The organism is Sapientia aquatica (genome assembly GCF_004358105.1).
GTDB lineage: Bacteria > Pseudomonadota > Gammaproteobacteria > Burkholderiales > Burkholderiaceae_D > Solimicrobium > Solimicrobium aquaticum.
On record NZ_SMYL01000007.1, the window covers coordinates 1 to 57,671 of the forward strand.

At 47.2% G+C, this 57,671-nt stretch carries 44 protein-coding genes; 22 read left to right on the plus strand and 22 right to left on the minus strand.

Annotated features, from left to right (window positions below):
* The 3 genes from E2I14_RS19495 to E2I14_RS13215 form a co-directional block, all read left to right on the plus strand.
* Positions 1-290, plus strand: a 290-nt coding sequence (locus tag E2I14_RS19495; RefSeq protein ID WP_206105643.1) for a hypothetical protein, incomplete at its 5' end; no start/stop codon positions are given.
* Entirely contained in the window at positions 176-3,046 is a 2,871-nt protein-coding gene (locus tag E2I14_RS13210) for a two-component regulator propeller domain-containing protein (RefSeq protein ID WP_406675713.1), read from the plus strand. The genes E2I14_RS19495 and E2I14_RS13210, both read left to right, overlap by 115 nt.
* Positions 3,043-3,726: a response regulator gene (locus E2I14_RS13215; RefSeq protein ID WP_133329297.1), complete on the plus strand. Its 684-nt coding sequence runs from the start codon at positions 3,043-3,045 to the stop codon at positions 3,724-3,726. The genes E2I14_RS13210 and E2I14_RS13215 overlap by 4 nt, the downstream gene beginning before the upstream one ends.
* Positions 3,727-3,900: 174 nt before the next feature.
* On the opposite strand, the gene E2I14_RS13220 is transcribed toward E2I14_RS13215, so the two are convergent.
* The 3 genes from E2I14_RS13220 to E2I14_RS13230 form a co-directional block, all read right to left on the minus strand.
* On the minus strand, positions 3,901-4,545 hold the full coding sequence (locus E2I14_RS13220) for a DsbA family protein (protein ID WP_165967831.1): 645 nt from the start codon (positions 4,543-4,545) through the stop codon (positions 3,901-3,903).
* 907 nt (positions 4,546-5,452) lie between these two features.
* Positions 5,453-5,908, minus strand: a complete 456-nt coding sequence (locus E2I14_RS13225; RefSeq protein ID WP_133329301.1) for a response regulator — start codon at positions 5,906-5,908, stop codon at positions 5,453-5,455.
* A gap of 690 nt (positions 5,909-6,598) precedes the next feature.
* Positions 6,599-7,384 (minus strand): substrate-binding periplasmic protein, encoded by a 786-nt coding sequence (locus E2I14_RS13230; RefSeq protein WP_165967832.1) that lies wholly within the window; start codon positions 7,382-7,384, stop codon positions 6,599-6,601.
* 349 nt (positions 7,385-7,733) lie between these two features.
* On the opposite strand from E2I14_RS13230, the gene E2I14_RS13235 reads away from it, so the two are divergent.
* Entirely contained in the window at positions 7,734-8,000 is a 267-nt protein-coding gene (locus tag E2I14_RS13235; protein WP_133329305.1) for a hypothetical protein, read from the plus strand.
* A 3-nt stretch (positions 8,001-8,003) separates the two neighbouring features.
* Positions 8,004-8,549 (plus strand): substrate-binding periplasmic protein, encoded by a 546-nt coding sequence (locus E2I14_RS13240; protein ID WP_133329307.1) that lies wholly within the window; start codon positions 8,004-8,006, stop codon positions 8,547-8,549.
* A 50-nt stretch (positions 8,550-8,599) separates the two neighbouring features.
* On the opposite strand, the gene E2I14_RS13245 is transcribed toward E2I14_RS13240, so the two are convergent.
* Both E2I14_RS13245 and E2I14_RS13250 read right to left on the minus strand, forming a co-directional pair.
* Complete coding sequence (locus E2I14_RS13245; RefSeq protein WP_133329309.1) at positions 8,600-9,424, minus strand: substrate-binding periplasmic protein; 825 nt, start codon at positions 9,422-9,424, stop codon at positions 8,600-8,602.
* Between the two features lie 138 nt (positions 9,425-9,562).
* Complete coding sequence (locus E2I14_RS13250) at positions 9,563-10,345, minus strand: substrate-binding periplasmic protein (protein ID WP_133329311.1); 783 nt, start codon at positions 10,343-10,345, stop codon at positions 9,563-9,565.
* Between the two features lie 1,505 nt (positions 10,346-11,850).
* Here E2I14_RS13250 and E2I14_RS13255 point away from each other — a divergent pair.
* The 5 genes from E2I14_RS13255 to E2I14_RS13275 all read left to right on the plus strand — a co-directional run bounded on the left by E2I14_RS13255 (position 11,851) and on the right by E2I14_RS13275 (position 14,831).
* Positions 11,851-12,567, plus strand: coding sequence for a response regulator transcription factor (locus tag E2I14_RS13255; protein ID WP_133329313.1), 717 nt, complete (start codon positions 11,851-11,853; stop codon positions 12,565-12,567).
* 188 nt (positions 12,568-12,755) lie between these two features.
* Positions 12,756-13,331, plus strand: coding sequence for a hypothetical protein (locus tag E2I14_RS13260; protein WP_133329315.1), 576 nt, complete (start codon positions 12,756-12,758; stop codon positions 13,329-13,331).
* A gap of 113 nt (positions 13,332-13,444) precedes the next feature.
* Positions 13,445-13,876 carry a GTP-binding protein gene (locus tag E2I14_RS13265; protein ID WP_227544735.1) on the plus strand — a complete coding sequence of 144 codons (432 nt, stop codon included), beginning with the start codon at positions 13,445-13,447 and terminating at the stop codon, positions 13,874-13,876.
* Entirely contained in the window at positions 13,866-14,252 is a 387-nt protein-coding gene (locus E2I14_RS13270) for a roadblock/LC7 domain-containing protein (protein WP_133329319.1), read from the plus strand. Before E2I14_RS13265 ends, E2I14_RS13270 begins: the two co-directional genes overlap by 11 nt.
* 216 nt (positions 14,253-14,468) lie before the next feature.
* Entirely contained in the window at positions 14,469-14,831 is a 363-nt protein-coding gene (locus tag E2I14_RS13275) for a hypothetical protein (protein WP_133329321.1), read from the plus strand.
* 350 nt (positions 14,832-15,181) lie between these two features.
* On the opposite strand, the gene E2I14_RS13280 is transcribed toward E2I14_RS13275, so the two are convergent.
* The 5 genes from E2I14_RS13280 to E2I14_RS13300 all read right to left on the minus strand — a co-directional run bounded on the left by E2I14_RS13280 (position 15,182) and on the right by E2I14_RS13300 (position 23,524).
* Positions 15,182-17,659: a TonB-dependent receptor gene (locus tag E2I14_RS13280; RefSeq protein WP_133329323.1), complete on the minus strand. Its 2,478-nt coding sequence runs from the start codon at positions 17,657-17,659 to the stop codon at positions 15,182-15,184.
* Between the two features lie 284 nt (positions 17,660-17,943).
* A complete protein-coding gene (locus E2I14_RS13285; RefSeq protein ID WP_133329325.1) occupies positions 17,944-19,188 on the minus strand; it encodes an MFS transporter in 1,245 nt (414 codons plus the stop codon).
* Positions 19,189-19,322: 134 nt separating this feature from the next.
* Entirely contained in the window at positions 19,323-19,976 is a 654-nt protein-coding gene (pgmB, locus tag E2I14_RS13290) for a beta-phosphoglucomutase (RefSeq protein ID WP_133329327.1), read from the minus strand.
* Positions 19,973-22,345, minus strand: coding sequence for a glycoside hydrolase family 65 protein (locus E2I14_RS13295; RefSeq protein ID WP_133329329.1), 2,373 nt, complete (start codon positions 22,343-22,345; stop codon positions 19,973-19,975). The genes pgmB and E2I14_RS13295 overlap by 4 nt, the downstream gene beginning before the upstream one ends.
* Before the next feature lie 174 nt (positions 22,346-22,519).
* Entirely contained in the window at positions 22,520-23,524 is a 1,005-nt protein-coding gene (locus E2I14_RS13300) for a LacI family DNA-binding transcriptional regulator (protein ID WP_133329331.1), read from the minus strand.
* Positions 23,525-24,186: 662 nt separating this feature from the next.
* Between E2I14_RS13300 and E2I14_RS13305 the strand changes: the two genes are divergently transcribed.
* Together E2I14_RS13305 and E2I14_RS13310 are read left to right on the plus strand one after the other, a co-directional pair.
* Positions 24,187-25,533: a DASH family cryptochrome gene (locus tag E2I14_RS13305; protein WP_133329333.1), complete on the plus strand. Its 1,347-nt coding sequence runs from the start codon at positions 24,187-24,189 to the stop codon at positions 25,531-25,533.
* Positions 25,534-25,635: 102 nt separating this feature from the next.
* A complete protein-coding gene (locus E2I14_RS13310; RefSeq protein ID WP_133329335.1) occupies positions 25,636-26,016 on the plus strand; it encodes a thiol-disulfide oxidoreductase DCC family protein in 381 nt (126 codons plus the stop codon).
* Positions 26,017-26,027: 11 nt separating this feature from the next.
* Here the strand turns inward: E2I14_RS13310 and E2I14_RS13315 are convergent, their stop codons facing one another.
* From E2I14_RS13315 to cyoA, 7 genes are all read right to left on the minus strand, one after another.
* Complete coding sequence (locus tag E2I14_RS13315; RefSeq protein ID WP_133329337.1) at positions 26,028-26,561, minus strand: response regulator transcription factor; 534 nt, start codon at positions 26,559-26,561, stop codon at positions 26,028-26,030.
* Positions 26,554-27,885 (minus strand): ATP-binding protein, encoded by a 1,332-nt coding sequence (locus tag E2I14_RS13320; RefSeq protein WP_227544744.1) that lies wholly within the window; start codon positions 27,883-27,885, stop codon positions 26,554-26,556. The genes E2I14_RS13315 and E2I14_RS13320 overlap by 8 nt, the downstream gene beginning before the upstream one ends.
* 66 nt (positions 27,886-27,951) lie before the next feature.
* The gene (locus E2I14_RS13325) at positions 27,952-28,809 is read right to left on the minus strand and encodes an SURF1 family protein (RefSeq protein ID WP_133329341.1); all 858 of its coding nucleotides are present in this window, start codon (positions 28,807-28,809) and stop codon (positions 27,952-27,954) included.
* Between the two features lie 29 nt (positions 28,810-28,838).
* A complete protein-coding gene (gene cyoD, locus E2I14_RS13330; protein ID WP_133329343.1) occupies positions 28,839-29,306 on the minus strand; it encodes a cytochrome o ubiquinol oxidase subunit IV in 468 nt (155 codons plus the stop codon).
* On the minus strand, positions 29,303-29,935 hold the full coding sequence (gene cyoC / locus E2I14_RS13335) for a cytochrome o ubiquinol oxidase subunit III (protein ID WP_133329345.1): 633 nt from the start codon (positions 29,933-29,935) through the stop codon (positions 29,303-29,305). Before cyoC ends, cyoD begins: the two co-directional genes overlap by 4 nt.
* Complete coding sequence (cyoB, locus tag E2I14_RS13340; RefSeq protein ID WP_206105645.1) at positions 29,928-31,937, minus strand: cytochrome o ubiquinol oxidase subunit I; 2,010 nt, start codon at positions 31,935-31,937, stop codon at positions 29,928-29,930. The genes cyoC and cyoB overlap by 8 nt, the downstream gene beginning before the upstream one ends.
* Entirely contained in the window at positions 31,921-32,964 is a 1,044-nt protein-coding gene (gene cyoA / locus E2I14_RS13345; protein WP_133329349.1) for a ubiquinol oxidase subunit II, read from the minus strand. Before cyoA ends, cyoB begins: the two co-directional genes overlap by 17 nt.
* Positions 32,965-33,174: 210 nt before the next feature.
* Here cyoA and E2I14_RS13350 point away from each other — a divergent pair, with 210 nt between their 5' ends.
* On the plus strand, positions 33,175-34,530 hold the full coding sequence (locus E2I14_RS13350; RefSeq protein ID WP_133329351.1) for an MFS transporter: 1,356 nt from the start codon (positions 33,175-33,177) through the stop codon (positions 34,528-34,530).
* 91 nt (positions 34,531-34,621) lie between these two features.
* On the opposite strand, the gene katG is transcribed toward E2I14_RS13350, so the two are convergent.
* Positions 34,622-36,808 (minus strand): catalase/peroxidase HPI, encoded by a 2,187-nt coding sequence (katG, locus tag E2I14_RS13355; protein WP_133329353.1) that lies wholly within the window; start codon positions 36,806-36,808, stop codon positions 34,622-34,624.
* A gap of 330 nt (positions 36,809-37,138) precedes the next feature.
* Between katG and E2I14_RS19910 the strand changes: the two genes are divergently transcribed.
* The 4 genes from E2I14_RS19910 (at position 37,139) to E2I14_RS13375 (ending at position 43,366) form a co-directional block, all read left to right on the plus strand.
* Positions 37,139-38,881, plus strand: coding sequence for a methyl-accepting chemotaxis protein (locus E2I14_RS19910; protein ID WP_133329355.1), 1,743 nt, complete (start codon positions 37,139-37,141; stop codon positions 38,879-38,881).
* Positions 38,882-38,943: 62 nt separating this feature from the next.
* Entirely contained in the window at positions 38,944-41,034 is a 2,091-nt protein-coding gene (locus E2I14_RS13365) for a methyl-accepting chemotaxis protein (RefSeq protein WP_133329357.1), read from the plus strand.
* 3 nt (positions 41,035-41,037) lie between these two features.
* Entirely contained in the window at positions 41,038-42,570 is a 1,533-nt protein-coding gene (locus E2I14_RS13370; protein ID WP_133329359.1) for a chemotaxis protein CheW, read from the plus strand.
* Between the two features lie 145 nt (positions 42,571-42,715).
* The gene (locus E2I14_RS13375; protein ID WP_133329361.1) at positions 42,716-43,366 is read left to right on the plus strand and encodes a hypothetical protein; all 651 of its coding nucleotides are present in this window, start codon (positions 42,716-42,718) and stop codon (positions 43,364-43,366) included.
* Here the strand turns inward: E2I14_RS13375 and E2I14_RS13380 are convergent.
* Positions 43,360-44,019 (minus strand): cupin domain-containing protein, encoded by a 660-nt coding sequence (locus E2I14_RS13380; protein WP_454877244.1) that lies wholly within the window; start codon positions 44,017-44,019, stop codon positions 43,360-43,362. The two genes, E2I14_RS13375 and E2I14_RS13380, sit on opposite strands and share 7 nt — an antisense overlap.
* Positions 44,020-44,131: 112 nt before the next feature.
* The gene (locus tag E2I14_RS13385; protein WP_133329365.1) at positions 44,132-45,157 is read right to left on the minus strand and encodes an AraC family transcriptional regulator; all 1,026 of its coding nucleotides are present in this window, start codon (positions 45,155-45,157) and stop codon (positions 44,132-44,134) included.
* 132 nt (positions 45,158-45,289) lie between these two features.
* Between E2I14_RS13385 and E2I14_RS13390 the strand changes: the two genes are divergently transcribed.
* Complete coding sequence (locus E2I14_RS13390) at positions 45,290-47,551, plus strand: fatty acid desaturase (RefSeq protein ID WP_133329367.1); 2,262 nt, start codon at positions 45,290-45,292, stop codon at positions 47,549-47,551.
* Between the two features lie 9 nt (positions 47,552-47,560).
* Here E2I14_RS13390 and E2I14_RS13395 read toward each other — a convergent pair whose 3' ends face one another.
* Positions 47,561-47,842 (minus strand): c-type cytochrome, encoded by a 282-nt coding sequence (locus E2I14_RS13395; RefSeq protein WP_165967833.1) that lies wholly within the window; start codon positions 47,840-47,842, stop codon positions 47,561-47,563.
* A 637-nt stretch (positions 47,843-48,479) separates the two neighbouring features.
* Here E2I14_RS13395 and E2I14_RS13400 point away from each other — a divergent pair.
* Both E2I14_RS13400 and E2I14_RS13405 read left to right on the plus strand, forming a co-directional pair.
* Complete coding sequence (locus E2I14_RS13400) at positions 48,480-49,238, plus strand: sulfite exporter TauE/SafE family protein (protein ID WP_406675714.1); 759 nt, start codon at positions 48,480-48,482, stop codon at positions 49,236-49,238.
* 284 nt (positions 49,239-49,522) lie between these two features.
* Positions 49,523-51,034, plus strand: coding sequence for a DEAD/DEAH box helicase (locus E2I14_RS13405; protein ID WP_133329371.1), 1,512 nt, complete (start codon positions 49,523-49,525; stop codon positions 51,032-51,034).
* 70 nt (positions 51,035-51,104) lie between these two features.
* Here E2I14_RS13405 and E2I14_RS13410 read toward each other — a convergent pair whose 3' ends face one another.
* Positions 51,105-52,016 (minus strand): sulfurtransferase, encoded by a 912-nt coding sequence (locus tag E2I14_RS13410; RefSeq protein ID WP_133329373.1) that lies wholly within the window; start codon positions 52,014-52,016, stop codon positions 51,105-51,107.
* 271 nt (positions 52,017-52,287) lie between these two features.
* Between E2I14_RS13410 and dnaE the strand changes: the two genes are divergently transcribed.
* Together dnaE and msbA are read left to right on the plus strand one after the other, a co-directional pair.
* Positions 52,288-55,743 (plus strand): DNA polymerase III subunit alpha, encoded by a 3,456-nt coding sequence (gene dnaE / locus E2I14_RS13415; RefSeq protein ID WP_133329375.1) that lies wholly within the window; start codon positions 52,288-52,290, stop codon positions 55,741-55,743.
* A 54-nt stretch (positions 55,744-55,797) separates the two neighbouring features.
* Positions 55,798-57,543 carry a lipid A export permease/ATP-binding protein MsbA gene (msbA, locus tag E2I14_RS13420; protein ID WP_133329377.1) on the plus strand — a complete coding sequence of 582 codons (1,746 nt, stop codon included), beginning with the start codon at positions 55,798-55,800 and terminating at the stop codon, positions 57,541-57,543.
* Positions 57,544-57,671: the final 128 nt, after the last annotated feature.

Here is a 57,671-nt window from a genome sequence, read left to right on the forward strand (position 1 = left end):
AGCAACTGTACAAAAACGCGCCTGTGGATTCCGAAATCGGGACAATTTCAAGATCGCCGTATATTTCCATTGTGGCGGGCTTGACCTTTATCCGACTTCAGCGACCCACAGGAAAGTCTGATGAATCAAAACATTTGGGGAAAGCCAGGAATTTAAACCCGATACCGTGGAATCACTGCTCCAAGATATGGAGGGCAATATTTGGATTGGAACGCAGAGAAACGGCTTACTATTTTGGGATAGTGCCAGAGGTAAATTCCAATATTTACGGGATGACACCCGAAGTCTGAAGAACATGTCTGACGACACGGTGCAATCCTTATTTCAAGATCGCACCGGAACATTATGGGTCGGTACTTGGGACAAAGGTGCGGGCTATATTGATCTTGCCGGCGGCGGCTTTTCTAGCGTGATGTCTTCTCAAAATTTTGGTGCCTCGTTGACCAATGAGCGAATTCAGACAATTTCAGGAGATGCGGCAGGAAACATCTATGCTGGAACGATGGGTGGTCTGAGCGTTATCGACATACAAAACAATGTCACCAAATCTATTCTGGTGAGCGGTAAGTCGCCGACTTTGGACGACCGCGAATCGGTGTATTTTATCGTGCGCAAAGATCCGACTTCTCTTTGGGTTGCCAGCAATCAGGGGATCTTGGTATTTGACACCAAGCAGGGCAAGTACGTCACTAAAAATAAATTTGCCAGCTTCAGTAAATACACCAATGTCTTTTCATTGATGGTCGATCATCGGCAATTATTGTGGATTGGCACCCACAACGGGTTGTACCGCTTAGACCCGAAGTCAGACACAACAGAAGCGTTTTTGCATGATTCTAGTAATCCTGCCAGCATTCCCGACGATGCCGTTGAACCACTTCTTGAAGATAGCCAACATCGAATTTGGATCGGTGCCGACTCTGGTTTGGAGATGTTTAATCCGGCTACCAATAAGTTTGTCATCTTTAAAAATTCGCCCAACGACAAGGACAGCATAGGCTCGGGCGCAATTACATCGTTGTACGAAGATTCACAGAAAAGACTTTGGATTGGGAGTGAATCTGGACTGAGCGTTGCCTTTGTCAATCAAGACAATGACATTAAATTCCGTTTTTTTCCGACAGAGTCCCTAGTGGATTGCGTCTTGGAGGGAAGCGATGGAAATCTGTGGCTGAGCACAGATAATGAAATACTTAAATTCGATCCAAATCAGTTCGAGTTTAAAAAATTCATGATCCAAAATAGCCAGCCCAAAGCAGAGTTCTACTTCAACTCCTGTTACAAGGACATCAACGGAACAATGTATTTTGGTGGCGCCCAGGGAATGGTTTATTTCAAGCCCGGCAGCGTTTTTGGAAACTCCTATTCGCCTAATGTCGTCATCACAGATTTCCAAATACTAAATCGCTCAATACGCAGGAAAGGCAATTATCAAGGCGTGGAGTTAGATCATGCCATCCAAGAGGTACGGCACATACAGATTCCGAACGACTTTAATTCATTTTCAATTGAGTTCGCCGCGCTACATTTTGCCGACCCCGTAGCCAATAAATACATGTACCGCTTGGATGGCTTTGACCAAGGCTGGATTTCAACCAATGCTGATCGCCGCTTCGTGACGTACACCAATCTTAATCCGGGTGTTTATACATTCAGAGTCAAAGCTGCAAATAAAAACGAAGTGTGGAGCGCAAACGAAACGACCTTGGTAATCGAAATTTTTCCGCCGTTTTGGAAAATATGGTGGGTACAGTGGTTGATGGTTATTGCTGCTGCGCTGTCACTGTTTTCGTTTTACCGCTACCAAATCGGAAAAGTAATTTGTCAACGCGATGAGTTAGAGCGGATGGTGGCGAACAGGACTCAAGAAATTCGCCAGCAAAATTTTAATAAATCAAAGTTCATTGCCGATGCGGTGCACGATTTAAAGCAGCCGTTGCAGGCAATCACTAATTTTTTAGCCGCTACAAGAAGCGCCATTTCGAACAAAAATTATCCTAAGAGCCGAGAGCTAATTGATTTGGCGCAGGACGCCACTCAGGTAATGCGAACAACCTTTGGATCGATATTGGAGTTGTCCAGGTTAGAGTCCGGCTTGATCGAAGCAGAGTGCTCGGTGTTTAATCTAAAAGACATCATTGAAGAGCTCGTTCTCTCGGCAAGCGCCACAGCGGAAGCAAAAGGTGTGCGATTAGTTGTTCGACAAAACCCAGCGAATTCCTATTTCGTTGATAGTGATCCAGTTTTATTGCGAAGAGTAATTGCCAATCTATTGTCCAACGCAATTAAGTACAGCGATGTGCAAAAAGCGCATTGTCCCAAAGTGATTATCGGTTTGGTAGCGCGTAAAGATGTTTGCAGAATATATGTGGTTGATAACGGTATCGGTATTCCTCATTCGGAACAGGAAAATATATTCAAACCTTTTTTTCAAATCCATCATGAGAAGCCCGGATTTGGCGATGAAATGGGAATGGGGTTGGGGTTATCAATTGTCAACGCCATCATTAATTTATTACCGAATCATAAGCTGTTCTTTAAGTCAGTCGTTGGTGCCGGAACTAGGTTTTATGTTGATGTTCCGCGCGCCGATGAGCAAGACGCGCCATTTGGTAATTTGGTTAATCAAAGTCATATCACAGAAATAAAAACCGAAGTCGCCGGACTTTTTGTTTTGTATGTCGAGAATGATATGTTGGTGAGAAATTCTACCGAGGCACTATTTCAAGCCTTCGGGATTTTGTGCCAAGCAGTAGGTTCCATCGAAGAATTGCACGCGGAATTGCCCAATATTCTTAGGAGACCAGATATTCTATTGGTCAATTATTACTTACCCAATGGATTTACGGCGTACAAAGCAATCGACATTATTCGTAGCGAGTTTGAGCATACGATACCGACGATTGTCGTTACTGGCAATCCGAAGGAAGTTAGTCTGTCCGCTGCTCTTGGACAGACCATCTTGCTTCAAAAGCCTGTTTCAGCAGAAGTCTTAATAAATGAAATTCATCGATTAACTAGCGTAGATGATTTGGGGGAATTATGAATTCAGACCAAGGGCCGCATATTCTTTTGCTTGAAGATCAAGCCTTAGTTCGAGCAGGCATGCGCGAGCTAATTCTGATGGCAGAGCCAAAAGCGAAGATATTAGAGGCGTCCAATTTTAGTCAAGCCACCGATTTTCTGAGCAAGGAGTCGATCCAATATGCTTTTCTAGACGTCGATTTGAAGGCCGATAAAACAGGCATCGATGTACTCGCTTTCATCTCAAGCAATGAGATCAATGTGCGTGCGATTATGTTGTCTGGCAATTCAGAGAAGGAAGTTGTTCTCGATTCCATTAATTCTGGTGCTTGTGGCTTCATCCCGAAGAGCATGGACGGCAACGATGTGTTTCGCCAAGCGATCGATACGGTGCTGAGTGATCGCATTTTTTTGCCGTTAGATTTTCTGCAAAGTCCCAGCAAAGTAGCCAAGGAAAATTATAGCGAACCCATTTCTAACGATGATTCTCCCTTGGTTTCGGGACGAAGTCTGCAAGTTCTTTATTATATTTGTCAGGGTCTTCCTAATAAATCGATTGCGCGTAAATTAAAAGTAGAAGAAGGCACGATACGCAAACATTATGTGCCGAAACTATTTGCCGCTTTCAAAGTGGCCAGACGTTCGGAGCTAATTATTGAGGTGTCCAAGCGTAGGATAAAAATTCCACGATTTGACGATTAACAATCGGATCGCTTAGTTGAAATCCTTTGCGGTGCGCCAGTGCGCTGAACATTGGCAGCCAACAGCATGAAGCTTAGCTGGCCTTATTTGCGTAAATAGAACAATCACCGAATTCCGACGGATGACACCGTTAGCGTTGCTGAGCTAACTCAATTTTCTTTAAATGGTTGCTGCCTAATCGTATTTCAGATAATCGAATAATTCACGGGTATTTAAATAAAGGTAGGAACCATTAATAACCCGTTGATGATGTCCTCGCGTGACGACAAGATGTGGAGCGCCTTGGATTAACAGATTACGCATACGATTCTGGGTCACGATGGTGGTTGATGCATTGAGGATTAACAGCTCATTGTCCTCGTCAACAAAGCGCCGTATCGCGTCGGTGAATCGATACTCCCTCATTATCTCTACTAAAACCTTTTTCTTGGTCACATCAAGCCCATGAATGAATCGCGCTTCTTGGATGTTTATCAGTGCTTCAAGGGCTCTTTTTGGCTCGCAAATGTTGACTGCTGTTAGGGCCAAAATTGCTTGACTCGAATCAAATGGGCTTTCTGAATTTTCAAGAATATGCCGGTATTTCTCACTAAATACGCGCCCAGTCAATTGTTCAATGCGCTTGCAGTTGTGCCACGAATAGGTCGCAAAATGACGATCGACAGGATGCTTCCCGGTTTCGGCATACAGTCCAGATGGACAGAGTTCAAGAGTAATATTTTCTAGGTTCTGTATTCGCTTCAGTGTCGCTGATGCGCCGTAACACCATTCGCAGAATGGATCGAAAAGGTAACTGACATGAGTGGGCTGTTGCATCATCTTCCTTTTTAATTATCTACAATTCTTATGCAATCGAAATGGACTTATGACTGGCATCCATTGCGATGATTAAACTTGGTCGCGACTAAAAAAATGCTGAATTTGCCGACCTAAATCTTTTATTGTCTATCGATCAAAAAGTGTCGCTGGACGTGTAAATTTCTTCGCCCTAGCTGGGTTGTGTTAAGCGCTCATCTGTCGCAATTCGAATTGCCTCAGTTCCGTAAAGGTCAGATCAGAATTGGGTAAATGGAATTTCAGGCTCTCGCAGCTTGGGTCGTCGAAGTCAATCATTGAATACTCCCGTGATTTAATCTCCGTGCAAATATTATTGATTTCAACATGGGGAGGCGACCAGCAATTGGTCTGCGATAGACGCGGAATTGTCGCCAGAGATTGCGACGTAATAGAGATAACAGAGCGAACATATTTATTTTTTAAAAACGGTATAAATCATTGGTCGCATTTTTGATCGGATACCATTCACCCTACCGGATCCAAATTTTCAAACTACATTAAATTCTGTGCCAAAACGATGATCGTTATGTGAAAGCGTATTTCCTAAAGAGGCAGTTTCGGACCTGAGGATGTTTCTCTCGTTTTTGATCGATCCGCAATTGGTTACATTGTGTAACGATATTGATCTTCTACTCAGGGACTCGCAACTGGACAAAAGTCATGTTTTGGTTTTTTCAAACCTATGACCTTGGGCAATTTGATGTTGGCTTACTACAAAAAAGAGAGCGGGGCGAATCGGCTGGCGCAAGGCCGAATCTAGTGAGATGGTTTTCGTTGAAGTGTATTCGTCTGGATGGAGCAGCAATAGGACGGGGCATGCATCGGAATGACTCTTTTTTACCGAGGTCGCTTTTTGAATTTTGTGAGGCTATTTGGGTAGATGATTAAGCTAAGGCGAATATGACGCCATATGTTGGGTTTCGGAGTTGGGTTGCTTTTCGCTGAGTAGTGGCTCCCGTTTCACTAAAATTGCGTCGATTTTTGTATCTAACGTCACCGCCGCAAATGGCTTCACAATAAATCCATCGGCGCCCGCATTCATGGCGGCGATGATATTTTCTTTCTTGGCCTCGGCAGCAATGATGAGTACGGGGAGATGATTAAATTTCTTGTCGGACCGGATGGTTTTTATCAGCGATAGCCCATTGGTATTTGGCATGTCCCAATCGGTAATTACAAAATCAATTGGAGCTTGTAAGCCCGTTGATCGCAAAAGCTGCAAAGCCTTTTTCCCATCTTCTGCTTCCGAGAATTTCGTGTAATCAAGCTCTCTTAACGTTCTGACGATGATGCCGCGCATGCTAGGCAAATCATCGACGATGAGGAAGTGGAGTTTCGGAATCATTGTATTCGGGAGAAAATTTGGCGAAGCTTTTTGAAAACCTTGATCACTTTTAAATTAATGCGCTGTCCGTGCTTAGTTGGATTTCCCTAATTCCCTATTTCTGCCATGTGCTCAAAGCATGCTCATTACTTAGTTTGCTTGCGTGCTGATACTAAAAATTACTAGTTGTGTTCGCGTGGTTTGGCTTTGAAATAACCGTTTGTCAGTGGGAAGCGTTTTTCTCTAAAAATGATTTGAGCTACTAATGCATAAAGCGTGTGCGAAAGATTTTTTTTTAAAATTGGCACATTGAATTACACGAATTAACGATTAAGATTTGCTCAAATAGCAGCAACGAGCTACATCGCTTTAACGTCGAGCGCAGTATTTCACGACTGTTTTTTTAGAACAATGCGACATTTGTCGGGTTGCTTAAAAAGGACTTTTTTGGGGAAGGGGAGATGGTGAAGAGCGTGGAACAAAGTATGGAAAATTGCGCGCACGCAGAGGCGTATGGTGCTTTTTGGGCGTAGGTGTTTGCAGCGATGGATGTGTTTGTTCTTAAAGCCGATTGCTAAGTTAATTGATTTGGTGGGAGGTTTTTAGGTCGCATTCAGGGGCTTTAAACGGCTTACTAGTCCTACTATCGCTAAACCTGCTGAGCGTATTGAATCGATTTTTTCCGTAGGCGGTCGTTCTTAATCAGTCCCGCTATTTTGTCGCCGGGTTGACAAATAAATGATTTAGCTCGCCTGATGCTCTTGCTTTTACTAGCGCAGAATTGAGACGATTTAAGTAAGCGTCGTTGTATCCAGGAGCGACTGCGAAGTGATTAGAGATCACCGCTGCCGGCTTGGGAACGATGCAGAACGGGTTTGTTTTCATCGAGCCGGTTTCTAGATTTGCCAAGCGCCCGTATTGACGAATTCGCGAGTCTAGCGCCGCATCAGCGGTTTTCATTTGGCTATAAATTAAATGTCCGTCTTCACGTTTTTTCAGCAATTCTTGCAGGCTTGATTCGAAGTCATGAAACTCATAGGCTAGTATCACGCGGTCATTTAATATCTTATCCAGCTCTTCGCCATACGAAGCGTCTCGCATTACTCCTATCGTTTTCCCTGTTAGATCTTCCAGTTTATCGAAGACGAATTTGGTATCGCATCGTTTGACTATCCATACATAGTCATAATAAATTGGTTCGCTAAATTTAAAACTGAGGGCTCGTTTTTTTGTGATCGAAGCACCGTATAAAAAGCCGTGACCATTTTTTGCTAAAAAGAGTGCCTGCTTCCAGGGATAGCGCTTGAATTCGAAATGCACATTTGTTTCTTTTTCAAGATACTGAAAAAATTCTGTCGTCTCTTTATTGAACGGAATCACTTTATCCGTTGAATCAAGATTCCTGTTGGTGAGAATAGTGATCGTCTGAGTTTCTTGGCCCAGCGCTGGACTAGTCAGAATAACTAAGGCGAGTAGTGTGATGACAGAAGTGAACATAATAGTTGACTGCGATTTAAGGCCGTCCCGTATTTTATAGTAATGCCGCGCTGTAATATCCATGGGTGATAAAAGTAGCTAATGTCGTATCAGTCAATTAAACCATTCCGTTGCTAGACATGATTTCTCTCCAAAACGTGGCGAAAGACTCGTATTAATTCGACCGATTTATGTTGTTCGCGCTGGTTAAATTTCAAATTCGATCCTCTTGGTGGTGAAGTCTACCTTGTTAGAATATAGTGCTTTATTCTCGACCAATTCATTTTTAGTCCGCTATTCAGAAGGCATTTATTTCGGCCTGATCGGATTCTTATTTATTTGGTCATTGTTATAATTCAATAAATATAAAATGAAGCTTAAATCTCTTTATGCAGGTGTTTTGCTATTGGTATTTTTTACATTCAATGTAGTGTTTGCTCAACAGGATTTCAAATCTACTTTGCAACCTCGCCCAGATTCCGCTCGCGTTAACTTGTTTTTTTCCAGCAGTGTTAAAACAGATTCAACTATCGAACCTTTGTTGCCGGAGACCATTGGCGTTATTCGTTATCTAGAACAGGAACTTGGTTTTAAATTCGACTTAGTAAGAGAGCCTTGGAAGCGTGCACTGACCTGAACGATGGCGGGCGAAGGGATCATTATTGGTATTTCTAAAACGAATGAGCGACTTCAATATTTTGATTTTTCTGAGGCACTTTCTGAGGACAATGTGTGGTTGGTTACGCGTTGCGACAAGATTTTCCCGTTTAAAACGCTAGACGATCTTAAAGGTAAAACAATAGGCGTTGTGCGGGGAGTAAGCGCGGGCGAGGAATTTGATGGGCAAGCTAACAGACTCTTTAAAATTGACGATGATACCGACGTTACCGAGGCGCGATTTATCAAACTCTACAATGGTCGGGCTGATGCATTAATTTATTTGAAAACCGCAAACTCGACATCATCAGAACTTGCGCGTGAATTAAATCAACGGTATTTGCCGGTGGAGGCAAAAATCAGCGCGGCGAGCCCTACTTTTTGCGTGCTGGACAATCCAGTGGTGTCGGTTTCCGTGCACATTGCTCAGAGAAAAGGTCTTGACCAAAGCCCGCTTCAACGTATCAACAAGGCGATTATTTCGGGAAAACAAAATGGAAAATTAAAACGTGTGACGGCGAGTAAATGAGTCCAGTCCAATAACCCAGAAAGAGAAAATTGATCAACGCCGCTTTGCTATTAGTTTAAGTTGGCTTTCGAATTAGTGAAAATTAATTTAATTCTACCGCTACGTTTTCCATGTTCAATCGCCTTGCTTATTTTAGTCATTTCGCCTTGGTATTTACCTTTAGCACAGGCAAAATGAATCGTGTCAAAAAAAATAGGCGTGTAGGCTACAGTAAATTCTTGCGCAGCGATGTGCTGATCACTGAAGGTTGGGAACAGGTTTTTGATGAGGTAGGCTTTCAATTCGGCGCCGGAATCAAACTCAGAATCTAGGCGACGTCCGATCCAGAGCATTCCATTATTCCGCCCTGAAAATAATTTCTGAAATCGTCGTTCCATCGACAAGGTGTCATCATCTACTTTGAAGATCGTTGCTTTCGCTGCTTCAAATTCAAAACCATAGCTTGCTCCGCGCTCTACTCCGATTATTTGCCCTAACAAGTCTTTCGGGCTGTGGACCTTAACTTGTTTCTTACCCGCGCTGATTAGCCAAATTTTCTCTACCCAAAAAGGCTCAGAAAAATCGTAATCGATGATGCGTTCAGGAGATTTTGAAAAACCAAATAAGAATCCCTGACCATTTTTTGCGTATTCTTTTGCGCGGTTCCACGGCAGCACCACAATCTTTAGAGACAGGCCTGTTTCGGATTCCAAATAGCGCACAAATTCGTTGATATCTCGACTCACTTCAGCGGGCCGCCCATGAATATCTAACACCTCTCCGACATACACTGGAATCGAGTTCTGAGCGAGGGTTGGAGTGAAAATACTCGAACCCCCAAAAATAAGGGATGCAAAAATTAACTGTCGTGAGTGCCAAGTGAGAAAGTCAAACATAAGTAAGGTCGCGCATTAGCAGTAACAATTTGAGTGGCGATTCAAGTTAGCGTTGATTGTCACTCGATTTCGGTGATGGTAACTTGTTCGTCAAAGTAATCGCTTGCCGCATGGGCTAATCGCCGATTGCCCAGTTCGCTATCGTGGCGATGACTTTAAGAATATGCGAGCGAGTTCGCCGGACGCTTTGGCCTTTATGAGCGCAGCATTAATTTTCTCTAGATAGGCGTCGTTGTAGCCTGGTGCGACCGCGAAATGATTGGATATAACTGTTGCGGGCTTAGGTACGACGCAGAAGGGCTTTGTTCTCATGGAGCCAGTTTCTAAACTGGCCAAGTCGGCATATTGATGGTTGAGCATATCCATTAATGCGTCAGCTTTTGATTCACTGTAAACCAAGTGCCCGTCTTCCCGCTTTTTAAGCAGATCCTTCAGGCTTATTGCGAAGTCGTTCATCTCATAAGCGAGTGTGACGCGATCATTTAATACGCTATCTAGCTCCTCGCCATACGAAGCTTCGCGCTTGACTCCGATTGTTTTTCCCGCTAGGTCTTCCGGCTTGTCGTAGTCAACCTTGGTGTCGCATCGTTTGACGATCCACACATAATCAAAATAAATTGGGTGACTGAATTTAAAGTAGAGCAATCGTTTTTTGGTGATCGATGCACCGTACAAAAAACCATGTCCATTTTTGGCTAAAAATAGCGCTTGCCTCCATGGATGGCGTTTGAATTCAAAACGGACGTTGGTTTCCTTTTCAAGATATTGAAAAAACTCAGTGGTCTCTTTATTAAATGGCATCATTCTGTCTGACCCATCAATATTTTTATTTGTCAGAACGGTAATCGTCTGGGTTTCTTGGCTCGCCGCAGGAGTTACCTGAATTAAAAGCGCAATGAATGCGATGAGTGGTATTAGCATTTTGTTCTAGTGGAATTGGAGGATCACTTCTATTTTATAATGCCATGCGGCAATATTATTATCGTTTGAAAATAATTTATTGTGAGTTGGCGATTAGAAAATGAGCGGGACAAAAGTCCGGATATTGGCAATTTGTTCTTTTTAAATCGAATTTAAAAAAAAGCTAGAGCGCCAACCAAAAGCAAGTCGTTTTGTGTTGAACACCTTGAATTTGCTATCGTGGCCGAAAAACTTAACGCTCTGTTCGCGCATGTTTAAACTTAAAAATGGCTGTGCTTTTAGCAATGAAACGCTTGTGGCGCATGCCGATTTTTGTCCGAAGATTAGTAAATATTTACTGTTAATTTGAGGCACGTTTGTCCCGACGCGCTCGCCTGTTGTTGTCTCAGCGCCACATGGTTAAACCGCATATTGTTAATACCCAATCCTATTTGTGTGAGGTGGCGGACAAAGTTAATTAACAGCTATTTCAGTTTCAATATCGGTGATGCACTTGCTGATAGCAATGATGGAAACTTTGTCCGTCGCTTAAGCCAAAAGAGTTGTGCGAAGAACACCTTATGAGTTTTATTAGTGGATCAAACTCGCTGCACTCGCATCAATTTTTTCTGGCTTTATTTCGTCAGCAATTAAAAAAACTTTCTTTGTGTTTGCGGTTTGATTTAACGAGCCGAACTAGCAAAACCGCTTCGCCGTTTTTAGATTTGTCAGCATCTACTGTCGCTAAAAACATGTACCCACGTTTTAAGGTTCAATTCCCAGTTCGGGACATCCTCAAAGAAAATCATCTTGTGTGCGCTTCGATCCGAATTTAGATCGATGTAAATAAAGCGCGTCTCAATTTTTTACCACGTCCAATTTTCTGGAATTTCAAAAAAAGTAGGTCGCTGATTTGATAGCACTCACGATGCTGCTTTCACTAAATCAAGCGCTGCCAGCCAACACTTCAAACTAAAAAACGGCGCGATAAGTTTTGTATTTGTTTAGCCTGCTCACAAGTCCGCGTGAATAAAAGCTTGCTGTATGGAGCACTGGCCAAGCTAAATGCAATTCTCCATTTACTGCCGATTTTTATTAACTTTCCGAGTTAAAAATTTGGCGAAAAAAATAGGTGTGTTGTCGCGCGGTCCTTAACTATTTGCGACAAATGTCGAGCCGACTAAGCAGTTTTTCCTCGATGAAAACGGGACGCAGAACTCCACATAGATGCGGCCTTGGCGCGTGGTGATTGCAATGTGCTGCGCACGCTGCGCTAAAAATAACGCGACATATGTCACGTATGAAAGCTAAATAGGATTTGATTTAATGCTTGCGAGGCTGATGTTTAATTCGTTGAAATCTGGCTGATGCTATTTTTACAAACGATGAAAATTAAACAGCTTTTTCGTGCGAGCTATGGGTGATCTTTGAATCGGTTGTGTTCACCATCAACACATCGCGCCTGATTTTTATCAGCCTCATTGGTTCGCCCACTTTTATAAATTAAAAATCCTTAGGTAATCAAAATGAGAATTGCGCTCGTTGTTAATGACACCAATTTATTAAAATTGCTCAGCACTTTCTTGTATTCAGCAGGACATAAAGTGGAACAGTTTACGAATGGAGAAACTGCGCTACAAAGCCTGTTGGACGACAAGTATGAAATGCTAATACTCGATTGGCAGTTTCCTGAATTAGTTGGCGCTCAATTTATATTATCGGTGAGAGACAAACTACCTTCGAGCTTTCCCATTTTGTTTATGACCAATCGGTGCGGAGAAGACGATATCGTCGCTGGATTGGCGGCTGGTGCCAATGATTACATGATTAAGCCAATACGCCGCGGCGATCTAATCGCACGCGCGCAAACGCAGTTGCGCAGGGCCTACCCGAATCAACATACGGCTGATTATTTTGAATTCGGAAAATACGTCTTTGAAACAGGGTCGGCAACCTTAACAATCACCGGTGAATTCATCGAGCTAACTCAAAAAGAATTTGACCTGGCCCTGCTGCTATTTCGCAATTTAGGGCGTGCGCTCTCGCGCGGTTATATATGGGAAACCGTATGGTTCCGTGACGTTGGTGGTTTATCCAGAACGATGGACGCGCATATTTCGCAAATCCGCAAAAAATTACACCTCCACATTGATAACGGTTTTCGCCTCACGCCAGTGTACAACTATGGCTATTGCTTAAATCACTTCGTGCGGAAACCAAACGAAAGCAGATTCGTAGCATAGGGCTGACCACCAAACAAACCGCTAGCGAAATAAATGACGATGCGCTGCGCTGACTCTGTTCTTATAAATTTAACCCCACCAGAATGTGTTTTATGGCTGAAAAGCATACCTTTAATTTTCGTTTCGGCGATGTTCCGTCACGACAGTCAGCGCTCTTTGAATCGTACGTCAGAGTTTTAGAATTTCGCTTGCAACATAAGTGGCGCCAACTAGATGGTGCAGTCGATTTGTTTATTTGCGGTGACGAAATAGACGTCGATACGATTCAACAGATGTCAGCTGAGTTCGCGCACACCGTCATGTTATCCGAGACTAAACAGGGCGAAAATTTTTTGAGCTTGCCGCTAAAGTCCGATGAAATTGAGACGGTGTTAAATCGCATCGGTCAACTGATCGTAAAAAGGAAAACTAACGCCGACCCAGATCGCGCTGGCATGCATTCAGTCTTTCGAATGGTGCGCTGGCCGCCTTCTGAAATTCTTCAACGAAGTCCGGAGCGAGTGCGTCTGGCGAGCTTAATGACTAAGCAGGCGAGCTCGATATTCGAGCTGCATAGTCGTTCTGGAATCCCAATAGATTTATGTCGCCGTTTTATCGAGGATATGCACGCTAAAGGCTTATTGAAAGAAGAGGCCAAGTTGGAATATCCGACCCACAGTTTGAATGTCCAAGAACAAGCGATTCATGCATCGTCGCAATTCAAATTATTTTCTTTGATTCGTCAAAACCTATCTCGCTTCGTTAATAGCGATGCCCATAAATAATGAAACACAACATACTTTTTACAGGAACCACAGGGGCGGGGAAAACAACGGCGATTAGCGCAGTTAGCGAGATAACTGCATTGAGTACGGATGTCACCAACTACGATTGTACGGTGAAAAAAAATACGACTACCGTAGGATTGGATTACGGCGAAATGACGTTGGCCAATGGCGACACGCTGCGCTTATATGGCACGCCCGGTCAGACTCGGTTTGATTTTATGTGGGAGATTTTGTCGCGTGGTGCTCTTGGACTAATTATTCTCATTGATAACCAGTCAAGTGATCCGCTAACGGATTTGGATACGTATCTGAACGGTTTTAAACGTCTAATCGCCGATACCGCCTGTGTTGTCGTGATATGCCGAATGGATACGCACCCCAATCCAACCATTGATTGTTTTGCACAACGTTTAGAAAAACACGGAGTGATATGTCCTGTTTTAGCCGCTGACGTCAGGGACCCTATCCAAGTTGCCGAGCTATTAGAGTTATTAATGATGCAGTTAGAAAGCAAGTTGGATAGAGCAAACTATGAAAAATAATCCGCAATTAATTAGAGATGCTGCGTTGGCCGTTGATTTTATTATGAATCAAGCCAGCAGCGTCAAAGCAGTCCTGATCTCAACCGAAGATGGGTTTGAAGTGGCTTCGCGCACTGAAAACACAGCCCAAATAAAACGACTCTCGGCAATGGCAAGTTCGCTGGCTGCGCTTGGCGCGTTGGCTGGTGAAGAAAGTCGCTTAGGGGAGTGCAAGAATTTAATTGTCGAGGCCGAATTTGGCCTACTCATCATCCTTCAAGTGCGTATTGGCACCGATACATTAATTATGAGTGTCATCGCTGGCAAGGACGCCGCAATCGGACAAGTTCTTTACTACGCAAAAGATGCCGCTCGCACGTTGGCAAGAGCGCCGTAGTCAAATGGCTCAGGCACATTTGCTACTGGTCGCCATGCCAAATTTTAAAAAAATCTGAGCCAGGCCAGAGCAGGCTGCGCGTACCAATAACACCGAATTATTTTGGACGTGGTAATGGCGTGGGAACTAATACGGGAAAACAATTTTTAGCGCAAATGTCGTTTATACCGCCACGACACTTGTTTATCTTTGACGGCGGAAATTTTGGAGGTTTAAGTGGCAAATATTATTCAGTCAGCGCAAGCTATCTTGGCGCAAATCGACGGTTCCATTTGTTGTGCAATCGTGGACTCGACCAGCGGGATGATTTTGGCCCAAGCGGGTTCCGGAATTGATCTGGAACTTGCAGCAGCCGGCAATACTGAAGTTGTTCGTTCCAAGCTTAAAACAATGCGTAGCTTGGGATTGAACGATGCTATCGAAGACATCTTGATTACTTTGGGCAAGCAATATCACATTATTCGCCCAATGGTTAAGCAAGAAGGGTTATTCATTTATGTGGTTTTAGATAAGCCCAAATCCAACCTGGCGTTGGCCCGTCGAAAAATTTCGGATATTGAGTCAGAAATCACCGTGTAATTTTCTGAAGTCAAATTTGAATCTAGATCAAAATGACCAAGTGAATAAAACACGGCAGTGTTTTTTTAAACAGGTAGTCACGCGGTTTGAAGTGCAGAAAAATCAAAGCAAGTTTGGTGATTTAGTTTTCAAACTTTTTACTGCCTTAAAACCTTCCCATCCTCGAAATTCCAATTCCAGCATAAGCTCACCACGGCGTTGTCGTTTTTGGGAATTGGTGACTGTTTAGTTCGCTATTTAAGTTTGATCTAATTAAGCATTTGTTTGATTTTGTATCTTACGTCTGTCGATAGTAAAACAGGGAGGGCGGATTGCAGTCCGCCTTCCCACTTACGACTGTCGTTACATTCTTAGAACCGATATGCTACGGATGCTTCGATTGCTCTGCCAAAGATCGGCCTAGCCATCACTACGCCTGAGGTAGTTCCTAAAATACGGTTATCACCCTCGGTCAAACCAAAGGTATTGGTTAAATTCGTACCGCTGACTCGGAACTCCAATTTGTCGCCGACTTCCGCCACAATCCCACCGTCCAAGGTATGGTATGCCGGCAGAACCTGTTGGTTTTGAATATCCGAATACCGCTGACCAATATAGCTGTAAGTGCTATAGAGCTTGATCGAACCCCAATCCATAGGCACGCGATAACTTGGCGTTAAGCGTGCTTGGAATTTTGGCTGACGTTGTAATTGATTGCCGTTATCGCTGTGACCGATGGACGAGTCGATGCCTTGGAAGCCACTGTATTTACCGTCTTCATAGTCACCAGAGAACGCTAATTGTAGGTTAGTCAATGGTCGCCAAGCGCCTTCAAATAATGCGCCGTTAGTGACCGACCCGTAGTTATACCAAATGGTTTGTCCCGAACTCAAAATCTGGCTATCTTGAATACCGGTAAATACTTTATGAAATACGGAGCCATACAACGAAAGCACTGGACCAACCGATTTGATACCGACTTCGTAAGTATGGATACCTTGCACGGGCGCGGTCACGCTTGACCCGGCGTCTCCCCGAATGTCGTCAAACTGCGGCATTAAATGGCCAGAGTTGATGCGTGCATAGATATTTAAATCTTTATCCAACTTATAGCCTGCACCAACGGTAAACGACGTTGCGTTATCGTTTTGTTGTACCGATTGATAGGTGCCATTTAATACGCTGGTATTTTGGTTATACAAATGCAGCGGATTGGTATCGATATTTTGGGACGAGATATTTTCTAAGGTGGCGTTAATAGTTTGGCGTTCGCTACGCAATCCAGCATCGAGCGTTAATGCCGGATTAATTTTCCATTGATCAGCGACGAAAAATGCGGTTTTTTGTCCGGTATAGGAATCATTGACCGAGTAAAAGGTTGGCCCATCATTTCCTTTATTGGAAATAATTGCGCCATTGTTTAAGGCCACATTAATGGTTTTGGGATTCGTGGTTGCTGTCATCAATGTGCTATTACCCAAGTACCAAATATCGTGCGAAGAATAATTGGCTAAGAAAGTACCAAAGGTAAAGGTGTGATCTTTGATGAGCTCCTTACTGAATTTCAACTCATCCGTAGTCGATCGAATTTGCTTGTCCACATACCATGCACCCGCGTCGAGTACCTGCTGATTTCCGGCGACGGTACCCGAACCATCGCTGTAAGTGGCCGATCCCGTTGTCGCCAGACCACCAGCAGCTACCGCAGCCGTATTTTTGTTAGCGTTAGTGATGGCATTAGCGATGTAACTATTCATTGTCTGAGGCACGCCACCGGTAAAAAATGCATTCGTTTGGACATCGCCGCTAACGAAGTTGAGTTTATTGCTGACATCCCAGCCGCTGATTTTTTGGGTGAAATCGACGCCGAAGGTGTGCAAGTTAATGCCTCGCCCGTTTGACATGTCAATGTTTTGGCTTTGCCCTGGTCCGGTTTGTAGGGTAAAAAAGCGAGTTTCATTGCCGTACAGCGATCCGGTCAGTGGGTTGAAACCTGGGAAAGCACCAGTAGGAACACCGGCGCTATTTGCAGTCACTGGGATGGCCGTGAAAAATAAGTTCTTGTCATTAACCGTGCGTCCGTAAATCGTGATTTTTCCCTCATCCAGTTTATGGGTGAGTGTGCCAGTTAACTGGTAACCATCGTCGGTTGGGAATTGGCTATTACGCACACCTTCGTCAGTACGATAAAAGCCGCCAATCGTGGCATACCATCCCTCAGAAATCTTTCCACCTAAAAAGCCGTCATAGCGGCGCTCATTGCCGGTGCCGACAGTGGCACGGAATAATCCCTCGTCGCCATTTTCACCGGTTTTTAATACGAAGTTCATCGTTGCACCTGGCTGCCCGTTCGATAACACAGTGTTCGGTCCGCTGACCAAGGCTTCCATGTGATCGATTGTGTCATCCAAACGGAATAACGACGAATTGTCCATGAACGACAGGGTAGGTGCTGGGTAAATTGGTGCGCCATTTAATTGAATGGTGACGTAAGGTGCATCGCCGCCACCGGGAAATCCCGCGACTTCAATGTTAGGGCCGGTTTGTCCGCCAGACGTTTCGGCATAAACACCGGGAACGATCTTAAATAAATCGGCTGTTGACAGCGGATTGGCCTCTTTGATTTGTTCTTCACTGGCCGTTGTAATCGAATAGGGCGCATCGATTTTGCGTATTCCACGACCTTGTGCGCTACCGGTAACGACAATTTGTTGCACTTCGGCTTGTGAGTCAGCGGACTTGCTGAGTGCTGCTGGGTTTGCCGATTGATCCTGTGCGTGCGCCTGATTGGACAAAGCCAAAATCGCGATGGTGATATTCGATAATACAAACTTGTAATGGCGTTGCATGGTTAGTCTCCAATTTGAAAGTGATAACAGCTCTATGGTGAGCTTGTGGTGTTAAATGAGAGGGTTCAATGAACGTATTGAAACACTCATTTTGCTGCTGTGCTACCTACTACAGTTGAGCCTGGTGCTGCGATTCTTTGCCTTGTTACTTTTGGATGGTATCGATAACAATTTTGCTCAAATAAATTTAACGGTTTTAGCCAAGTTACTGATTGATTAGAATTTGCTGCTTAACTGATTGCTTGGTGAGGCGCGGCAGGTCGCAAGTTAGCGCGCCGATAGGATTAACATCGGCTTAGTTCGTGTTTTAGTTTCCACAATGTTGGAAGCATGACGCCTAGTGGAATTAAGGTCAGGTAAAACGCGGCTTGGCCGCTGAAATGCGAGAACACAAAACCAGTAATCAATGAGCCGGTAGTGCCGCCTAGGGCAGAAAAAATCACAATCAATCCAGTCATTGACGAGTGCTGATACTTCGGTAACGCACTCAGAATTAGTGAATTAATGACTGGATAAATAGGCGCCATAAACAATCCGATCAGAGGAAAAATAAACGCTGCTATCGGCGCATTACGCCAACCAGTCACTTCGCTTGCATCAATTCCTTGCGTCAATGGCAGGGTAAGAAGGACGAGTGAACCCATGCAAGTGAGGCAAATCGCAAGCAATGTGTACCAGTTGATTTTTTTAAGAAGAAGGCCGAATCCCATTCGTCCAATCGCGGTCGAGGCGGCTAAGATGCTGGTCACTTGAACCGAAAGTGAAAGCGGCAATTTCATAATCTCGTTGTTAAAGGTGGGAAGCCAAGAAGTAATGCCTTGTTCAACCAGCACCGATAAAAATGCCGCAAGAAGAAAGACATACACGATAGGTTTCGCGAATAATTTGAGCATCAAGACAAAGCCAACCGAATGGATTGTGACGTCGTTCGCATTGTCGCCCGCCACTGGATGGGCGAGCGACTCGTCCAATGGACTACCTAGTAAAAATAAAAATAACGCAATGCAAGCGGTTGCCAACAATGAATATACCGCCAACCAAGCATGTGACTCTGGATGCGTTGAATCAATAAATTGAGAGAACAACCAATAGCCGCTAAGCACACCCAACATAAAGAAACCTTCGAGCATATTCATGTATTGTCCGTGTTGCTTGGCGTCGTTGGTGATTAGCCCAATGGTGGAGTACACCGACACTTTGACTAACGCAAACGAAATGCCACAACACATAAAAAACAGCTTTGTGGTGCTAAATCCTGGGAAAAACGGCATAGCAATGCAAGCCACGGCCATAATGGCTAAAGCCATCAACATTGACTTTCTATAGCCAAATCGCGGCAAGAACGCCGCCGCCATGAAGGAGGCGCCTGCAATTGAAAGGTCTTTGAATGCTTCGAGTGCGCTCGCATTTGTCTTATCCACATTAAAACTGTGGATTACCTGAAGAATGACCGTACCAACACTATTGAGCAAAATTGCGAATAAAAAGTACAGCAAAAATACTGAAATAGTTATGCGTGAATTTTTCATCACCAACCCTTTTTGTCTCGTTATTATGTGATGCTCAAGGTTTCTGCGAACCATCAGAGGAGCATCAATCTTTACTGCTTCAACGCTTAAGTTATCCGCTGTGTTTTACTCATTTTGACCTTCATACCCGACGCTTAGTTTAGTGAAATATAGTGGAGTAGGGTGCGTAAATCGGGAATCGTCATATCGGCTTCTCGGAGCACACTTGATGAACCTATCCCAATTGCCGTCATTCCCGCCGATTTAATTGAGCTAATCCCTGCGATTGAATCTTCAACCCCAAGGCACATCGATGCGCTGACGTTGAGTTGCTTAGCCGCGGTTAAAAAAATTTCTGGATCAGGTTTGCTATGTTTAATTAATGCAGCATCGACGACGACATCAAAATAGTGACGAATTTCTAGACTTTCTAAAACCGCCAACGCGTTTTTGCTAACCGAGGCAAGTCCTAACTTAATCTTTGCGAGGCGTAATGAACTCAGACACTCGATCGCACCAGGCAGCAAATCGTCGGGACTCATGTGTGCGATGAGTTTTTGGTAATGGCGATTTTTTAATTCAGCGAGTTTTAATTTGTCGTCATGGCTGAATTGTTTGTCGGATAAATCGAGGATGCGGGACAATGAACCCATCCGATCCACGCCTTTGAGTTGCTCGTTAAATGCGCTATCAAAATCAATTCCGAGTGACTGGGCTAGCTGCTGCCATGCCAGAAAATGAAAATGAGCCGTATCAGTTAATACGCCATCCAAATCAAAAATTACTGCGTCATATCGTTGCTGTTTCATTGGGCCTCCGGGATACTTGATTCGCATTGCTGCACTGGTTGTTGACTACTGAGCTGAACGATCTGATCGTAATGTTTAAGCTGCAGCGCCATTCCCTCCAGTAATTCGTAGGTCACAACATCGGTCGCAATCGTTATCCGTACACGTGCATCACTTACTTGAATCTGAAAACGGTAGTAATTCCACTGCTGCGGCAAAGTCGGTTTGAAGCACAACATGCCATTGTTGACCCGCATCCCAGCGAAGCCGTAGGTCACTCCCATCCAAGTTCCAGCCATCGCAGCAGTATGCACGCCATGTCCTGTATTGCCGTGGGTGTTGTCTAGATCCATACGTGCTGTTTGCATGAAATAGCGATAGGCCTTGTCGTGATAGCCAATTTCTGCGGCGATGATTCCAAATATGCAGCTCGATAACGACGAATCGTGGGTCGTAATGCGCTCGTAATAGTCGAAGTTGTTTTTCTTTTGATTGGATGAAAACTTGTCGCTCAACAGCAGCATGGCCAGCAATAAATCGGCCTGTTTGCACACTTGATGGCGGTAAATAACTAAGGGGTGAAAATGCAAAAGTAAGGGATATTTTTCTTTGGGTGTGTTTTCGAAGTCCCAAGGTTTTTTAGATAAAAAACTATCGTCTTGTTCGTGGATGCCGAGCTGATCGTTGAACGGTAAGTACATGCATTGCACTGCTTGTTTCCATTGAGCGAGTTCATCGGATTCCAATCCTATCGATTGCACGATACGCGTGTAATCCTGAGGGTAGTGGGTTGATAGTTTTTGGGCGATATCCAACGCAAATTGCATATGCATTTGCGCCATTAAATTGGTGTAGTAATTGTTGTTGACTAAAGCGGTGTATTCATCCGGACCGGTTACCTCATTGATACAAAACCGCTCTGGATCAACAGCCGAATATCCTCCAATGCCCAACCAAATGCGAGCAGTTTCAAAAACCATCTCTGCACCGTATTGAATTAGAAATTCATCGTCACCGGTCGCATCCAAATACGATTTAATCGCATAGGCAATGTCCGCATTGATGTGGTACTGCGCTGTTCCGGCTGGGAAGTAGGACGAACACTCACTGCCTGCAATCGTGCGCCATGGATAGAGCGCGCCCTTGGCATGTGACATTTCCCGCGCGCGTGCGCGTGCTTGCTCTAAACCTGCAAAACGAAATTGCAATAACTGCTTGGCGATCTCAGGTTTGTTGAACAAGAAAAATGGGAAGATATAAATTTCGGTATCCCAGAAATAATGCCCCTCATAGCCTTCGCCCGTTACTCCTTTTGCCGCGATGTTGGTTTTACCATCGCGTCCTACCGATTGAAGTAGATGAAATTGATTGAAATGTATCCCCTGCGCGATTGCTTGATCGCCGTCAATTTCCACATCGGCTCGTTGCCAGAAGTCAGCGAGATAAGATTTTTGCTCTGCACATAATTCCTCAAAACCGCGCTGCTGAGCTTGCACTAAATAAGCTCGGCTGCGTGCTTCAAGTTCCTGCTCGGCATAGTCGCGCGAGGAAAAGTAACACACGTACTTCGTCATGCTAAGAACTTCCCCAGGATGGATTTCTTGAGAAAATTTCTGCGTGATACGTGAAGCTTGCGCTTTAACGTCGTGTATTGAGACAAATTCTTCTGACCAACCGGACCCAGCATGAGTCATCGCGCTGATTAAGTGGAAGCCACTTTGCTTCGTTTGTTGGACTAGTGCCGCGTAAGTCGATTCTTGGATCGCTTTCAGCACATGCAAGGGATTGTCAGACATCGCTGATCCAATCCGTGGATCGTCACCCGCGCTCAGATTCTTAACTTCGCCGTCGATCGTCGATGAGATCGAGACCTTTCCAGCAAAGTTGATCGACGTAATTTGATAACGAATTGCGAACAGGTGTCGGTGTTCAAAGCTGGCGATACGCTCTGAAAACAATTCGATTTGATGACCCTTAGGCGAAGTCCAGCGCACTCTGCGGCTTAGTATTCCGGTTTTAAAATCCAGCACTCTTTCATAGTCGTTGACTTGACCTTGCGAAAGATTAAAGCATTCATCGCCCAACCACAGTTGCAGTCCCTTAGCGTTGGGCACATTGAGCATAAATTGGTTTTGCTTTGCCAATCCATAAGCGGCTTCTGGGTAGTGAATAGTCTCAGATTCGTAGAATCCGTTGAGGTAATTGCCCTCTTGAGAGCTGCCTTGCGCGCCTAAAAAAGCCTCCTCGTGGGTTCCGCGTAGCCCAATGGTGCCATTACCTAGCGCGAATAATGTTTCGGCTAAATTATTGGACTGTGCATCAAACTCAGTCTCACGGATTCGCCAAGAATCGAGCGAATAGCTGTGACGGTGGGGCGCGGGAAAAGACACGTTTAAATTTCCTAAAATTCGAGAATTGATGTATTGAAACAAAAAATGTTATCGATGTTAATTTAATTTAACAGCCGTGTTGTTTGGGATAAAAAGTGTATTTTTCTGGCTTTGAGGGACTTATTTCAAGCGCTGTGTGCGGCGGCGCGGGGTGGCGGGGTTTGCCAGTGCGGGCTAGGTTTGACGAATAACTAAGGTGGTTGGTAGCTTTTCAGAGCTTACTTCTTCGTTATGAATTAAGGCCAGCATTTTCTTAGCCAACAGCACTCCGCCGTCGTGCAAATATTGATGCACGCTAGTGAGTGGCGGAACAAAGCTAGCGGCATGCGGTGTGTCGTCATAGCCGATCACGGATACTGCATCAGGAACAGAAATTTCAGCCTCAGTGAGTGCGTGAATCGCGCCCATTGCAAGCAGATCGCTCACAGCAAAGATTCCATCAATATCATGACCATGTTCATGCAAGAATTGCGAAACACAGGAAGAGCCAGATTCGAACGTGAACATATCCGGTTTAAGGCAGATGACATTTTTGCCCGTGCGGCCCATAGCGTCGATGAAACCGGCATAGCGCTCTTCTACTTCTGCGTGATCGATGTCGCCCAAAAACACCAACTTTTTGCGTTTGAGTGCCTTAAAGCGTTCGGCCGCTTGCGCCCCGCCTGTGCGGTTATCGCTTCCGACCACAATGCATTCAAAATCTTTATGCGGCGCGCCCCAAACGACTAAGGGCAAGCCGCAGCCTTGGATTTGTTTTACCGCTTCTCCGTGGGAACCTTGGCCAAGCAGAATGATGCCGTCCGCGCCTTGGACGGGCGGAGTGTTGATGAGCTGCTTTGACGTGAGTACAGCGCTAAAGCCAGCTGAGGTTAATTCCTGAGTAATTCCACCCAAAAGTTCGAGCGGGTAGTGACCTGACATTGGGCGATCTTTAGCAGGCGACATTTCAACAACCACCGCGACCGAATAACTACTACGCAAACGCAAATTGCGCGCGCTAATATTGAATCGATAGCCTTGTTGCTGTGCAATCGCCTGAATTTTTTCGCGCGTTTTATCTGTCACCAAGGGACTGCCGCGCAGCGCACGGGAAACAGTAATCGTAGAAACGCCAGCGATCTCCGCGATTGATTGCATCGTCAGACTAGATTCGATTTTTCGATTACGTTGTTGCGCCATTACGTTTACTTTCGTTAATTTTCTTAGTGACCTATCGCCATCGTGAAGACGGACATTACAGCGCAGTTGAGGCTAAAACAAGAAGGAAAAACTTTTAACCTACATCTAAACTCAACACCTAATTAGAGATGTGCGTCGATAAAAATATCAATCAATTGCGCTCAAACCCAGACCAGAGTCATGTCCCGTCAGAGTGAAAGCCAATGCAACGCGCGACCGAGAATTGCACGCCGATTTTGGCTAGCTTAGTCGATCCCCAAGCGCATCGACCATTCCGTGAGCAGTTCAATAACTACTTTATCCATCTTTTCGATGATTTGTCATTCAGACAGAAATCTATTTCTACAATTTAACAAATTCTACTAAATATTCTTAATGGAGTGAGCTAATTTGTTGAATATCGGAACCTGGCTTAGATTTGGCATTCTATGAAAGGGAATGCTCTGATCGGCATAATTATTCGTTATTTTCAGATAAACATCGATGCGCCATCGAATAAATCCCCTTACCAGCATGACCCGCTAGAGAATCTCCTGTCCCGTATTGAGCCGGATGAAAAGTGAGAAAATACCGGCCAGCAGGTAACGAATGATGCTTTTACGGTTTCAATGCACGACTTACCTAGCCGATAAACTAATCTCACATTTCAAGCAGCCACTTCAATGCCGCACACAGCGCCAACAATTTATTGGTTTCGTCACGATTTGCGACTGGAGGATAATCCAGCGCTTAATGCCGCTTGTGCTAGTTCGGCTAGTTTGCTTGTTGTGTACTTTAATCAATTACCCAACAACCAAGTAACGCGCTGGAATGTGCCGCGAACTAGTCATCATCGCCGGGATTTTTTGGCCAGTGCACTTGCTGATTTGAGCGCGCAATTAGTTGCCCGAGGAAGTAGCTTGCTGGTGGTTGAAGGCAGCGCGGAGCACTACTTGCCGCTGCTAGCAAAAGAGATAGGCGCTGATACGGTTTATTGCGAAGAGATTGCAGCGCCCCAAGAGCAAGATGAAGTGAGCGCTTTGCATGCAGCAGGTTTAACGGTGCATTGCGTGTGGCAATCAAGTTTGCTGGAACTCTCCGTATTACCATTTGAACCTTCTACATTGCCGGATGTGTTTACTCAGTTTCGTACCGAGGTCGAGCGCAACAATGTGGCTGTGGCGCGGCCTTTATCGAGTCCCGCAAAGTTTCCCCCATTACCCGATTCCTTTTCTGAAATCGCTAAAAAATGGTCAGCCGTTAGTGGTTCTGAATTCTTGTCGAGCGCCGATCAAGCGCTAAGTCATTCCGACAAAAAGCTGCACGGTAGTCGGTCATCCTTTCCTTATTTCTTGCCTGAGTTTTCGGGCGGAGCAAGCGCTGGCATGGCGCATTTAACGAATTATTTCGACCGAAAATTAGCGCTCAGCTATAAGCAAACACGCAATGGGTTATCGGGTGTCGATTATTCCACCAAGTTTTCGCCTTGGCTTGCGTCTGGTGCTTTATCGGCGCGACAGATTTATCACCAGCTAAAATTATTTGAAGCAGAACACGGTGCCAATGACAGCACGTATTGGATCTGGTTTGAATTGCTGTGGCGTGATTATTTTCGCTTTCTCCATTTGAAATACGGTCGTCAACTGTACCGTGGGCGCGGTCTGACCCAGCAAGCGCCGCCAAGCCATGACCCAACTCGGTTTGAGGCATGGTGTCGAGCCGAGACTGGTGAACCATTAGTCGATGCGGGGATGGCCGAACTGGCGGCTAGTGGCTATTTATCGAATCGATTACGCCAAATTGTGGCGAGTTATTTGATCTACGATCTAGGCTGCGACTGGCGTGCTGGCGCCGCATGGTTTGAGTCGCAGTTAATCGATTACGATGTTTATAGTAATCAGGGTAATTGGCTCTATATCGCCGGACGAGGAACTGATCCGCGCAATGGCCGCCGTTTCAATATTCAAAAACAGGTGCATGATCATGATCGCGATGGAACCTATCGGCGCTTGTGGAATGCGGGTGGCTAGGGTTCTTAGTGTTGCGCTTGGTATTAGGTGACAGCGACGCTTTTTAGGAAGCGAAGAATTTTTGATATACGTCTAAAAAATTTCATAAAGATCGGCACAAACATGGCAAGCGCGAATACGACATCGACACCGCAGAAGAATTGCACAGTCTATTTTGATGGTGCTTGTCCGCTCTGCACGAAGGAGATTGCCACCTACAAAACGTGGCAAGGAGCGGAGCAGATTGAGTGGGTGGACGCGAGTTCATGCCCAGAACAAGAACTGGGCGTGGAACTTGATCGTAGCTCGGCTTTAGCCCGAATGCATGTGCGCGACGCCGAGGGAAATTTAATTCAAGGTGCCGCTGCGTTTGTCGAGCTATGGGCGCACTTGCCGGCAATGGCTTGGTTGACTCCGGTGCTCTCCAATTCCTTCATGATCAAGATATTGGATGTGATGTACGCGCTATTTTTGCGGATTCGGCCGTTATGGCGCAAAGCCTAAATTGGTGTGATTTACTTGATGCGCTGCTTTTCGAGCTTGCGGGCTAGGGTGCGACGATGCATTCCTAGTTGGCGCGCGGTTTCTGAAATATTGAAATTAGTCGCTACTAACATTTCATGAATCCGCTCCCATTCCAGATTTTTAATTGAGGTGGCGCGGTTGGTCAGCTCAACTTTCGTGCTGCCCGCAACGTGGTTAAAAGCGGCTTCGATATCGTTGGTGTTCGATGGCTTTGCCAAGTACTGGCATGCGCCGAGTTTGATCGCTTCAACAGCGGTATTGATGCTGGCGAAACCGGTGAGCACAACAATTAACATCGCTGGATCGTGTTGATGCAGCATTTGCACGCAACTCAATCCTGATTCGTGTCCATGCAATTGCAGGTCAACTACCGCAAATCCGGGCTTGTGAGTTTGAACTAACTGGCTTGCTTGTTCGAGGTTTTCGGCAACAATCACTTGGTAGCCGCGGCGCTCAAATGAGCGACCTAAGGTGCGCGAGAAAGTCGCGTCGTCTTCAATAATTAATAGCAGCCGTTCAGACATCGTTGTTACTCTCTACTTCTGTTTCTAAGCGAATCGCCTGCAGTGGCAATGAGAATCGCACCACAGCACCGCTCTCATTTGGGGCATCGGGCTGATGTTGATTGTAGGCGGTGACCGTGCCACCGAGTTTGCGCGCGACGTTGACCACAAAAAACAATCCCAAGCCGCGTCCAGGGCGGCCTTTGCTGGACTTATAAGGTTTGCCAAACTGGGTCAGCATGGTATCGCTAAAGCCGGGACCTGCGTCGGCGACGATAAGGTTTAATTTGGCATCTTCGCAGGTCGCGATGAATTTAACCCACTTCGGCGACGCTTCAAAAGCATTGTCCAGCACATTCCAAATCATTTGCTTTAATGCCGTGTTGAATGCGATGGGAAAATCCCCGGGAATTTTGTTCTCAAATATAAAGATAGCGATCGCGTGGCTGGACTTCCATTCTTCGACCAAGTCATTTAAAAAACGGTGGATAGAGGTTTTGGCCGATGATTCGCTGCGAACCTCTCCGGCGGATAACAAGATCCCGCTGATTATGCTTTTACAGCGATTGAGCTGAATCTGCATATCGTGCATTTCCTGTTGCACTTCGGTGTTGCGGTTGAATTCAGGCATGCGCTGCCAGTCGCCCAAAATCACTGATAAGGTCGCCAATGGAGTGCCTAGCTCGTGCGCCGCACCAGAAGCCAGTAAGCCCATGCGAACGATGTGATCTTCTTCTGCGGCGTGCTGGCGCATTTCAGCCAATTGCGCTTCGCCTGCGCGTAAATTTTTGCTAATCCTTGTGATAAAAATGGTGAGCAGTGCTGCATTCAACACAAAGCAAATCACCAGCCCCAAGGTTTGTAGGCTAGAAAATCCATTGGCACTCGGTGGCAGTTGTAAGGGAACCGAAAACACCGATAAACCCGCTAAGCAAGCGCTAGTAATAAGAATGATGCACCAAGTCGAAATCGTGTTGAGTAACACTGCGCTAATAATCACCTGCAGTAAATACAAAAAAGCAAACGGATTTTGCGTGCCGCCACTTAAATACAGTTGAGCGGTTAGGGTGATTACATCTACCAGCAAGGCGAAGAATAATTCGCCACTAGAAACGCTTAACGATTCATGCCAGCGCAATGAGCTAGCGATATTGAAGGCGATTAAAAAAATTAAAATCGCCAGCATCGCCGGTGTTGGGATGGCAATGTTGAACACTAAATTAACAATCGCGATAGTGCTGATTTGCCCGACCACCGCGATCCAACGTAATTGGATCAATTGCAATGCGTTTTTGCGGCCAACAATGCTGTCATAGCTCGACGGAGCGCGCCAGTAGGTCAACATTGTTTGGGTAAAATCAGTCTTGCTTTGCATGTTCATCCTTGGGATGCCATTTATTTGTTTTTGATGTTAGTTTGCTTGGGATCGCAATCGGCGTTCGCTGCGAATCAATACATATCCGGCCAGCGCGACCATGATTGCCAATCCATACCAAGTAATACTATAGACCAAATGATTATTATTAAAGTGAATAACCGTTAAGCCGCCAATTGGGTAATCGCTGCACGCGCCGTTGGCACATTTGCTTGGTGTTTCAGTGGCTTCCGCATCAATAAAAAATGGTGCGGTGTTCTCTGCCTTTAGCAGCGGGTGGCTGCGCGTTAATGCCTCAATATCGCGTGAAAACCATTGTTGCAACTCGGGTCGGTTCGCTTGCATCAAGCTACCTTTGGGCTCGCTGATTCGCAACAATCCGGTGACGACTTGGGCTTCGGCAGGAATGGTATCAGGGGAGGATTTTAAACCGGAATTGGAAGTGGCGTCGGAGCTAGCGCTACGAATCGGGCTGGAATTAAATTCGATAAAGCCACGATTAACCCAGATCGCGTTGCCATCGGCCATTTGGCAGGGCGTCATTAGCCAGAATCCGCGCCCCAAAATGGTCGATGCTTGGCTGCGTGCGCTGGATTCTTGTTGGAAAGTGCAAATGATTCGCACGCGCCGATATTCATCCGATTGCGCGTTGATAGCTGGCCATTGTTCTTTGGCGGGGATTGCGGAAGGTGGTGCGTGGACACGTTGTTCAACGCGGGAAATTAGGTCACGTTTCCAAGCCAGGCGCTTGAGTTGCCAGGTTCCTAGTCCGACAAATCCTGAGAACGCGATAGCACAACAAATCAGTAAAACGATGACGATGCTAATTGAGCGAGGACCGCGAACGCCATCGTGTGCTGCTGTTCTGCCGTCTGACTTGCCGCCCTCGCTCATTGCAATGTGCCTAAAGTTGACTCTTACTACTAGCGCATTTGTTGCATCGTGTCGCCAGCAGGTTGAGGAGCAACCGGCGGCGCAGGACGAATCGATTCTGGTTTAGCTTCCAAGGTCGATTCATTCATCATGCCGGGCATCATGTTGTGATTCATGTGATACATCACCCAAATCGAGCCGCTCATCATAATGACGACCAACATGGTCGTAAACACCAGTGCCAGCATTGTCCAGCCGCCTTCGGATTTGGTGTTCATGTGCAGGAAGTAAATCATGTGCACCACGATTTGCACCGCTGCCAGACCTAATAACACCAAGCCAGTGGTGCTGGATTTGTCGAGCACTTTGCCCATAACTAGCCAAAACGGGATTGCCGTCAAAATTACAGCCAGAATGAATCCGGTTACATAGCTTTTAACGCTGCCATGGTCGGCATGAGTGTGTCCGTGATGATCGTGTTCACCATGCTGTTCAGAATGTGTATGTGCTGCGCTCATGGTAGAACTCCCATCAAATAAACAAAGGTGAATACGCCAATCCACACGACATCCAAGAAGTGCCAGAACATCGACAAGCACATCAAGCGACGCTGATTAGCTTCGGTAAATCCAAATCGCTTTAACTGGAATATCAAGGTCACGAGCCACACAATACCAAAGCTAACGTGCAAACCGTGAGTCCCGACTAAGGAGAAAAACGCGGTCAAAAAGCCACTGCGTTGTGGACCTGCGCCTTCATGGATTAAATGCACAAACTCAAATAATTCCAAGCCGATAAAACACGCACCTAAAACGCCAGTGATGGCTAACCAAACGAGCGTGGTATTCATTTTCTTGCGCTGCATTTCCAGCATCGCAAAGCCGTAGGTAATGGATGAAATCAACAATAACGATGTGTTAATCGCCACCAGCGGCAGATCGAATAATTCCGCTCCGGATGGGCCTCCAGCGTAGTTGCGGCCCAATACAGCGTAGGCGGCAAATAAGCAGGCGAAGATTAAACAGTCGCTCATCAAGTACAGCCAGAAGCCTAGCAATGTACCGTTTTCTGGATGATGCTCTAGTACGTAAAAACGCGAGCTATCACCAGTATGTAGTGCTTGGGTGAAAGAAGTGATCTCAGACATGGCTCAGGCTATTCAAAAGTTGAGTGCGTTTATTTTCGGAGCGAGTAACATCGTCGGCCGAGATGTAATAGTCGCGGTTGTAATTAAAGGTATGAATAATAATGGCGGCGATGATCACGACAAAGCTGACCACCGAAACCAACCACATTTGCCAAATCAAGGCGAATCCAATCACCGCACTTAATGCCGCAATCACAAATCCAGCAGCGGTATTTTTTGGCATGTGGATCGCTACAAAACCAGCGATAGGTCGAATGAATTTGTTTTCTTTCATATCAGTCCACGCATCGCGGTTATGCACTTGCGGTGTGAAGGCGAAATTGTAGTCTGGCGGTGGCGACGAGGTTGACCATTCCAAGCTACGACCACCCCAAGGATCGCCAGTATTGTCACGTAAGGAGTCGCGGCGCATGAAACTCACCACTAATTGGATTACGAACGACAAGATTCCGAACAAAATCAACACCGCACCAATTGCAGCAATCACAAACCAGATTTGCAACGATGGATCATCAAAGTGGCTCAAGCGACGAGTTACGCCCATTAAGCCCAATACATACAGCGGCATAAAGGCGGCATAGAAACCAATTACCCAGAACCAGAATGAGCATTTACCCCAGAATGGATCAAGCTTGTAGCCAAACGCTTTCGGGAACCAGAAGTTGATACCAGCGAACATACCAAATACCACGCCACCGATAATCACGTTGTGGAAGTGAGCGATCAAGAACAAGCTGTTATGCACCACGAAGTCGGCAGGCGGCACGGCTAACATCACGCCCGTCATACCACCAATCACAAACGTGATCATGAAGGCAATGGTCCACATCATCGGCAATTCAAAACGGATACGTCCGCGGTACATCGTGAATAGCCAGTTAAAGATTTTCGCGCCTGTCGGGATAGAAATAATCATCGTGGTAATCCCGAAGAACGAATTCACGCTAGCTCCCGAACCCATGGTGAAGAAGTGGTGCAACCAAACCAAGTAAGCCAAGATAGTAATCACGACGCTGGCGTATACCATCGAGGTATAACCAAAGATACGTTTATTGCAGAATGTTGGAACCACTTCAGAGAACACGCCAAATGCTGGCAGAATCAAAATGTACACTTCAGGATGACCCCAAATCCAAATCAGATTGACGTACATCATCGAGTTACCACCAAGGTCATTGGTGAAGAAGTTGGTGCCAAACATGCGATCCATGGACAGCATCGCTAACACCGCGGTCAACACTGGGAACGCTGCAACGATCAAGATGTTGGTACACAGCGCAGTCCAAGTAAATACGGGCATTTTCATCATTGTCATGCCTGGAGCGCGCATTTTGATAATGGTGGCAATCAAGTTCACACCAGACAGCAGCGTACCAATACCAGCAATTTGTAACGACCAAATATAGTAATCCACGCCCACATCCGGGCTAGATAAAATGCCCGACAGCGGTGGATAAGCTAACCAGCCAGTGCGTGCGAATTCACCGACAAATAACGAAGCCATCACCAAGAAACTACCAAAGGCGGTGAACCAGAAACTGAGGTTATTTAAGAACGGGAACGACACATCGCGCGCACCGATTTGTAGTGGAACGACATAGTTCATTAAACCGTTCACTAATGGCATTGCCACGAAGAAAATCATGATCACGCCGTGCGCGGTAAAGATTTGATCGTAGTGATGCGGCGGCAAGAAACCGGCATTATCACCAAACGCCATCGCTTGTTGAGCGCGCATCATTAATGCATCGGCAAAGCCACGCAACAACATGACTAAGCCCAAAACGATGTACATAATGCCGATACGTTTGTGATCGATACTGGTGATCCAATCACGCCACAATGGCGTCCACAATTTGAAATAGGTCAGTGCGCCTAAGACCGTAATACCGCCAATGGCAACCATGGCAAAAGTAAGCAATAGGATAGGCTCATGTAGAGGGATAGCGTCCCAGCTCAGTCGACCAAAGATTAACTTGGTCAGATTAATTTGCTCGGGCATCATTATTTACCTTTAATAAAGAAGGAGTGGTTGTACATATTTCGTTATTAACGTCAGCCAAACGCAATGCGGCGGAGGCTGGATTTTTACTTGCATAAACTTGGGTATTTTTGTGCGCATCGGTCATCATCATTTGATCCATGCACATGCCGTTGGCGCCCACGCAGCGATTTAAAATGCCGTGATACAAGTTGGCGTCAACGGAGCCGTAATGTTCTACCGGGACCCGGATGCTTGGTTTTTCTAATTCCAAGTAACCCGCGCTGTTCAATGCTTTGTCCGCTTTGACGGTGGCAACCCATTTATCAAAATCCGCTTGATTCATTCCATGAAACTTAAACTTCATGTCAGAAAAACCAGCGCCGCTGTAGTTGGCAGAAAATCCCTCGTATACACCGGCTTTGTTAATTACCGCGTGCAATGTAGTTTGCATGCTCGGCATCGCGTAAATCTGTCCAGCTAAAGCGGGAATGAAGAACGAATTCATCACAGTTGATGCAGTAATTGAAAACTGAATCGGCGTATCGACTGGGGCCGCTAATTCATTAACGGTAGCGATATTGAGGTCGGGATAAATAAACAACCATTTCCAATCGAGCGCCACCACTTCAACACGTAAATATTTGGCATCAGCAGGCATGGCGCGGTTTGCATCAATCCTATCCAATTTGCGATAAGGGTCTAAAGTATGCGTACCTATCCAAGTGAGCAAGCCAAGAACGATAATGATTAACAGTGGCGCGCCCCAGATAACTAACTCCAATGCAGTCGAGTGATCCCACTCTGGTTCGTAGCGCGCGGCGGTATTGCTTTGACGATATTTCCAAGCGAAAAAAACGATCAACGCAATCACTGGCACAATGATGAGCAACATCAGTAGTGTTGAAACAACAAGCAAGCGACCTTGTTGTAGCGCAATATCTCCCGATGGATTGAGCACTATAGTGTTACAACCGGATAGTAAGATGGGGAGGATGCACGGCAACGCAATTCGACGTGTTGCTGTGAGGGTGGCTGAAATGTTCATTTAAGCGTTCCGTACCATGAGAAATATGTTAATGTACAGCAACAGCTTGACATAATCGATTGGACACTTTGTCCTAGTCAAGTCGTCAATAAACTAAGAGAATCGGTTTAAAGTAGAGGTACTGTAGTACAAATACTTTGATTAGGTTACTCATCAGAAATATAGTGAACGGTAAGCATATACCGATACGAATTTTGGAGACTTGACACCATGCTTAATACATTGAATCCCGATAGCGCCCATTCCGGTGGACATTCTTCTATCAAGCCAGCAGTAACGGCGACTACAAAATCCAATCATCACGATCAATCGTCAATTACTCCCAACGAAATTGCAGTGGGCGTCATCATCGGTCGTGCGTCCGAATACTTCGATTTCTTCGTGTATGCGATTGCGTCGGTGTTGGTTTTTCCTTCCGCGTTTTTTCCGTTTGAACAGCGTTTAGAAGGCACCTTGTATGCCTTTGCGATTTTTGCTTTAGCCTTCCTCACGAGGCCACTAGGCACGGTCGCTTTTATGGCGATTCAACGGCGCTATGGACGCGAAGTTAAATTAACGATTGCCTTATTTATGTTGGGCACATCGACCGCTGGTATTGCGTTCTTGCCGACTTTCTCGCACATCGGGATGGCGTCGATTGCCTTGCTGGCCTTGCTGCGTATGGGGCAGGGTGTAGCGGTGGGCGGTTCGTGGGACGGTTTGCCTTCGTTGTTGGCGCTCAACGCACCTAAAAAACGGCGCGGCTGGTACGCAATGTTGGGGCAACTCGGTGCACCGATTGGTTTTATTATGGCGGGCTCGTTGTTCGCTTATTTGTCTACCTCATTATCGACGGCTGATTTCCAAGAATGGGGCTGGCGTTATCCGTTTTATGTCGCGTTTGCGATCAATGTGGTCGCCGTTTTCGCACGCTTGAAACTGGTCTCGTCGGATTCCTTCGCGCGACTGCTAGAGCAAAAAGAATTAGAACCAACCAATGTGGTTGAGATGTTGCAATCCCAAGGCCGTAACGTATTAATTGGTGCTCTCGCCGCCTTAGCAAGTTACGCATTGTTCCATCTGGTGACGGTGTTCCCGCTGTCGTGGATTTTGCTCACCTCAACGCGCTCGATCACCGATGTATTGATCGTGCAAGTAATCGGTGCTGGCTTGATGGTGGTTGGCATTGTGATTTCAGGAATTATTTCCGACCGCATCGGACGACGCAAAACATTGGCTTCGTTTGGTTTGCTGATTGCAATATTTAGCTGGTTTGTACCAGTTTTAATGGGCGGCCAAGTGTGGCAGCAAAATGCGTTCATTTTGTTGGGCTTTGTTTTGTTAGGCTTGTCTTACGGTCAAGCCGCGGGCGCGGTGACGGCAAACTTCCCATTGAAATACCGTTACACCGGCGCTGCTTTGACATCGGATTTATCGTGGTTAGTTGGCGCAGGTTTTGCCCCGTTAGTGGCGCTGGGTTTATCGGCCCATTTTGGCTTAGCTTATGTCAGCTTGTATTTATTGTCGGGCGCGCTATCGACCATGGCGGCGTTGAGTTTGAATCGTGCCTTGGAGATTCGTGATTAGTCATCAATAACGAGAAGTCCAAATAAAAATGGGGCCGGTTTGACTAAGATAAGCTTAGTTAAACCGGCCCCAACTTTTTACAACCTCGTGATTACTTCAAATCAAAACGATCCAGATTCATGACCTTAGTCCATGCTGCGACAAAGTCTTGTACAAACTTTTCTTGCGCGTCGCTTGATGCATAAACCTCAGCGAAAGCGCGTAATTGTGAATTGGAACCAAACACTAAATCAACAATAGTTCCCTTCCATTTTAATGCGCCGGTTTTTCTGTCATGCCCTGCCAACACGCCGACTTCAGCCTTACTCCATTTGGTACTCATATCGAGCAAATTCACAAAGAAATCGTTGCTTAATGTTTCTGATTTGTGCGTGAATACACCCAATTGAGAATGATCAAAATTGGCGTTCAAGGCGCGCAAACCGCCGATTAATACCGTCATCTCTGGTGCAGTTAATGTCAGCAATTGCGCCTTATCCAGCAAGTGTTCAGCCGCCGAATCTTCCAAACCTTGGCGGATGTAATTACGGAATCCATCGGCTTGTGGTTCGAGTACTGCAAACGAAGCCACGTCGGTTTGAGCTTGTGCTGCATCGGTTCTACCTGGGACAAAGGGAACTTTGATTTCTTGTCCCGCTTTTTTTGCTGCCGCTTCGACTGCCGCTGACCCAGCTAACACAATTAAATCCGCCAACGATATTTTTTTGCTACTCGCTTGAGCGGCGTTAAAGCCTTGTTGAATGCTTTCTAACGTTGCTAATACTTTGGCTAATTCAGTCGGATTATTTGCTGCCCAATCTTTTTGCGGAGCCAAGCGAATCCGTGCACCGTTAGCGCCGCCGCGTTTGTCGCTGCCACGGAAAGTCGACGCCGAGGCCCATGCAGTCGTGACTAATTGGGCAATCGATAAACCAGATGCCAACACTTTTGCTTTTAACGTGGCGATATCTTGTTCATCAATTAAAGCGTGATCGACTGCTGGAACTGGGTCTTGCCAAATTAAGACTTCTTTCGGTACCAAGGGGCCGAGGTAACGTGCTACCGGGCCCATATCGCGATGGGTTAATTTGAACCAAGCGCGTGCGAAGGCGTCGGCGAATTGATCTGGGTTTTCGTAGAAACGTCGTGAGATTTTCTCGTAGGCCGGATCAAAACGCAGCGCCAAATCGGACGTCAACATTGCAGGGGCATGTTTTTTCGATGGATCGAACGCATCAGGAACGGTATTGGCGCCCGCACCATTTTTGGGTGTCCATTGATGCGCACCCGCTGGGCTTTTAGTGAGTTCCCATTCATAGCCAAACAAGTTGGTGAAATAGTCGTTGCTCCACTGGGTCGGCTTGCTCGTCCATGTGACTTCCAGTCCGCTGCTGATGGCATCGTGACCTTTGCCGCTGCCATAGCTGCTGGCCCAGCCTAAACCTTGCTGCTCAATTCCGGCTGCTTCTGGTTCTGCGCCAACGTGCTTAGCGTCGCCTGCGCCGTGGGTTTTACCAAAAGTATGTCCGCCCGCGATCAATGCAACGGTTTCTTCGTCGTCCATTGCCATGCGGGCAAACGTGTCGCGAATGTCGCGTGCGGAAGCGAGCGGGTCAGGGTTGCCGTTTGGTCCTTCAGGATTGACATAAATTAATCCCATTTGCACGGCGCCCAGCGGGTTTTCTAATTCACGTTCGCCGCTGTAACGTTTGTCGCCCAGCCAAGTGCTCTCAGGTCCCCAGTAAATATCTTCTTCTGGTTCCCAAATATCAGGGCGGCCACCGGCGAAGCCGAAGGTTTTAAAACCCATTGATTCGAGCGCTACGTTGCCGGTCAAAATCATTAAATCAGCCCATGAGATCTGCTTGCCGTATTTCTGTTTAATTGGCCATAACAGGCGGCGTGCTTTATCCAGGTTGACGTTATCCGGCCAGCTATTGAGTGGAGCAAAACGTTGATTGCCAGTGCCAGCGCCGCCGCGACCATCGGCAATGCGATAAGTGCCAGCGCTATGCCACGCCATGCGGATAAAGAATGGGCCGTAGTGACCAAAATCGGCTGGCCACCAGTCTTGTGAATCGGTCATTAAAGCGTGTAAATCTTTAATGACCGCATGCAAATCGAGCTTCTTAAATTGTTCGGCATAGTCAAAGCCAGCATCCATAGGATCGGTTTTGGCAGAGTGTTGCGACAAGATGTTGAGTTTTAACTGATTAGGCCACCAATTCGCATTGGATGGGGCGCTAGCGACGGTGTGCTTTTGATGACCTGCGTATGGGCATTTTGCTTCGTTTGACATGGTTAGCTCCTTGGGTTGGGTGATATTGACCGAGAACTGCATTCTAAAGTAGCACTGCCAATTAAAATATTTGATTGTTTTTATAGATCCAATAGTTAAATCCTATAAAGCTATCGAGACTCTATTAATTACCTCTATCAGCGAATTTGCACTCTAACAGGTCTAGCTCAATACAGTTTTGCAGCACCATCTCACTACCAATAGCGAGCCAATTGTGACTTATAAACAGAGGCATGGACTAATCCTTGTAGAAACGATTTTGGCGACCTAGTATGAACAAGTAAGTTATTTTTAATAAGTTTTTGATTACCGTTTGTTTTGGAGGGCGACATGCGTATTGAGAATCTTACTGTCGCAAAGCGGCTTGGCATTGGGTTTGGAACATTGCTAGTTTGCTTGCTTATGGTGGCTGGTTTTGGGATGCATGGACTTCGAGCAGCGGATCAAGCGCTTCATCATATTGCTGACGTCAATATTGTAAAAATCGAGTTGCTCAGCGATATGTCGGAATCCTCTCATGTTGTAGCGCGTGTCATGCGCACCATTGCCTTACTGCACGATGATGCGGAAATTACCAAACAGACAGAAAAAATCACTGCCGAGCGCGCCATCTACGACAAGTCCTTCGGAGCGCTAGAAAAAATGCCCTTGGACGAAGCCGGTAAAGCCTTCGTTGAAAAAATCAAAATCAATGCCGCCGCCGCGCGTGAGATTAACAATAAATTCATGGCGCTGAGCAAAACCAATCCCGAAGCGTCGGTCAAACTTTTAGTAACCGAATCCATCCCGATCAACGCCGCGTGGCAAGACGCCATCCACGAATTCAGCGATTTACAAAAAAGTAAAAACCGCAAAGACGAAGACGCCGCAGCGCAAGCCTACCAAAGCACCATCACATTTATCTCGCTTTTTACCTTAGCGGCATTAATTGCCAGCATTGCGCTCGCAGTAGTGATTGCGCGCTCGATTATCAAACAATTGGGTGGCGAACCAAACTACACCGCGTCGATTGCAAACGGCATTGCCGAAGGTGATTTAACACTCGATATTGCGACCAAACCGGGTGATCGTTCAAGCTTGCTGTATGCGATCAAACTCATGCGCGACAGTTTAGAAAAAATTGTTTTACAAGTGCGCACCGGCACAGAGGCGATCACCGCTGCATCAAGCGAAATCTCAACAGGCAATATGGATTTGTCTTCGCGTACCGAGCATCAAGCCAGCGCCCTTGAAGAGACCGCTGCGTCGATGGAGGAATTGACTTCTACCGTTAAAAACAATGCCGACAATGCCAACCGCGCAAGTCAATTAGCGGTGGAGGCATCCAGCCACGCCGAAGACGGCGGTCGGGTCGTTGAAAAAGTGGTGGAGACCATGACGTCAATTAACGAATCGAGCAAAAAAATTGTCGACATCATTGGCGTCATTAATGGCATCGCTTTTCAGACCAATATTTTGGCGCTGAACGCCGCAGTAGAAGCCGCACGCGCGGGCGAACAAGGTCGCGGGTTTGCGGTCGTGGCATCTGAAGTCCGCAACCTTGCGCAACGCAGTGCCGCAGCCGCTAAAGAGATTAAAGAGTTGATTGGCGACTCGGTCGAAAAGGTTGAAGCTGGCACCGATCTGGTCGATAAAGCTGGCGAAACGATGAAAGATTTAGTCGCCAGCGTGCGCCGCGTAAGCTTAATCATTGGTGAAATTGCCGCGGCTAGTACGGAGCAAACTGCGGGCATTGAGCAGATCAATGAAGCGATTACCCAAATGGACGAAGTGACCCAACAAAATGCCGCTCTAGTTGAGCAAGCAGCCGCGGCGTCGCAATCAATGCAAGACCAAGCTAGTGTGCTCACGCGCGTCGTTAGCCTATTTAAATTACATACCCAAAACCTGGTTAATTCCTCGGCGGCGATGGCTGGTAAGGCTGCCGCAAATTCACCCTTAAAGTCCTCAATCAAGGCATCCAATAAGCCCGCTAAATTAGCTGCAAGCTCAGATAAAAAATTAATTGCAGCCAAACCGCCCGCCACCAAACAAGCGGAGCAATCGGCGCCCGATGCATGGGACGAATTTTGACTATTGCTTAGTTCAACGCTGCAAAATTGATCGTAAAAATAGAGAGTTAAAAGGAGTAGATTTTGAAAACCGGCACGCACAAGCACCAACAAACTGGCTTAGATTCCTTGGAAGAACAGAGAATTAAGTTTGATGCCATCAACCAAATTCAAGCGATTATTGAATTTGACCCTGAAGGCAATATCCTATTTGCCAATCAACTGTTCCTCGATACGATGGGCTACACGCTCGATGAAGTAGTCGGTCAACATCACAGTATTTTTTGTACGCCAGACTATATTCAAAGCGACCAATATCAGCAGTTTTGGGAATCGCTCGGCAATGGCTTTGCGCAGCAGGGCGAGTATCGACGCTTGAGTAAGCAAGGAGATTCGGTCTGGTTGCAGGCTTCGTATAATCCGATACGCAACCAAGACGGTCAGGTTTATAAAGTGGTTAAGTTTGCCACCGATATTACCGACTCGAAATTGCGTAATTCCGATTTTGAAAGCAAGATCAACGCCATTAGCCGTGTGCGTGGTTTGGTTGAGTTTGATTTGGATGGCACAGTGCTTACGGCCAATCAAAATTTCTTAACGACGTTTGGCTACGAATTAGCCGAAGTTGTCGGTCAATCCCATCGATTATTTTGCGACTCGGTGTTTGCTGGCTCGACCGAATACATCGCGTTTTGGAATCATCTGGTGACGGGTAATTTCCACCAAGGCGAATTTAAGCGCATCAGTAAACACAGCAACGATATTTGGATTCAAGCGACCTATAGTCCGATCTTCGATAGTGAGGGCAAGGTGGTTAAGATCGTCGAGTTCTCAACCAATATAACCGCGCAAAAACTAGCCAATGCCGACTCACAAGGAAAGATTGAGGCGATTGAGCGGGTGCAAGCGGTAATCGAATTTGATTTGACTGGGCGTGTGCTGCGCGCCAATGAAAACTTCCTACGCACTTTTGGTTATCAAGCCGATGAACTAATCGGCCAACATCACCGTATGTTTTGTCTTCCGCAGGAAGTCCGCTCACCCGACTATCTCACTTTTTGGGAGCGGCTTGGTCGGGGTGAATTCAATGCCGGCGAGTTTCGGCGGGTGAATAAAAAAGGTGAGGATGTGTGGATTCAGGCTTCCTACAACCCAATCTTAGACACCGATGGCAACGTTTTGAAGATCGTTAAATTTGCGACCGATATCACCGCGACCAAGCTACTCAACTCAGATATCTCGGGCAAGATCGAAGCGATCTCCCGTTCGCAGGCGGTGATTGAATTTACGATGCAAGGCGATATCTTGTCGGCTAACCGCAACTTCCTGCGCACCATGGGTTATACCGACGCCGAAGTCATCGGTCAGCATCACAGCATGTTCTGTGAAAAAGAATTGGTGCAATCGGCTGACTACCGCGATTTTTGGGCCGATTTGAGCGAGGGTAAATTTAAAAGCGCGCGCTTTAAACGTATCGGCAAACATGGCGCGCAAGTCTGGCTGCAGGCGACCTACAATCCAATTCTGGACGTGGATGGAAAACCGTTTAAGGTCGTCAAATTTGCGATGGACATCACCGAGCAAGTCAAACGCGAGCAACTTGTTAAAGACAAAATCCGCGAAATTACCGAGGTGCTGGAAGAGCTATCTACATCGATACGCAGCATTGAGCAAAATGCGCAGCTATCCAACGGTTTAGCCCAGCAAACTCAAAAAGAGGCCAAAGATGGTCACCAATTATTAGGCAAATCCTTGGATGCGATTCACGAAATCCAACGTTCGTCGCAAGACGTGCACGAAATCGTTGGCACCATTAGCGACATTGCTAGCCAGACCAATTTACTCGCCTTTAACGCCGCTATTGAAGCAGCGCGTGCTGGCGAACATGGATTGGGCTTTTCGGTCGTTGCCGATGAGGTGCGCAAATTGGCCGAGAAATCCGGTAAAGCCGCTAGCGAAATCGCCAAATTAATTAACGAAACAATCGCCCGGGTCAACGAAGGTGGGCAAATCTCATCGCAGGTTAAAAACGCCTTCGATCAGATTGAGCGCTCAGTCAACAATACCGGTAGCTCGATTGCTCAAATCCACAGCGCCACTAGCGAGCAAGCTGAAGCTAGCCAAAACGTTGCGGCCTTATTAGCGCAATTGCAGACATCGACCGAACGCGGCTAATCCATGATGGAAGCGAATACAAACGCGCCCTCGCTTGAGACTGTGACCGATCTCGGTGGAGACGAAACAGCGCAGCAAGATACGCTGCTCAATTTCGCGCAAATCGATATTGATGGCATGGCGGTGGTCATCTTGGCGCAATTCGTTATGGGTGCGGTCGTCCGTCCAGCGGCACTGACGCCATTGCCGCGTAGTCACGCCACGATTGAAGGTGTATTTACCTACGAAGAGCAATTAATCCCCTTGGTCGATTTACGCAAGTGGCTCAATCCATCGCTCGCTCACCAAGCACCGCAGCCGTATGTGATTTTGCTGCGCTCGGGTGGAAAGGTAATTGGATTAGCCGTTGATGCGGTGCACGGCATGATTCGGATTCCGCGTTCGCATAGCCAACAGATCTTGCGCGATTGTGCCGCCGATAGCTTTTTTCAACATGTCGTTAAATCGGAAAAAAGCGATCGATTATTTAGTCAGCTTGATCCCTTGGTATTGATGAATCAAGTCCAAGTGTGGGCCGAGGCGGCCGATGCAATGACCGGCGCGATACAAGATCAGGATTTAACGCATTCAGCATCGAAGGCCAAGAGGCCGTCAACCACAACTGGCGCGCAGGTGATCGTGCGCGCTGGCACATCCATTTTGGCTATCCCTGCCACGCAGGTAGCCGAAGTCATTCCTATGCCACCGATTGACGATGTATTTGCCTTAGCCGATAGGTTGCTGGGATTAACCCATTGGCACGACACTACGGTCGCGGTATTGGATTTGATCGCTACTTTAGGTTTAGAAAGTCCGCCGCAGCAGGCGCAATTATTGCTGATCTTAGACCGCGACGGCTTGACTGCGGCTATCCCAGTTAATCAGGTTTTGGCGGTGCGTAGTTTTCCAATGGGCACGGTTGATACAGATTTCCACAGTCAACCCGGCTTCCAGCATTTTTATCTCGGCACGACCTTGCTCGACAATCAAGAACGGGTGATGTTAGTTGACGGCATGGCGGTTTTAGCCGCTTGCCCTTTGAACGATTTATCGGATAAAAAAACGGCTGTCATTAATGAGGTAAATACGGATCTCGCTAACGCTAAGCAGCAAAATAGCTTGGTGACTTCCGCGCATATTGTGTTTTTTACCGATTTGACTTGGGCAATTGATATGCGCCACTTGAAAGAAATTGTCCCCGTTCCAGCCAGTTATAAGGCGAATGCTGAGACGGATGATAGTTTGATCGGTACTTGCGAATGGCGCGGAAATTATCTGCCGGTGCTCAATCCTAATGGCGCGGTAACGGGCGAGGTGCTGCACAAAAAGTTGATTGTTGTGAACTATGAAGGCAAAGATGCGGGGATTTTGGTCAACGATATCCTTGAGTTAATTCCCGCCCATCGCGGCACGCAATTTAGCTTCACTCCGCCGAACGGAATATTGGTGCGGATGATGACGGTCAATGTTGGTTCTGATCAGCGTAGTTATCGGATATTTGATTTATCGAGTGTGCATTTTTTTAAAAATTCCGTAGAACAAGCCGCGTCCGATTAACCTATCTTGTGCGCGCTTTGGTCGACCCATGCTGGTTGAAATTGGATGACTACAATTTGTTTGCGCCTGTCATCCAAACCGAATCCGCTCGCGTTATTCGCTCTGTCAATGTAAGTCCAAACTTAAAAACAGAGCCAATCCGCCGATGAGACTACTTTCCCTATTCCTGCTGCAAATTATTGTCATTGGTGCCGCGCACGCCCAAGTCATTAAATGCGTTGACCCTAAAACGAAAGCGGTATCGTTCACCGATGGCGCTTGTCCAGCCACTGATCGGGAAATTTTGATTGAGCCGCGCCATTCAGCGCAGTATTACGAGAATGAAAATATCAAAGCACAAGAGGCCAGAGAGCGCATAGATCAAAGCCTGCAGCGTGAAGCGCAAGAGACGCGGCTGTTAGCTAGGGATACCCAGCAACAAGCGAGTCCGCGTGAACCGGCTCCGATAGATAATTCCAACTCATACGAATGCAGTATTGCCAAACAAGCCTTGGGTGTTGCGCAAACCAATAACAAACCAAATCTGGATACGATAGCCTTAAAGCGCCAAGAAGCCGAGGTGGCCTGTTTGGGAGCAAACGCACATGTTCAGCTAGAAGAAGCGCGCGAAAAGCGCAAAGCCGAAGAATTGAAAATCGCTGCTGAACGCACAACGTCGGTCGTTTATATGACGAGCTGCGATCAAAGCGGCTGCTGGGGCAGTGATGGCAATCGTTATAACGCGCAAGGCAGCACTTTGGCGGGGCCACATGACAGAACCTGCCAGAAACTTGGCAATACCGTTCAGTGTCAATAACGCCCTTGCTGTCCTTGCTGTGGGCTTAACTTGTCGATAAAAAGATGCCCCGTTTTAACCAGTATTAAACAACCTTCAGTGCTAAACGGTGTGTGCATGCTCATGTGCGGGCTGCGTAACCAAGTACCCGCTGGATAACGTCCAAACTCGTCCTCAAACACGCCTTGCACAACTAAAATTTCTTCACCGCCAAAGTGCCGATGCGGATTAAATTGTGTACCCGGCATCCAGCGCACCAAGGCGGTGTGCACTGTTTCAAACTCGGATAAGGGCAATACCGACAGTCCCGCGACTAACCCTGGGTACCATTGGGCGGTTGTGGTGTCGATGACTATGCGCGTGCTGTCATCGGGCGCAAGGTAGCGCAGCTTAACAAACAAGGTGCAGCCATTAATGGAGCGCGGCGAGTGCGAGGAACCGGGCGGATTTTTAATATAGCTTCCCGCGCCATAACTGCCGGATTCATCTTGGAAGTCGCCTTCCAGCACAAAAATCTCTTCACCCAGTTCATGCGTATGCAAATTGAATTGTGAGCCAGGTGCGTAATGGACAATCGAGGTAGCGCGTGCGACTTCGCCGCCATCGCGTTCGAGCAATTTGCGTTTGATTCCCGCAACGGGCGAATCGACCCATACTACTTGTTCAGTTTGCATGATTATGCGTTGTGAATAGTCAGTGTTGAGGTTCATTTGTAGATTAAATAGCGGCGAGGAGCGCAATTATAGGGCAGCACAACTAATTGCGTTGGACGCCACAGCATTGCAATCAGTGCTTAATCTGTGCTGAATTTAACGCTCGATATTCCGATGGCGCAATATGTTCCCAGCGCTTAAACGCCCGCCTAAAATTGGCCATGTCGCTGTAGCCCAGCGTGTAGGAAATTTCTTGAATACTCAAATGAGTTGACTTGAGATGCTCCACCGCTAACACATGGCGCACATCTTCTAAAATTTCTTTGTACGAAGTTTGTTCTTCGATCAAGCGTCGGTGCAGCGTGCGCGGCGTTAAATTGAATAATCGCGCCATCAGGTTGAGTGAAGGAAATCCGCCCTGTTTTTCTAACATGATGCGCCGCACTTGGGCGCTCAGCGATTCATTTTTTACCAGCTTATCGAGCTCGCGCTGGCAAATTTGCAGCGCATCGATAAATGCTGCTTGGTCTGCCATTTTAAGTGGCTTATCCATGTTGGCTAAATCCAGCGCAATCCCAGCCCAGCTTTGTCGATAACTGACTTTGCATTTAAATAAATCACCCGCTAATGCGGCGTATTCCGGTTCGGCAAAAGGGAAGGCCACTTCGAGCACGTTGCTGGAATCCAGGGCGATGTGATCGAATAGATTTTTGATTGTCAGGATGATGGCTTCCAGTACTGGGCGACGTATTTCACCGAGCGGTAAAGGTTCGCTAAATACCAGCCGGAATTGACTCCCGTGAATTTCATTATTTAGCAACAGTAACGAGGTGCGCACGCGCAGATAGTGTTCAAACAATTCGGCGGTTTGGCGCAAGGTAGCACTATTCATCGCAGCATAGCCCAAGATACCGTGACTATTGGCGAGCAACCTTTCCCCAATCAATAAGCCAATCGCTGGCTCATTGGTAGCCGCCAAGGCATCAGTGATTAACTGTTTTAAGGTGGAGTAGGGCAGTTGAAGTGAGGAATCGTTAAGCTGCGCTTCGCTGACCTGACTGCGCTGCAGCCAGCTCGCGACATCGCCGCCCGCGGTGCGAATTTGTTCCGCGATTTGGCGTAGATAGACCACCGATAAGGAAAATTCTGTCTGTGGCATAAGCTTGTGTGCGAGGTCAGGATTGCCTCGATTGTCAATAAATGACCCATTAATGTCAATCGCGCACCTCAAGATAAGCGCTGGCTTGTCGTAGTATTGCTACAAGTCAAATAATAAAATTTAGGAGAGAGCATGTTTTTTTCAAAGACCACTAATCTGGCTACGACAGCCCATATCAATGACACAACAATTTCTGTTCTGCCCGACGAAACCTTGCTCACTGCCGCACTGCGACAAGGAATCAATTTTCCCAATAGTTGCAGGGTTGGCGGATGCGCGACTTGCAAATGCAAATTGACCGCTGGGCGGGTGAAGGAATTAACCGAATCCACCTATATTTTGTCGGATGACGACATGGATCAAGGTTACATCCTAGCGTGCCAAAGTGTGCCGCAAACTGAAGTGTCGATCGAAGTTGATCTGAGCCGCGGCAGGGCAGCACAACAGGTTTTTGGTGCTGTCATCGCCCAACACAAACTGACCCACGATATCACTCGATTGAGCGTGCAATTGGATGCTCCGCTCAATTACAAAGCGGGGCAATTTGCGCAAATCAGCGTTGACTCTTTGCCGCATGTTAACCGCAGCTATTCATTTGCCAACCCACCCCAAGAAGACGGTTGCGTGAGTTTCTTTGTGCGTAAAGTGGATGGTGGTATTTTTTCTACGCACATCCACGAACAGGATGTGATTGGGCAAAAAGTTACTATTGAGGGGCCAGCCGGTGATTTTTGCTTGCGCGATTCGGATGCGCCGATTTTATTGGTTGCCGGTGGCAGCGGGCTAGCTCCGATTTTGGCGATTCTGCAGGACGCGGTACAAAACAAAGTGCAACGGTCGGCGACCTTGTTATTTGGCGCACGTAGCTCGGAGGATTTGTACTGTCTCGACCAGATTGAAGAAATCAAGCGCCATTGGCAAGGCGAGTTTCGCTTTGTGCCCGTGCTGTCCGATGCCAGTCAGGTTGACGGTGCCGAGCGTCGGCACAACTTGATTGAGCAAATTCCGCAATCACTGGAACGCGGAGCACATGCTTATTTATGCGGCCCGCCGGCAATGGTTGATAGCGCGGTTGCGGTGCTGCGCGAGCATGGTGTTGGCAACGACTATATTCATGCCGACCGATTTCTAACTCAACATGAAGGTGGTTTGCAGCCTGCGTCAACGCCGACTGCCGCAGAATTGAATGCATCGAAAAATAAGATCGCTAACCTGTTCGATTACGTTAAGTATTTCATGTTTCACTTAGTCGGCTTATTTTCAGCCGCGTCGATTGTGGCCGGTAGTTCCGCGGTGACGTTCGGATTGTTGGGCGTGTTATTTTTTTACATTATCGGTGACGCGCTGCTCGGTGACGATAAGTCGGTGCCACGATTTACCCATCCGCGCGTCTTAACGACCCAACTTTGGCTGGCGCTGCCGTTGTTGCTCTTAATCGTCTTTTGCTCGGTTTGGACGGTCAGCACCGGCGATCCGTTTGGTTTCGGTCAATTCATCACCCAGCTAACTGGCTACGATGTAGTCGCTGCGCGCGCGGCGACTAACCTAGGACATCATATTTCCGCGCTGATCTTAACCGGTTTAGCCATTGGCTTAGTTGGTACGATTACCGGCCACGAATTAACCCACCGCACTTGGGACCCGATTTCGATGTTAATCGGGCGTTGGTTGTTGGCCTTTAGTTTTGATACCTCGTTTGCGATTGAACACGTGTACGGCCATCACCGCTATGTCTCCACTGAGCACGACCCCGCCACCGCGCCACGCGGGCGTAATGTCTATCACCACATAATTGCGTCAACCATCAAGGGCAACGTTAGCGCGTGGAAGATTGAGGCGAGACGTTTAAAACGCAAAGGCTATGCGCTCTATTCGCCACACAATGCGGTCTTGCGTGGCTATTTGATGAGTGCCGTTTTGGTGCTCGCGGCTTGGGCAATTGCTGGAATAGTCGGTGCCGTTTTCTTTACCTTATGCGCCTTGTTCGGCAAATCCTTGCTGGAAATCGTCAACTACATGGAACATTACGGCATGGTGCGCCATCCCGAGACGCCAGTGCAACCGCGCCATTCATGGAATACCAACCGCCGCGTTAGCTCGTGGACGATGTTTAATTTAACGCGCCATTCGCACCATCACGCACAAGGCGAAGTGCCTTACCATGAATTGCAACCGTACCCTAATGCGCCAATGATGATTAACGGTTATTTGACGACGATTTTGATTACGCTGGTGCCGCCGCTCTGGCATGCGTTGATGACACCGAAAGTGTTGGCTTGGGATAGAGATTTCGCCTCTAAAGACGAGCTTGAATTGGTGGCGCGGGCCAATGCGCGCAGCGGCATTGCGGGCTTAAAAAATGCTGATTCCCCTTTTGTACGTGTCAGCTCCTAACACCTGACATCAGGGTGATAGCGACGAAACATAGGCAGCTAAAGCTAGCATGTCCTCCGACGTAAGTTGTTCAACCACCGCCAACATCGGACCAACCTCAGCGCCAGTGCGGCTACCGTATTTAATGTCGACTAGCTGGCGCGCAAGATAAGAGGGAGAACGGCCGGCGGTTCTGGGTGCAGCATCAGTGCCTTTAAGTTTTGGCCCATGACATGTGGCGCATTGCCGTGTTTTGCCGCCTGTTAGTCCTTGCGCTAAACGTTGTCCTCGTTGGATGCTGCCGATTGGCACGTAAGCGGCAAACTGAGTTCGTGTGTCACGATTTTCAAATTGTTCATCGTCGTTTGCGATTAGGTGCTATTGCTGTCAGGGACATGCCTGATTTCAGCGGGATTGATCTGCGATTTGATCGCGTCGGAGGGCGAAATCCACGGATAGGCCCATTGGACAATGGGATCAGGCGATACTGCGCAGTTACTGCAAATGGCGCACTAAGCAGTAATCCAGCACACAAGCAATTGCAGGTATTTCCCATGGATAAGCCCCGAAACAGTTCTTGGTCGATAGTGAGATCGAGCCAAGCTGATTGAATGCCGCTTAGCCAAAGCGGTGCCGTCCTTGGGCATTAAATAGCAGATGCTGTTGCCAGGCAAACTTCGCAACGTTGTCGGAGGTTAGCCATTAAATTGCCCCAGAGCGACTGCGATCCATTGGGCGAAATCCCTTGAATTTATTGATTTAACGCTGACGTCGGACTGTTTTGAGAGGAGAGTTTGCGTCCGCATTTTTTGCACGGCGACGACGTAAAAATTGAGGATTTAGCAGGTATTTGCGCGAAAAATTAACGATCTGCCCGCGATTTATCCTTAACTTCGGTAGAATTCGTGTTTCTTTTTAGCATTTAATTGAAGCGAGTCAACCCATGATGATTGCCGGCCAACCCTTGTACGTACTTTTATTAATCGGATTAGCAGGCCTGTACGCCGGTATGCAAAACGCTCTTGCTGGCGGTGGTTCGTTCATCACTTTCCCTGCATTGCTATTGGCTGGATTGAATCCTTTAGCCGCCAACATGAGCTCGACTATCGCGCTGTTTCCTTCCCAAATCGCTACGTCGATTGCGGGCCGAAAAATGGTCAGCGGTGTCGGTGGCGTGTCGTTTCGCAGCTTATTCATCATCAGCATCGTCGGCGGCGTCTTGGGGGCAATTCTGTTGTTGTCCACGCCGGTCAGCATTTTTTCGAATTTAGTCCCTTGGTTGGTGCTGTTTGCTACCACCGCGTTTGCATGGGGCAGCTTTGGGTTTAAACCGAAGGCCGCCGGTGAAGCGGGGCATATGCCGAGTTGGGCGATTTTGTTGGTGCAGGGTTTGATCGCGATTTATGGCGGGTACTTTGGTGGCGGGATTGGATTTTTGATGTTGGCGGCGCTGACTATCGCAGGCCAACAAGTGAAAACGGCGAGCGCCACGAAGAACGCCTTAGCCATGACGATGAACGCCTCTGCGGTCGCTATTTTTGCCTTTTCACCGATGATTAACTGGGCTGCGGTGGTGGCGCTGGGAATCGGTGGCGTGTTAGGCGGCGTGGGCGGCGCGTGGTTGATACATCGATTGCCCGAGCGCTTGTTGCGTGGATTTGTGGTCTTGGTTGGTATTAGCTTAACAATTTGGTTGTTTGTTCGTTAATTGTTGCGTCCTTTATGGGCAAAAAATAGAGCGCTTGAATTTCAATCGCTCTTTTTTATTGTCTCTTGGGTGCTCGAAATTAATATAAGCCCTTGATTTGTAATATACTCTAGGTCTTTCCGCCTTACCTCACTTTCGTTGATTTATTAAAACAAGTGGCTTCTGCGGACATTGTTGACAAGCCTTAACTTGTTGCAATCGTTACTCGATAAATTTACCCACGCAGCAAGCGTTAAGTCTGCCAAAAACGCCATTTTAAAATCACGCAAGGCCTACCCTATACCATGACTGAAATTAAGTCCGATTTGAATTCAAGTACTACCCCCAACCAACCTAATTTTGCTAGTGCTGAAGTCGCCGATGATGTGCGCTTCGCTGATTTTGGCTTGTCGCCAGAAATCTTGCGCGCCTTGTCCGATCAAGGCTATGTGCATCCAACGCCGATTCAAGCCGCCGCGATTCCGATGGTTTTAGAAGGCCGTGATGTGATGGGTGCAGCCCAAACTGGTACCGGTAAAACAGCCGGTTTTTCTTTACCGATTATTCAGTTATTGCTGGCGCACGCCAACGCGAGCGCTTCGCCCGCACGCCATCCCGTGCGTGCTTTGATCTTAACGCCGACGCGCGAACTGGCTGACCAAGTTGCTGACAACGTAAAAGCCTATTCCAAGTACACCCCGCTGCGCAGCATTGTGGTCTTTGGTGGTGTTGATATGGCGCCGCAAACCACGGCATTACGCGGTGGGATTGAAATCGTGATTGCAACGCCAGGCCGCTTGCTCGACCACGTACAACAAAAAACGATTAACTTAAGCCAAGTGCAAATGCTGGTGATGGACGAAGCTGATCGCATGTTGGACATGGGCTTTTTACCTGACCTGCAACGCATCATTAATTTGCTGCCTAAAGATCGCCAAAGTTTGATGTTCTCAGCGACTTTTTCGACTGAAATCAAAAAGCTGGCCAACACATTTTTACGTAATCCATTAACGATTGAAGTCGCCCGCAGCAATGCAACGTCTGAAAACGTGACGCAGATTTTGTATGCGGTAGAAGAACAAAATAAACGCGAAGCAGTGAGTTTTATCATTCGCGAACGTCATTTAAAACAAGTGATCGTGTTCTCCAACACCAAAATCGGGGCATCCCGTTTGGCGGTGCATTTAGTAAAAACGGGTGTCAAAGCCGCCGCGATTCATGGCGACAAAACGCAGTCCGAACGTATGGCCGCTTTGGAAGCATTTAAGCGCGGTGAGATTGAAGTGTTGGTTGCAACAGACGTGGCTGCGCGTGGTTTAGATATTGCTGAGTTGCCGTGCGTGATTAACTTCGATTTGCCGTATAACGCCGAAGATTATGTGCATCGCATTGGCCGCACTGGCCGCGCTGGTGCTAAAGGTGATGCGATTTCATTGTGCACCGACAAAGACGATCGCTTGTTGGCGGATATTGAAAAATTGATTAAGCAAAAAATCGTACGCTTGAATCTGGCTGGTTTTGTTGCGACCAAAGAAGTCGAGCCGCCGAGTGCGCGTGAAGCGCGTCATGAATCACGTAACGATTCGCGCCATGAACCCCGCTCCGGAGCAAAACACAGCGCAGGCAGCGACGTTAAAAGCGATCGCCGCACGACGACGCGCCCTTATTCCTCCGCGCCAAAAGTTGATCCATGGTTCTTCCAACCATATCAACCCACGCCAAGCAAACACGCTGCCGAAAAGCCAGCTTCGGAGGCTAACAAGTCCTCTGCTAAGCCGATTAAACGTGCCGCTTTGTTAGGTGGATTACCGAAATAACTGCACGAAGTTCAGACGTAAAAAAACGGGTAACAGCTTCAAACTGTTACCCGTTTTTTATTGCGTCGGATTACGCTGATTCGGATGCTTGGTTAGTTTGTTCTGGCGCCTCTGGCTTGCATTGTTTTTTGCAATGCGGGCAGGATTTGCCGGGAATGTAGTAGGGCGATAATTGCTCACGCGGCGTGACCACAGCGCGGCAGGCATAGCATTGCTCGGTATCGGTAGCTTCCAATTGCGGATTGAGCGCGGTGCGGTAATCGAACACAAAACAGTCGCCGTGATAATGCGCGCCACCGACTTCTTCGAAGTATTTCAAAATTCCACCCTCGAGCTGATATACGTGTTCGTAACCGACGTTTTGCATGTGGATGGCGGCTTTCTCGCAACGGATTCCACCGGTACAAAATGTCACCACAGTTTTATCGTTGAGCTTGTCTTTGTTCTCGGCGATCACAGCAGGGAACTCGGTGAATTTTTTGATGCGGAAATCGATCGTGTTATCAAAGCTGCCGACATCGACTTCAAAATCATTACGGGTATCCACCATCACAACCGGACGGCCTTCGTCATCGTGACCTTGATCTAACCAGCGCTTTAAAGTCGGCGGTGTCACGAACGGAGCGCGACCATCTTCGGGGCGAATCAACGGCATGCGCATGGTGATGGTTTCTGCTTTTAACTTGACCAACAATTTGGTAAACGGCTGGCTGTCCGAAAAACTCTCTTTAGCCACTACATCGCTAAAGCGCGGGTCGGTGTGCAGCCAATCCATAAAGCCATCGATTTCGTGACGCAAACCGGCCAAGAACAAATTGATTCCTTCGGGCGTTAGCAAGATGGTGCCTTTTAAATTAAGTTTTTGGCAAATCGCTAAAAACTCAGGGCGCTTTTCTGCGGTGTCGTTGAAGGTGATGAATTTATAAGCAGAAATGTTGACGTAAGGTGGTACGTTTTGCGGAGTGCTTGACTGCGTGGACATAGTAGTGATGACAAAAAAGGTGATTGGGCTCGTGCAAATGCGCGCTGGACATAGCGCGGTTTGGTTTCTTTACCGGCTTGGAGACAACTTAGGGAATATGAAAATTATAAGAAGAGGCCAAGCAAAAGTGCAGATAAGTCCTTGATTAGGCAGCATTATAAACGCAAACAGGCCAATTTCAATCAGCGCAGACAAATCATCTGTGTCAGCTTTGCAATTACTCGCCCGATTCTCGTCGCAGCGGCCTTGCGCTACGGTAAAATAGCGGGCTATGACAACACCGCACTTTATCCATCTCCGCCTGCATTCTGAGTACTCCATCGTTGATGGTTTAGTACGTATTGACGATGCCGTTAAGGCCGCTGCCAAAGATCAGCAACCCGCATTAGCTATTACCGATTTGAGCAATTTATTCGGTATGGTGAAATTTTATAAAGAAGCACGAGGTAAGGGCGTAAAGCCAATCGCTGGTTGCGACGTTTGGATTAGCAACGACGAGCAGCGCGACAAACCAACTCGCTTGCTGCTGTTGGTTAAAAATCATGCTGGCTATTTGCAATTGTGCGAACTGCTCTCGCAATCGTGGTTAGTCAATCAACATCTGGGCCGCGCTGAAATCCGCGCCGAATGGCTGGCCGCTTTGCCACCCGGTGGATTGATCGCTTTATCTGGCGCACATTTTGGCGACGTTGGAATTGCCATTGATAACGGCAACATCGACGCGGCGCGGGCGTGCGCCAAACATTGGGCTAGCGTTTTCCCCGATCATTTTTACATTGAAATTCAACGCGCCAATCAGCCGAATATGAATAACCATGTTCGGCAAGCGGTTGCGCTCGCGGCCGAATTGGGTTTGCCGGTGGTGGCCACCCATCCGATTCAATTTATCGACCCTAGCGAATTCCAAGCGCACGAAGCGCGTACCTGTATCGCTGAGGGCGAAATTCTGGCCAATGGTCGGCGCGTGAAGCGCTTTAACCAAGACCAATATTTCAAAACCCAAGAAGAGATGCAAGAGTTGTTTGCCGACTTGCCCGGTGCGTTGGCTAACTCGGTGGAAATCGCCAAGCGCTGTAATTTGGTGCTGGAATTGGGTAAGCCTAAGCTGCCATTATTCCCAACGCCAGACGGCGTAACGCTCGATGAATTTTTGGTCTCCGAAGCGCAGGCCGGTTTGAAGCAACGCTTGGAAATGCTTTATCCCGATCCTGCGGTGCGCGAGAAAGAGCAAGATCGTTACTTTGCTCGACTCAAGTTTGAAACCGACACGATTATCAAAATGGGTTTCCCCGGTTACTTCTTAATCGTGGCGGAATTTATTTTATGGGCAAAAAATAACGGCGTGCCGGTTGGCCCGGGACGGGGTTCAGGTGCTGGCTCGCTGGTGGCGTATTCCTTAAAAATTACCGATCTTGATCCGCTGGCCTACAACTTGCTGTTTGAGCGATTCTTAAATCCAGAGCGGGTTTCGATGCCCGACTTTGATATTGATTTCTGCCAAGAAGGACGCGATCGCGTTATTCAGCACGTTAAAGATCTGTACGGCAAAGACGCGGTATCGCAGATTGCCACGTTCGGAACAATGGCGGCCAAAGGCGCGATTCGTGACGTGGGTCGGGTGCTCGATTTTGGTTATAACTTCTGCGACGGTATTTCTAAACTGATTCCCTTTAAGCCGGGTAAGCAAGTCACGATTGCTGAGGCGATTAAAGAGGAACCGCAATTAGCCGAACGACTAGAAAACGAAGACGAAGTACGTCAGTTGCTCGATCTGGCACAGCAAGTCGAAGGTATTACCCGCAACATCGGTATGCATGCCGGTGGTGTGTTGATCGCGCCGGGCAAGCTGACTGATTTTTGTCCGTTGTACACGCAGGGCGGCGACAGCGGTGTGGTGTCGCAGTACGATAAAGACGACGTGGAAGCGGTCGGATTGGTCAAGTTCGACTTTTTAGGTTTGACCACCTTGACGATCTTGGATTGGGCGGTGCGTTACATCAAGCAGCTTGATCCAGCGATGGCTAATTTCAATTTAGAGACTTTACCGCTCAATGACAAAGCCTCTTACCAACTGCTGACCAAAGCCAAAACCGTCGCCGTATTCCAGCTAGAAAGTCGCGGCATGCAAGGCATGTTGAAAGACGCGCGCCCTGATCGTTTTGAAGACATTATTGCGCTCGTGGCGTTGTACCGTCCGGGTCCGATGGATTTGATTCCGGACTTCTGTAAGCGTAAGCACGGCGAACGTTTTGATTATCCTGATCCACGTACCGAAGGTATTTTGTCCGAAACCTACGGCATTATGGTGTATCAGGAACAGGTTATGCAGATGGCGCAGGTGGTTGGCGGCTACTCACTCGGCGGGGCGGATTTGCTGCGCCGTGCGATGGGTAAAAAGAAGGCCGAAGAAATGGCCGAGCATCGCCAAATTTTCCGCGACGGTGCAGCCAAAGACGGTTTGTCGGAACAAAAAGCCGACGAGATTTTTGACTTGATGGAAAAGTTCGCGGGCTACGGTTTTAATAAATCCCATGCCGCCGCCTATGCCTTATTGGCCTATCACACCGCGTATCTCAAAGCCCATCACGCCGCCGCGTTCATGGCTGCCAACTTGTCGTTGGCGATGGACGATACCGATAAAGTCAAAATTTTAGTTGAAGATGCGATCGATGTTTGCAACCTAAAACTGCTGCCACCCGATGTGAATCATTCCGACTACCGCTTCACGCCAGTAGCGCATCCGGCGGGTCCATCGCAGCCGGCGAATCAAATCCGTTACGGTTTGGGTGCGGTCAAAGGCTCCGGTCAAAACGCGATTGAAAACATCATCGAAGCGCGTAAAAACGGGCCGTTCACGGATTTATTCGATTTCACCAAACGGGTTGATAAACGCCAAGTCAATCGCCGCACGATTGAATCATTAATTCGTGCGGGCGCGTTTGATTGCTTCAAAGTTGATCGCGGCGTGTTGTTGGCGAGCGTCGATTTAGCTTTGGAATATGCCGAACAGGCGGAAGCATCGCGCAATCAAGTCAGTCTTTTTGACGACGATGAAACGATGTCTGGCGCGCCCGATTATGTGACCGCCACGCCGTGGAGTGAGAAGCGCAAACTGTCGGAAGAAAAATTGGCTTTGGGCTTTTATTTGTCCGGTCATTTATTCTCGATCTATGCGCCTGAAGTCCGTAAATTTATCCGCACGCCCTTATCCAAATTAGAAACTTCGCGCGACCCACGCTTGATGGCAGGGATTATTTCTGGCATCCGCACCCAGATGACTCAACGCGGCAAAATTTTAATCGTTACCTTGGATGACAGCACCGGCACGCAAGAAGTCACGGTTTATGCCGACTTGGCAGACCAGTTCAAATCGTATTTTAAAGAAGATGAATTCTTGGCTGTGAGCGGCAAAGTATCCGAAGACCGCTTCTCTGGCGGCTTGCGCGTCACCGCAGAAAAAGTCATGGACATTGCCCAAGCGCGGATTCAATACGCGCAAGCCTTACGCATTGAGATTAACGCTCAGATGGACGTCAAGCTGTTATTGGCTTCGTTAGAGCCGCATTTAAACGAACAGGGTTGTCCGTTGGTCGTGCAGTACCAAGGCCCAACTGCATCGGCAGAATTGCGTTTTTCCGATGCGTGGCGAGTCAATCCTGACGACGAATTGCAGCAAAAATTGATCGGCATGTTGTCACCCGAAAAAGTCGCGGTTGTGTACGCTTAATACTCTTTAACGCCTACTTCACTACAATAAAAAACACGAAAGATATTATTTGTTATGACTATTAATCCTTATTTTGTTCGATTGTGGAATGCGATCAAGCCGTATAAGCATCGGATAGTTTTCGCGCTTTTGGGCATGATAGGCGCATCTGCTACCGAGCCTGCATTTCCATGGATATTGAAAAAATTAATTGATAACGGATTTTCAGAGCAACGTTCACTGCCGGTTTGGTTGGTACCGTTGTTCATTGTCGGGATATTTTTCTTACGTGGGATTTTTACCTTTTGCACTCAGTATTACATGTCTTGGGTGGCTAATAAATTATTGAGCGATATGCGCGACTCGATGTTTCAGCGCACCTTAATTGTTCCGATTTCCTACTACCAAAACGAATCCAGCGGCAAGCTCATTAACACTATCATGTATGAAGTGCAGCAAGTCGTTGAGATGGTAAAAGGCTCGATCAATACCTTGGTGCGTGATTCAATTACTGTGGCTGCATTGATGGGTTATTTGCTGTATCAAAACTGGCAATTAACGGTAGTGGCGTTGTTGATTATTCCGTCAATGGCCTATGTCGTGCGCGTGACCAGCCGACGCTTACGTCAACTCAATCAGAATCAGCTCAAGCTCAACAGCGAATTGACCCAAGTGGTGGAAGAAGCGACTCGCGCGAATCAAGTCATCCGCATCTTTGGCGCACAAAGTTATGAGCACAAACGCTTCCAAGCAAAGAGTGAAAAGTTACGCGGCTACGCGCAACGCGTCACAGTCGTATCCGGTTCGACCACGCCAGTAACGCAAATGGTCGCAGCGTTAGCGGTGTCATTGGTGATCGTGGTCGCAATGCGTCCGAGTTTGCTGCCATTTGCGACGCACCCGTTTAGCCCTGGCGATTTCGTGGCGTACATTACGACGATGCTGCTGTTACTCGCGCCACTCAAACGCCTATCCGATTTAAACGGCCCATTACAACGCGGCTTAATCGCTTCCGAATCGGTCTTTAATTTAATCGATACGCCAGCCGAACCAGTCGGTGGCTTTGAATTTGAAGGCCGCGCCAAAGGTAATTTGGAATTTATTAATACGGAATTCAAATACCAAGGCCAAGAGTTGCAAGCCTTAAAAGGCATTAACCTACGCATCAATGAGGGCGAAACCGTTGCCTTAGTCGGTATGTCGGGCGGCGGCAAAACATCTTTGGTGAATTTAGTGCCGCGCTTTTACACCCCAACTGCTGGTTCTATCCGACTCGACGGACGTGACTTGGCCGATATTTCGATCACCAGCTTACGCGCACAGATCGCCATGGTCGGACAAAACGTGGTGCTATTCGATGACACCATCGCCGCCAACATCGCCTATGGCGACAGCAATCCCGATCAAGCAAGGATTGATGCAGCAGTGGTTGCCGCGCATTTATCGGATGTAATTGCCGATTTACCTCTGGGTTTGCAAACCGAAATCGGCGATAACGGAACTCGCTTATCCGGCGGTCAACGCCAACGCCTAGCGATTGCGCGTGCGATCTATAAAAATGCGCCAATTTTGATTTTAGATGAAGCCACCTCGGCCTTGGATTCGGAATCAGAACGCGCAGTACAAGCGGCCTTAGATTCATTGATACAAGGTCGTACAACCTTAGTCATCGCCCACCGCTTATCCACCATCGAGCGCGCTGATCGGATTGTGGTGTTGGTCGATGGTGAAATAACCGAGATGGGTTCGCATGCAGAATTGCTGCAAAAAAATGGCACTTACGCGCATTTGCATCAGTTGCAGTTTACTCAGGCTGAGTAATGATTGAGAGTGTTTCACTTGTTTCTTAAGTCTGGGTAACGTAAAGAATGGTAATAAGCGCTGATACATTTTTAGCCGACCAGAAAAACAGAAAACCCTGTTCTAGCTTGTATGAGTTTGAATGCGGT

Excerpts from the sequence above, each read along its gene's own strand:
- E2I14_RS13240 (WP_133329307.1), top strand. The coding sequence starts at position 8,004 with ATGGCGGGCGAAGGGATCATTATTGGTATTTCTAAAACGAATGAGCGA.
- E2I14_RS13310 (WP_133329335.1), top strand. The coding sequence starts at position 25,636 with ATGGCAAGCGCGAATACGACATCGACACCGCAGAAGAATTGCACAGTC.
- E2I14_RS13350 (WP_133329351.1), top strand. The coding sequence starts at position 33,175 with ATGCTTAATACATTGAATCCCGATAGCGCCCATTCCGGTGGACATTCT.
- E2I14_RS13270 (WP_133329319.1), top strand. The coding sequence starts at position 13,866 with ATGAAAAATAATCCGCAATTAATTAGAGATGCTGCGTTGGCCGTTGAT.
- dnaE (WP_133329375.1), top strand. The coding sequence starts at position 52,288 with ATGACAACACCGCACTTTATCCATCTCCGCCTGCATTCTGAGTACTCC.
- E2I14_RS13280 (WP_133329323.1), bottom strand. The coding sequence starts at position 17,659 with ATGCAACGCCATTACAAGTTTGTATTATCGAATATCACCATCGCGATT.
- E2I14_RS13405 (WP_133329371.1), top strand. The coding sequence starts at position 49,523 with ATGACTGAAATTAAGTCCGATTTGAATTCAAGTACTACCCCCAACCAA.
- E2I14_RS13255 (WP_133329313.1), top strand. The coding sequence starts at position 11,851 with ATGAGAATTGCGCTCGTTGTTAATGACACCAATTTATTAAAATTGCTC.
- E2I14_RS13325 (WP_133329341.1), bottom strand. The coding sequence starts at position 28,809 with ATGAGCGAGGGCGGCAAGTCAGACGGCAGAACAGCAGCACACGATGGC.
- E2I14_RS13300 (WP_133329331.1), bottom strand. The coding sequence starts at position 23,524 with ATGGCGCAACAACGTAATCGAAAAATCGAATCTAGTCTGACGATGCAA.
- E2I14_RS13245 (WP_133329309.1), bottom strand. The coding sequence starts at position 9,424 with ATGTTTGACTTTCTCACTTGGCACTCACGACAGTTAATTTTTGCATCC.
- E2I14_RS13230 (WP_165967832.1), bottom strand. The coding sequence starts at position 7,384 with ATGTTCACTTCTGTCATCACACTACTCGCCTTAGTTATTCTGACTAGT.
- cyoD (WP_133329343.1), bottom strand. The coding sequence starts at position 29,306 with ATGAGCGCAGCACATACACATTCTGAACAGCATGGTGAACACGATCAT.
- E2I14_RS13390 (WP_133329367.1), top strand. The coding sequence starts at position 45,290 with ATGTTTTTTTCAAAGACCACTAATCTGGCTACGACAGCCCATATCAAT.
- katG (WP_133329353.1), bottom strand. The coding sequence starts at position 36,808 with ATGTCAAACGAAGCAAAATGCCCATACGCAGGTCATCAAAAGCACACC.
- E2I14_RS13375 (WP_133329361.1), top strand. The coding sequence starts at position 42,716 with ATGAGACTACTTTCCCTATTCCTGCTGCAAATTATTGTCATTGGTGCC.
- E2I14_RS13220 (WP_165967831.1), bottom strand. The coding sequence starts at position 4,545 with ATGATGCAACAGCCCACTCATGTCAGTTACCTTTTCGATCCATTCTGC.
- cyoC (WP_133329345.1), bottom strand. The coding sequence starts at position 29,935 with ATGTCTGAGATCACTTCTTTCACCCAAGCACTACATACTGGTGATAGC.
- E2I14_RS13250 (WP_133329311.1), bottom strand. The coding sequence starts at position 10,345 with ATGCTAATACCACTCATCGCATTCATTGCGCTTTTAATTCAGGTAACT.
- cyoA (WP_133329349.1), bottom strand. The coding sequence starts at position 32,964 with ATGAACATTTCAGCCACCCTCACAGCAACACGTCGAATTGCGTTGCCG.
- E2I14_RS13285 (WP_133329325.1), bottom strand. The coding sequence starts at position 19,188 with ATGAAAAATTCACGCATAACTATTTCAGTATTTTTGCTGTACTTTTTA.
- E2I14_RS19910 (WP_133329355.1), top strand. The coding sequence starts at position 37,139 with ATGCGTATTGAGAATCTTACTGTCGCAAAGCGGCTTGGCATTGGGTTT.
- E2I14_RS13235 (WP_133329305.1), top strand. The coding sequence starts at position 7,734 with ATGAAGCTTAAATCTCTTTATGCAGGTGTTTTGCTATTGGTATTTTTT.
- msbA (WP_133329377.1), top strand. The coding sequence starts at position 55,798 with ATGACTATTAATCCTTATTTTGTTCGATTGTGGAATGCGATCAAGCCG.
- E2I14_RS13225 (WP_133329301.1), bottom strand. The coding sequence starts at position 5,908 with ATGATTCCGAAACTCCACTTCCTCATCGTCGATGATTTGCCTAGCATG.
- cyoB (WP_206105645.1), bottom strand. The coding sequence starts at position 31,937 with ATGCCCGAGCAAATTAATCTGACCAAGTTAATCTTTGGTCGACTGAGC.
- E2I14_RS13370 (WP_133329359.1), top strand. The coding sequence starts at position 41,038 with ATGATGGAAGCGAATACAAACGCGCCCTCGCTTGAGACTGTGACCGAT.
- pgmB (WP_133329327.1), bottom strand. The coding sequence starts at position 19,976 with ATGAAACAGCAACGATATGACGCAGTAATTTTTGATTTGGATGGCGTA.
- E2I14_RS13305 (WP_133329333.1), top strand. The coding sequence starts at position 24,187 with ATGCCGCACACAGCGCCAACAATTTATTGGTTTCGTCACGATTTGCGA.
- E2I14_RS13320 (WP_227544744.1), bottom strand. The coding sequence starts at position 27,885 with ATGTTGACCTACTGGCGCGCTCCGTCGAGCTATGACAGCATTGTTGGC.
- E2I14_RS13380 (WP_454877244.1), bottom strand. The coding sequence starts at position 44,019 with ATGCAAACTGAACAAGTAGTATGGGTCGATTCGCCCGTTGCGGGAATC.
- E2I14_RS13215 (WP_133329297.1), top strand. The coding sequence starts at position 3,043 with ATGAATTCAGACCAAGGGCCGCATATTCTTTTGCTTGAAGATCAAGCC.
- E2I14_RS13410 (WP_133329373.1), bottom strand. The coding sequence starts at position 52,016 with ATGTCCACGCAGTCAAGCACTCCGCAAAACGTACCACCTTACGTCAAC.
- E2I14_RS13385 (WP_133329365.1), bottom strand. The coding sequence starts at position 45,157 with ATGCCACAGACAGAATTTTCCTTATCGGTGGTCTATCTACGCCAAATC.
- E2I14_RS13315 (WP_133329337.1), bottom strand. The coding sequence starts at position 26,561 with ATGTCTGAACGGCTGCTATTAATTATTGAAGACGACGCGACTTTCTCG.